At 72.2% G+C, this 56,228-nt stretch carries 51 protein-coding genes and 1 riboswitch (2 of these 52 cut by a window edge); of the genes, 14 read left to right on the plus strand and 37 right to left on the minus strand.

Translation table 11 applies throughout. The features are described 5' to 3' along the window. The 7 genes from dxr to AB0G79_RS19235 all read right to left on the minus strand — a co-directional run. Positions 1 to 848, minus strand: the 5' portion of a protein-coding gene (gene dxr / locus AB0G79_RS19205; RefSeq protein ID WP_360807883.1) for a 1-deoxy-D-xylulose-5-phosphate reductoisomerase. It extends 403 nt beyond the left edge of the window; 848 of the gene's 1,251 nt are visible here — the first part of the coding sequence; the start codon lies at positions 846 to 848; its stop codon lies off the left edge, out of view. Positions 849 to 882: 34 nt separating this feature from the next. Then, a complete protein-coding gene (gene aroA, locus AB0G79_RS19210; RefSeq protein WP_360807885.1) occupies positions 883 to 2,118 on the minus strand; it encodes a 3-phosphoshikimate 1-carboxyvinyltransferase in 1,236 nt (411 codons plus the stop codon). A gap of 148 nt (positions 2,119 to 2,266) precedes the next feature. Then, positions 2,267 to 4,192: an acyl-CoA dehydrogenase family protein gene (locus AB0G79_RS19215; protein ID WP_360807887.1), complete on the minus strand. Its 1,926-nt coding sequence runs from the start codon at positions 4,190 to 4,192 to the stop codon at positions 2,267 to 2,269. Between the two features lie 193 nt (positions 4,193 to 4,385). Further along, positions 4,386 to 5,831, minus strand: a complete 1,446-nt coding sequence (locus tag AB0G79_RS19220) for an aldehyde dehydrogenase family protein (RefSeq protein ID WP_360807889.1) — start codon at positions 5,829 to 5,831, stop codon at positions 4,386 to 4,388. A 267-nt stretch (positions 5,832 to 6,098) separates the two neighbouring features. Next, positions 6,099 to 7,055, minus strand: coding sequence for an EamA family transporter (locus AB0G79_RS19225; RefSeq protein WP_360807891.1), 957 nt, complete (start codon positions 7,053 to 7,055; stop codon positions 6,099 to 6,101). A 137-nt stretch (positions 7,056 to 7,192) separates the two neighbouring features. Continuing rightward, positions 7,193 to 8,749: a PucR family transcriptional regulator gene (locus tag AB0G79_RS19230; RefSeq protein WP_360807893.1), complete on the minus strand. Its 1,557-nt coding sequence runs from the start codon at positions 8,747 to 8,749 to the stop codon at positions 7,193 to 7,195. Between the two features lie 140 nt (positions 8,750 to 8,889). Continuing rightward, a complete protein-coding gene (locus tag AB0G79_RS19235; protein WP_360807895.1) occupies positions 8,890 to 11,286 on the minus strand; it encodes an ATP/GTP-binding protein in 2,397 nt (798 codons plus the stop codon). A gap of 233 nt (positions 11,287 to 11,519) precedes the next feature. Between AB0G79_RS19235 and gabT the strand changes: the two genes are divergently transcribed. Both gabT and AB0G79_RS19245 read left to right on the plus strand, forming a co-directional pair. After that, positions 11,520 to 12,854, plus strand: coding sequence for a 4-aminobutyrate--2-oxoglutarate transaminase (gene gabT / locus AB0G79_RS19240; protein WP_360807897.1), 1,335 nt, complete (start codon positions 11,520 to 11,522; stop codon positions 12,852 to 12,854). A 91-nt stretch (positions 12,855 to 12,945) separates the two neighbouring features. Beyond that, complete coding sequence (locus tag AB0G79_RS19245; RefSeq protein WP_360807899.1) at positions 12,946 to 13,680, plus strand: phosphatase PAP2 family protein; 735 nt, start codon at positions 12,946 to 12,948, stop codon at positions 13,678 to 13,680. Here the strand turns inward: AB0G79_RS19245 and AB0G79_RS19250 are convergent. The 8 genes from AB0G79_RS19250 to AB0G79_RS19285 all read right to left on the minus strand — a co-directional run bounded on the left by AB0G79_RS19250 (position 13,646) and on the right by AB0G79_RS19285 (position 23,417). Then, the gene (locus AB0G79_RS19250; RefSeq protein ID WP_360807901.1) at positions 13,646 to 15,460 is read right to left on the minus strand and encodes a glycoside hydrolase family 18 protein; all 1,815 of its coding nucleotides are present in this window, start codon (positions 15,458 to 15,460) and stop codon (positions 13,646 to 13,648) included. The two genes, AB0G79_RS19245 and AB0G79_RS19250, sit on opposite strands and share 35 nt — an antisense overlap. Before the next feature lie 102 nt (positions 15,461 to 15,562). After that, a complete protein-coding gene (locus AB0G79_RS19255; RefSeq protein WP_360807903.1) occupies positions 15,563 to 16,057 on the minus strand; it encodes a hypothetical protein in 495 nt (164 codons plus the stop codon). 127 nt (positions 16,058 to 16,184) lie between these two features. Next, positions 16,185 to 17,603, minus strand: coding sequence for an FAD-dependent oxidoreductase (locus AB0G79_RS19260; protein ID WP_360807905.1), 1,419 nt, complete (start codon positions 17,601 to 17,603; stop codon positions 16,185 to 16,187). A 52-nt stretch (positions 17,604 to 17,655) separates the two neighbouring features. Further along, entirely contained in the window at positions 17,656 to 18,450 is a 795-nt protein-coding gene (locus AB0G79_RS19265; protein WP_360807907.1) for an ABC transporter permease, read from the minus strand. Then, positions 18,450 to 19,382: an ABC transporter permease gene (locus AB0G79_RS19270; RefSeq protein WP_360807909.1), complete on the minus strand. Its 933-nt coding sequence runs from the start codon at positions 19,380 to 19,382 to the stop codon at positions 18,450 to 18,452. The genes AB0G79_RS19265 and AB0G79_RS19270 overlap by 1 nt, the downstream gene beginning before the upstream one ends. Continuing rightward, a complete protein-coding gene (locus tag AB0G79_RS19275; protein WP_360807911.1) occupies positions 19,379 to 20,527 on the minus strand; it encodes an ABC transporter ATP-binding protein in 1,149 nt (382 codons plus the stop codon). The genes AB0G79_RS19270 and AB0G79_RS19275 overlap by 4 nt, the downstream gene beginning before the upstream one ends. Positions 20,528 to 20,577: 50 nt before the next feature. Next, positions 20,578 to 21,825 (minus strand): spermidine/putrescine ABC transporter substrate-binding protein, encoded by a 1,248-nt coding sequence (locus tag AB0G79_RS19280; RefSeq protein WP_360807913.1) that lies wholly within the window; start codon positions 21,823 to 21,825, stop codon positions 20,578 to 20,580. Positions 21,826 to 21,902: 77 nt separating this feature from the next. After that, entirely contained in the window at positions 21,903 to 23,417 is a 1,515-nt protein-coding gene (locus tag AB0G79_RS19285; protein ID WP_360807915.1) for a gamma-aminobutyraldehyde dehydrogenase, read from the minus strand. A gap of 175 nt (positions 23,418 to 23,592) precedes the next feature. Between AB0G79_RS19285 and AB0G79_RS19290 the strand changes: the two genes are divergently transcribed. Next, entirely contained in the window at positions 23,593 to 24,147 is a 555-nt protein-coding gene (locus AB0G79_RS19290) for an NADAR family protein (RefSeq protein WP_360807917.1), read from the plus strand. A gap of 137 nt (positions 24,148 to 24,284) precedes the next feature. Here the strand turns inward: AB0G79_RS19290 and AB0G79_RS19295 are convergent, their stop codons facing one another. Continuing rightward, positions 24,285 to 24,995 carry a DUF4190 domain-containing protein gene (locus AB0G79_RS19295; RefSeq protein WP_360807919.1) on the minus strand — a complete coding sequence of 237 codons (711 nt, stop codon included), beginning with the start codon at positions 24,993 to 24,995 and terminating at the stop codon, positions 24,285 to 24,287. Positions 24,996 to 25,070: 75 nt separating this feature from the next. Here AB0G79_RS19295 and AB0G79_RS19300 point away from each other — a divergent pair, with 75 nt between their 5' ends. The 5 genes from AB0G79_RS19300 (at position 25,071) to AB0G79_RS19320 (ending at position 29,955) form a co-directional block, all read left to right on the plus strand. Then, positions 25,071 to 26,102 carry an adenosine deaminase gene (locus tag AB0G79_RS19300; protein ID WP_360807921.1) on the plus strand — a complete coding sequence of 344 codons (1,032 nt, stop codon included), beginning with the start codon at positions 25,071 to 25,073 and terminating at the stop codon, positions 26,100 to 26,102. Positions 26,103 to 26,123: 21 nt separating this feature from the next. Further along, positions 26,124 to 26,813, plus strand: a complete 690-nt coding sequence (locus tag AB0G79_RS19305) for a glycerophosphodiester phosphodiesterase (RefSeq protein WP_360807923.1) — start codon at positions 26,124 to 26,126, stop codon at positions 26,811 to 26,813. Then, positions 26,813 to 27,985 carry a histidine kinase gene (locus AB0G79_RS19310; protein ID WP_360807925.1) on the plus strand — a complete coding sequence of 391 codons (1,173 nt, stop codon included), beginning with the start codon at positions 26,813 to 26,815 and terminating at the stop codon, positions 27,983 to 27,985. The genes AB0G79_RS19305 and AB0G79_RS19310 overlap by 1 nt, the downstream gene beginning before the upstream one ends. Further along, on the plus strand, positions 27,982 to 28,692 hold the full coding sequence (locus AB0G79_RS19315; RefSeq protein WP_360807927.1) for a response regulator transcription factor: 711 nt from the start codon (positions 27,982 to 27,984) through the stop codon (positions 28,690 to 28,692). Before AB0G79_RS19310 ends, AB0G79_RS19315 begins: the two co-directional genes overlap by 4 nt. Positions 28,693 to 28,788: 96 nt before the next feature. Beyond that, on the plus strand, positions 28,789 to 29,955 hold the full coding sequence (locus tag AB0G79_RS19320; RefSeq protein WP_360807929.1) for a serine hydrolase domain-containing protein: 1,167 nt from the start codon (positions 28,789 to 28,791) through the stop codon (positions 29,953 to 29,955). A gap of 126 nt (positions 29,956 to 30,081) precedes the next feature. Here AB0G79_RS19320 and AB0G79_RS19325 read toward each other — a convergent pair whose 3' ends face one another. Beyond that, positions 30,082 to 31,245 carry an extracellular solute-binding protein gene (locus tag AB0G79_RS19325; RefSeq protein WP_360807931.1) on the minus strand — a complete coding sequence of 388 codons (1,164 nt, stop codon included), beginning with the start codon at positions 31,243 to 31,245 and terminating at the stop codon, positions 30,082 to 30,084. A gap of 143 nt (positions 31,246 to 31,388) precedes the next feature. After that, entirely contained in the window at positions 31,389 to 32,825 is a 1,437-nt protein-coding gene (locus tag AB0G79_RS19330; RefSeq protein WP_360807933.1) for a gamma-aminobutyraldehyde dehydrogenase, read from the minus strand. A 206-nt stretch (positions 32,826 to 33,031) separates the two neighbouring features. Here AB0G79_RS19330 and AB0G79_RS19335 point away from each other — a divergent pair, with 206 nt between their 5' ends. From AB0G79_RS19335 to AB0G79_RS19355, 5 genes are all read left to right on the plus strand, one after another. After that, positions 33,032 to 33,523 carry an Lrp/AsnC family transcriptional regulator gene (locus tag AB0G79_RS19335; protein ID WP_267046106.1) on the plus strand — a complete coding sequence of 164 codons (492 nt, stop codon included), beginning with the start codon at positions 33,032 to 33,034 and terminating at the stop codon, positions 33,521 to 33,523. Further along, positions 33,508 to 34,887: an aspartate aminotransferase family protein gene (locus AB0G79_RS19340; RefSeq protein WP_360807935.1), complete on the plus strand. Its 1,380-nt coding sequence runs from the start codon at positions 33,508 to 33,510 to the stop codon at positions 34,885 to 34,887. Before AB0G79_RS19335 ends, AB0G79_RS19340 begins: the two co-directional genes overlap by 16 nt. A gap of 239 nt (positions 34,888 to 35,126) precedes the next feature. Next, the gene (locus AB0G79_RS19345; protein WP_360807937.1) at positions 35,127 to 35,855 is read left to right on the plus strand and encodes an ATP-binding cassette domain-containing protein; all 729 of its coding nucleotides are present in this window, start codon (positions 35,127 to 35,129) and stop codon (positions 35,853 to 35,855) included. Continuing rightward, positions 35,837 to 36,988 carry a hypothetical protein gene (locus AB0G79_RS19350; RefSeq protein ID WP_360807939.1) on the plus strand — a complete coding sequence of 384 codons (1,152 nt, stop codon included), beginning with the start codon at positions 35,837 to 35,839 and terminating at the stop codon, positions 36,986 to 36,988. Before AB0G79_RS19345 ends, AB0G79_RS19350 begins: the two co-directional genes overlap by 19 nt. A gap of 47 nt (positions 36,989 to 37,035) precedes the next feature. After that, positions 37,036 to 38,178, plus strand: coding sequence for a Rossmann fold nucleotide-binding protein (locus AB0G79_RS19355; protein WP_360807941.1), 1,143 nt, complete (start codon positions 37,036 to 37,038; stop codon positions 38,176 to 38,178). A 2-nt stretch (positions 38,179 to 38,180) separates the two neighbouring features. Here AB0G79_RS19355 and AB0G79_RS19360 read toward each other — a convergent pair whose 3' ends face one another. The 10 genes from AB0G79_RS19360 to rpsB form a co-directional block, all read right to left on the minus strand. Further along, entirely contained in the window at positions 38,181 to 38,834 is a 654-nt protein-coding gene (locus AB0G79_RS19360; protein WP_360807943.1) for a dihydrofolate reductase family protein, read from the minus strand. Positions 38,835 to 38,914: 80 nt separating this feature from the next. Further along, a complete protein-coding gene (locus AB0G79_RS19365; protein WP_360807945.1) occupies positions 38,915 to 39,946 on the minus strand; it encodes an ABC transporter ATP-binding protein in 1,032 nt (343 codons plus the stop codon). Continuing rightward, positions 39,946 to 41,559, minus strand: coding sequence for an iron ABC transporter permease (locus AB0G79_RS19370; protein ID WP_360808058.1), 1,614 nt, complete (start codon positions 41,557 to 41,559; stop codon positions 39,946 to 39,948). The genes AB0G79_RS19365 and AB0G79_RS19370 overlap by 1 nt, the downstream gene beginning before the upstream one ends. A 49-nt stretch (positions 41,560 to 41,608) precedes the next feature. After that, positions 41,609 to 42,703, minus strand: coding sequence for a thiamine ABC transporter substrate-binding protein (locus AB0G79_RS19375; RefSeq protein ID WP_360808060.1), 1,095 nt, complete (start codon positions 42,701 to 42,703; stop codon positions 41,609 to 41,611). A 99-nt stretch (positions 42,704 to 42,802) separates the two neighbouring features. Then, a riboswitch (TPP riboswitch) is annotated at positions 42,803 to 42,912 on the minus strand. Positions 42,913 to 42,941: 29 nt separating this feature from the next. Next, positions 42,942 to 44,048, minus strand: a complete 1,107-nt coding sequence (rlmN, locus tag AB0G79_RS19380) for a 23S rRNA (adenine(2503)-C(2))-methyltransferase RlmN (protein ID WP_033204794.1) — start codon at positions 44,046 to 44,048, stop codon at positions 42,942 to 42,944. A gap of 106 nt (positions 44,049 to 44,154) precedes the next feature. Beyond that, positions 44,155 to 45,258, minus strand: a complete 1,104-nt coding sequence (locus AB0G79_RS19385) for a phosphatidate cytidylyltransferase (RefSeq protein WP_360807948.1) — start codon at positions 45,256 to 45,258, stop codon at positions 44,155 to 44,157. Continuing rightward, positions 45,258 to 45,815, minus strand: coding sequence for a ribosome recycling factor (frr, locus tag AB0G79_RS19390; protein WP_360807950.1), 558 nt, complete (start codon positions 45,813 to 45,815; stop codon positions 45,258 to 45,260). Before frr ends, AB0G79_RS19385 begins: the two co-directional genes overlap by 1 nt. Positions 45,816 to 45,912: 97 nt before the next feature. Beyond that, on the minus strand, positions 45,913 to 46,677 hold the full coding sequence (pyrH, locus tag AB0G79_RS19395; protein WP_015036487.1) for a UMP kinase: 765 nt from the start codon (positions 46,675 to 46,677) through the stop codon (positions 45,913 to 45,915). Positions 46,678 to 46,840: 163 nt separating this feature from the next. After that, the gene (tsf, locus tag AB0G79_RS19400) at positions 46,841 to 47,677 is read right to left on the minus strand and encodes a translation elongation factor Ts (protein WP_360807952.1); all 837 of its coding nucleotides are present in this window, start codon (positions 47,675 to 47,677) and stop codon (positions 46,841 to 46,843) included. A gap of 103 nt (positions 47,678 to 47,780) precedes the next feature. After that, positions 47,781 to 48,659, minus strand: a complete 879-nt coding sequence (gene rpsB, locus AB0G79_RS19405; RefSeq protein WP_360807954.1) for a 30S ribosomal protein S2 — start codon at positions 48,657 to 48,659, stop codon at positions 47,781 to 47,783. 257 nt (positions 48,660 to 48,916) lie between these two features. Between rpsB and AB0G79_RS19410 the strand changes: the two genes are divergently transcribed. Next, positions 48,917 to 49,366, plus strand: a complete 450-nt coding sequence (locus AB0G79_RS19410) for a M23 family metallopeptidase (protein WP_360807956.1) — start codon at positions 48,917 to 48,919, stop codon at positions 49,364 to 49,366. Here AB0G79_RS19410 and AB0G79_RS19415 read toward each other — a convergent pair. The 9 genes from AB0G79_RS19415 to lepB (AB0G79_RS19455) form a co-directional block, all read right to left on the minus strand. Beyond that, positions 49,349 to 49,903, minus strand: a complete 555-nt coding sequence (locus AB0G79_RS19415; RefSeq protein WP_360808062.1) for a helix-turn-helix domain-containing protein — start codon at positions 49,901 to 49,903, stop codon at positions 49,349 to 49,351. The genes AB0G79_RS19410 and AB0G79_RS19415 overlap by 18 nt on opposite strands. Positions 49,904 to 49,975: 72 nt before the next feature. Beyond that, positions 49,976 to 50,812 carry an RNA polymerase sigma factor WhiG gene (gene whiG / locus AB0G79_RS19420; protein ID WP_360807958.1) on the minus strand — a complete coding sequence of 279 codons (837 nt, stop codon included), beginning with the start codon at positions 50,810 to 50,812 and terminating at the stop codon, positions 49,976 to 49,978. Positions 50,813 to 51,051: 239 nt separating this feature from the next. Continuing rightward, entirely contained in the window at positions 51,052 to 52,230 is a 1,179-nt protein-coding gene (dprA, locus tag AB0G79_RS19425; protein WP_360807960.1) for a DNA-processing protein DprA, read from the minus strand. Beyond that, on the minus strand, positions 52,227 to 53,840 hold the full coding sequence (locus AB0G79_RS19430; protein ID WP_360807962.1) for a YifB family Mg chelatase-like AAA ATPase: 1,614 nt from the start codon (positions 53,838 to 53,840) through the stop codon (positions 52,227 to 52,229). The genes dprA and AB0G79_RS19430 overlap by 4 nt, the downstream gene beginning before the upstream one ends. Next, positions 53,840 to 54,205, minus strand: a complete 366-nt coding sequence (locus tag AB0G79_RS19435) for a YraN family protein (protein ID WP_360807964.1) — start codon at positions 54,203 to 54,205, stop codon at positions 53,840 to 53,842. The genes AB0G79_RS19430 and AB0G79_RS19435 overlap by 1 nt, the downstream gene beginning before the upstream one ends. Positions 54,206 to 54,316: 111 nt before the next feature. Then, entirely contained in the window at positions 54,317 to 54,625 is a 309-nt protein-coding gene (locus AB0G79_RS19440; protein WP_005311352.1) for a DUF2469 domain-containing protein, read from the minus strand. Positions 54,626 to 54,679: 54 nt separating this feature from the next. After that, the gene (locus AB0G79_RS19445; RefSeq protein ID WP_360807966.1) at positions 54,680 to 55,165 is read right to left on the minus strand and encodes an NUDIX hydrolase; all 486 of its coding nucleotides are present in this window, start codon (positions 55,163 to 55,165) and stop codon (positions 54,680 to 54,682) included. Next, on the minus strand, positions 55,162 to 55,926 hold the full coding sequence (gene lepB, locus AB0G79_RS19450) for a signal peptidase I (protein WP_360807968.1): 765 nt from the start codon (positions 55,924 to 55,926) through the stop codon (positions 55,162 to 55,164). The genes AB0G79_RS19445 and lepB (AB0G79_RS19450) overlap by 4 nt, the downstream gene beginning before the upstream one ends. Before the next feature lie 71 nt (positions 55,927 to 55,997). Next, positions 55,998 to 56,228, minus strand: partial view of a signal peptidase I gene (lepB, locus tag AB0G79_RS19455; protein ID WP_360808064.1) — the final stretch only. Its footprint extends 729 nt past the window's final position; 231 of the gene's 960 nt are visible here — the last part of the coding sequence; the start codon falls outside the window, past its right edge; its stop codon occupies positions 55,998 to 56,000.

Below are 56,228 nucleotides of genomic sequence, written 5' to 3' on the forward strand. Positions count from 1 at the left end.
GTGGCCTGGGCGAGCGTGGAGCCGTCCGTGAACTCGACCATCGAGTGCACGTACGACTGGGGGTGGACGACGACCTCGATGCGGTCGAAGGGGATGTCGTAGAGCAGGTGGGCCTCGATGACCTCCAGGCCCTTGTTCACGAGCGTCGCGCTGTTGACCGTGATGACCGGGCCCATGGCCCAGGTCGGGTGGGCGAGCGCGTCCTCCCGCGTCACATGGGCCAGCTCCGCGCGCGTACGGCCGCGGAACGGGCCGCCCGAGGCGGTGACGACCAGCTTGCGGACGTCGGCGCGGGTGCCGGCGGCGAGCGCCTGGAAGAGCGCCGCGTGCTCGGAGTCGACCGGGATGATCTGGCCGGGCTTGGCGAGCGCCTTCACCAGCGGGCCGCCGACGATCAGCGACTCCTTGTTGGCCAGCGCGAGCGTGCGGCCCGCTTCGAGGGCGGCGAGGGTCGGCGCGAGGCCGATGGAGCCGGTGATGCCGTTGAGTACCGTGTGGCACGGGGACGCGGCCAGCTGGGTGGCCGCGTCCGGGCCCGCGAGGAGCTCGGGCAGGGGCTCGGAGCCGTACAGCGCCTTCAGGGCCGTGCGCAGCTCCTCGACCGCCTCCTCGCGGGCGACCGCGACCTGCCGGACCCTCAGCCGGTGCGCCTGCTCGGCGAGCAGCCCGATCCGGCCGCCGGAGGCGGCCAGGGCGGTGACCCGGAAGCGGTCGGGGTTGCGCAGGACCAGGTCGATGGCCTGGGTGCCGATGGATCCGGTCGAACCGAGGACGACGATGTCCCGGCGTCCTTCGGACACGTCGAAGGCGATGTGCGGATCGGCGAGAGGAGAGGGGCGGTCGCTCATGCCCCCCATTCTTGCCCCAAAGACTGTGCGTCTTTCACGCGGTCCGGGTGTACCTGTGGAAAACCTCGTGGAAGTCCGGGAACGTCTTCTTCACGCACCCCGGGTCGTCGAAGGTGATCCCGGGCGTCCGCAGCGCCGTGACCGCGAAGGACATGACGATCCGGTGGTCCCCGTGCGTGGCGATCTCGACGGGGCCGGCGGGCGTGCCCGGGTGGATCTCGATCCAGTCCGGGCCGGTGCGCACGGTGATGCCGAGGCGTCGCAGGTTCTCGGCGCAGGCGTCGAGCCGGTCGCACTCCTTGACCCGGGTGTTGCCGACGTCCTCGATGCGGACCGGGCCGTCGGCGAAGGGCGCGATCGCGGCGAGGGTCGGCATGGTGTCCGAGATGTCCCGCATGTTGACGGTCAGTCCGCGCAGGGTGCCGGTGGAACGGACCGTCGTCGCCGCGTCGCCGACCTCGACGTCCGCGCCCATCCGGCGCAGCACGTCCACGAACGCCAGGTCGCCCTGGAGCGCGCCGCGGCCGAGGCCGGGGACGGTGACCGAGCGGCCCGGTTCGAGAGCCGCGGCGGCGAAGAAGTAGCTGGCGGTGGAGGCGTCGGGCTCGATGCCGTAGGTACGGGCGCGGTAGCCGGTGGGGGCCACCTTGTACGTACGGCCCTCCTGGACGACCTCCGCGCCGAACGCCCTCATCATCGCGAGGGTGATCTCGACGTACGGCTCCGAGACCAGGTCCGTGACCGTGATGTCCAGGCCCTCGGCGGTCAGCGGGCCGAGCATGAGGAGCGCGGTCAGGTACTGGGACGACTGGCCCGCGTCGAGCGTCAGCGCGCCGCCCTTCACGCCGGCGGCGTGCACGGCCAACGGGTGGTGGCCCTCGTTCGCCAGGTGCCGCAGATCCACACCGAGCGCGCGCAGACCCGTCGTCAGGGGGCCGAGCGGACGGGCCCGCATCTGGGCGGAGGCGTCGAAGCGGTACGTGCCGTGGCCGGCGGCGACGAGCGTCGGCAGGAACCGGGCCGTGGTGGCGCCGTCCCGGCAGTACACCTCGGCGGTCTCCGCGCCGGGCCCGGCCGGGCGCCCGTCGATGTGCCAGGCGTCGGCCTCCCGCCGCACCACGTACCCGAGCGCGCCGAGCCCCTCGGCGAACCCCTCCGTGTCGTCGGAGGCGAGCGGCCGCAGGAGGGTGGTGGTGCCCTCGGCGGCGGCGGCGAGGAACAGCGCGCGGGCGGTGACGGACTTGGATCCGGGGATGTCGATGACGGTCACGGACCCATCCTGCCGTGCGGGGGCGCACCGGCGCGGGGAGGTCCGTCACGTGGACGGCACGATCCCGCGGCGCCGCACCCGGGGTCCGGGGTCCGGGGTCCGGGCCCGGATGCCTGGGCCCGGCAAGGCGGGGCGGGGCGGGGCGGGGTCAGCGGAGGGGGCGGCGCCGGTTCTCGTGGGGTGACGGGCCCGGGGGCGTGGGGGCGATCCAGGGAGCGTCGGCCGGTGGGACCACCACGCCGGCCTCCAGCCAGGTGTAGCGGTCGGTCAGGACGCCGTCCGCGACCCGGCGGTCCACGTCGTCCGTGTTCGACCAGAGGCGGCCGAACAGCTCCTCCACCCGCAGCCGCGCCTGGCGGCAGAAGGCGTCCGCCAGCCGGCTCGCCTCCGGACCGTGCTCCGTCGTCGTCCGGAGCATCTCCGCCCGTACGCAGGCCGCGCTCATCGCGAACAGCTCCGCCCCGATGTCGACGATCCGTCCGAGGAACGCCTGCTTGAGCTCCATCCGCCCCTGCCACCGGGACATCGCGTAGAAGGTCGAGCGGGCGAGCTTCCGGGAGGTGCGCTCGACGTACCGGAGGTGGGTCGCGAGGGCGCCGAACTCCCCGTACGCCCCCGGGAGCTGTCCGGGACCGGCGACGAGCCCCGGCAGCCAGCGGGCGTAGAAGCCGCCGGCCCGGGCCCCGGCCCTCGCCTTGTCGGCGAGGCTGGTGTCGGGGTCGATGAGGTCGCCCGCGACGGAGAGGTGGGCGTCGACGGCCTCGCGGGCGACGAGGAGGTGCATGATCTCCGTCGAGCCCTCGAAGATCCGGTTGATCCGCAGGTCGCGCAGCATCTGCTCGGCGGGGATCGCCCGCTCGCCGCGCGCCGCGAGCGAGTCGGCGGTCTCGTACCCGCGCCCGCCGCGGATCTGGACGAGTTCGTCGGCGATCAGCCACGCCTTCTCGGAGCCGTACAGCTTGGCGAGCGCGGCCTCGATGCGGATGTCGTGCCGGTCCTCGTCGGCCATCTGGGAGGTGAGTTCGACGACGGCCTCCAGGGCGAAGGTGGTCGCCGCGATGAACGAGATCTTCGTGCCGACGGCCTCGTGGCGGCCGACCGGCCTGCCCCACTGCTCACGGGCCCCCGACCACTCCCTGGCGACGTTCAGGCACCACTTCCCGGCGCCCGCGCACGCCGCCGGGAGGGAGAGGCGGCCGGTGTTGAGGGTGGTGAGGGCGATCCTGAGCCCGCTGCCCTCGGGGCCGATGCGGTGCGCGGCGGGGACCCGGACCCGGTGGAGGCGGGTGACGCCGTTCTCCAGGCCGCGCAGGCCCATGAAGGAGTTGCGGTGCTCGACGGTGACGCCGGGGGCGTCGGCCTCGACGACGAAGGCGGTGATGCCGCCGCGGTGGCCCTCGGACGCGGGGACCCGGGCCATGACGACGAGGAGGTCGGCGACGACGCCGTTGGTCGTCCAGAGCTTCACGCCGTCGAGGACGTAGTCGTCGCCCTCGGGCACGGCGGTGGTGGCGAGCCGCGCCGGGTCGGAGCCGACGTCGGGCTCGGTGAGGAGGAAGGCGGAGAGGTCCGTACGGGCCAGGCGGGGCAGGAACGTCTCCTTCTGCTCCCGCGTGCCGAACAGTTTCAGCGGCTGCGGTACGCCGATCGACTGATGCGCGGAGAGCAGCGCGCCGACGGCCGGGCTGACGGAGCCGACCAGGGCGAGGGCCCGGTTGTAGTACAGCTGGGTGAGGCCGAGGCCGCCGTACGCCGGGTCGATCTTCATCCCGAGCGCGCCGATCTCCTTGAGACCGGCGACGGTCTCGTCGGGGATGCGGTCCTCGCGTTCGATGCGCGGGCCGTCGATCCGGGTCTCGCAGAAGGTGCGGAGCGTCGCGAGGAAGGCCTCGCCGCGCCGCACGTCCTCGGGGGCGGGCAGCGGGTGCGGGTGGATGAGGTCGAGCCGGAACCGGCCGAGGAAGAGCTCCTTGGCGAAGCTCGGCTTGTGCCAGTCCTGCTCGCGCGCGGCCTCGGCGGTCTGCCGGGCCTCGCGTTCGGTGACCTTGGGCGGGCGCTGGGCGGGTGCGGACATGGACGCCTCCTGGGGCTCCTGCTCCGGTCCTGGGCTTCCTGTCCGTCGTACCCGATGCCGGGAGGTTCGGAAAGACGGCGGGAGCGGCGTACACGCGTCACCACCGCCGTGTGCCGCGCCCGCGGCATGACGAAAAGGCGGTCCGAGCCCCCGCACAGTGGGCTCGGACCGCCTGGTCTCGCGGTGGCGCCTCTTACAGGGCCAGACCCGTGAGGACGAGGACACGCTCGTACGTGTAGTCGTCCATCGCGTACTTGACGCCCTCGCGGCCGACGCCGGAGCGCTTGGCGCCGCCGTACGGCATCTGGTCGGCGCGGTACGACGGGACGTCACCGATGATCACGCCGCCGACCTCGAGCGCGCGGTGGGCGCGGAACGCGGTCTGGAGGTCGTGGGTGAAGACGCCGGCCTGGAGGCCGAAGTCCGAGTCGTTGACGGCGGCGAAGGCCTCGGCCTCGCCGTCGACCTTGGCGACCGTGAGGACCGGGCCGAAGACCTCGGAGCGGGCCAGGGTGACGCCCTCGGGAAGCTCGGTGAGGACGGTGGGGGCGTAGGTGGCGCCCTCGCGCTTGCCGCCGGTGAGGAGCTTGGCGCCGGCCGCGACTGCCTCGTCGACCCAGGACTCGACGCGCTGGGCGGCGGCCTCGTCGACGAGCGGGCCGACGTCGGTGGCGTCGTCCGCCGGGTCACCGGTGACCTGGGCCTCGACGGCCGCCACGATCTTCGGGAGCAGGCGGTCGTAGACGGAGGCGTCGGCGATCACGCGCTGCACGGAGATGCAGGACTGGCCGCCCTGGTAGTTGGAGAAGGTGGCGATGCGGGTCGCCGCCCAGTCCAGGTCGGCCTCGGAGGACCAGTCGGGCAGCACGACGGCGGCGGCGTTGCCGCCGAGCTCCAGGGTGCAGTGCTTGTGCGGCACGGACTCCTGGATGGCGTAGCCGACCTTGTCGGAGCCGGTGAAGGAGATGACCGGGAGGCGCTCGTCCTTGACGAGGGCCGGCATGCGGTCGTTCGGCACGGTCAGGATCGACCAGGAGCCGGCCGGCAGGTCGGTCTCGGCCAGGATCTCGCCCAGGATGAGGGAGGAGATCGGCGTCGACGGGGCCGGCTTGAGGATGATCGGGGCGCCGACGGCGATGGCCGGGGCGACCTTGTGCGCGCTGAGGTTCAGCGGGAAGTTGAACGGCGCGATGCCCAGGACGACGCCCGTGGGGATGCGGCGGGTCACGGCGAGGCGGCCGACGCCGCCGGCCTCGGTGTCCAGGCGCTGGGCCTCGCCGGCGTTCCAGCGGCGGGCCTCCTCGGCGGCGAAACGGAAGACGGAGACGGCGCGGCCGACCTCGCCGCGGGCCCACTTGATGGGCTTGCCGTTCTCGGCGGAGATGACGAGGGCGATCTCCTCGGTGCGCTCGGCGAGCCGCTTCGACACGTGGTCGAGGGCGGCGGCGCGGACGTGCGCCGGGGTCGCGGCGAACTCGTCGACGACGGCGTGCGCGGCGGCGACGGCCTCCTCGACCTGAGCCTCGGTGGGCACGCTGACCTTGCCGACCAGACGTCCGTCGTACGAGTTCGTGACGTCGAAGGTGGCGTCGCCGGTGGCCTCGCGGCCGGCGAGCCAGAAGGCGTGGGTGGTCGTCATTGCGGCCCGGCCCTTTCCGTTTCGGGGAGCGAGCGGTTGCTCTGGGGACACGTTAGGGCCGGGGTGGGGGGTATGGGTTTGTCCGGTGTGGAGTGGTGGGGGTGAGGTGGCTGTCCGGTTTGGCGGGGCGGAGCGCCGCCTCGGCCGCCGTCGAGCGGTGTGGCGGCGCTCCTGTCCATCACCTCGCCGGTCGGCCCCGCCGGATGCCGGGCCGGCCGGCCCGGCCGGTTAGCCCGGCCGGCCGGCCCGGCCGGTCAGCCCCGTCGGTCAGCCCCGTCGCTCGGTCGAGACGATCAGGCAGACGCCGCCGACGACGATCGCGCCGCCGAGGACGATCGGCCAGGTCAGGGCCTCGTTGAGGACGAGGGCGCCGAGGGCGACGGCGACCACCGGGTTGACGTACGCGTAGGTGGCGACGAGGGAGATGGGGGCGGCCTGGAGCAGCCAGGCGTACGCCGTGAACGCGATCAGCGAGCCGAAGACGATCAGGTAGGCGAGGGCGACCCAGGAGCGGGTGGAGATCCCCGCGAGGTCGAGGCCGTGCTGCTCGCCGCGGACCAGGCCGACGCAGAGGCCCGCGAGGCCGCCCGCGACCATCTCGTACGCGCTGGCGGTGAAGGGGTTGCCCGGCATGGGGACGCGCGAGGAGGAGAAGGAGCCCACGGCCCAGCAGAGGGTGCCGGCGAGGACGAGGAGCACACCGCCGATCTTCACGTCGCCGCTGAGGCCGGGGAGGGTGAGGACGGCGAGGCCCGCCAGGCCGAGGAGGACGCCGCCGACGCCGCCGAGGGTGGGCCGGGCGCCGTACGCCGCCTTGAGGATGACGACCCAGGCGGGCACGACGGCGATGAGGAGCGCGGCGAGGCCGGAGGGGATGGAGGTCTCGGCGAGGACGACGAGGCCGTTGCCGCCGAGGATGAGGAGCAGGCCGACGACGACGGTCGAGGCGAGTTCGCGCGGGGTGACCCTGAGGGCGGCGGGACCCTGCCGCCAGGCGATGATCCCGGCGAGGATCAGGCCCGCGGTGACGAAACGGGTGCCGGCGGAGAGGAACGGCGGCATGGTCTCGACGGCGATCCGGATGCCGAGGTAGGTGGATCCCCAGACGACGTAGACGATGCCGAGCGCGACCCAGACGGCTCCGGTGATGCGGCGGGGCCCGGGAGCGGGCGGGGGTATGGGGACGGTGGCGGGGGCGGTCGGGTCAGCGGCAGGGCTTGTCATGCCCAGGAGACTAGGCAGTGCGGAAGCCCGTAGCCAAGAAAACTGCCCGGTTCCGGGCAGAGGAGTGCGAGAACGCGCGAGGCGCGAGGGCCGGAGCGAGCCCGAGCCCGTAGGAACCCGCGAGGACGAGCGCGCCCCTACGACTCGGCGTCCTCGCCCGTCGCCTTGAGGGCCAGCCACAGCTCCATCCGCACGTCCGCGTCGTCGAGGGAGCGGCCGAGGATCTCCTCCACCCGCCGCATCCGGTAGCGCAGGGTGTGCCGGTGGACGCCCAGGTCGGCGGCGGCGGCGTCCCACTGGCCGTGGCGGGCGAGCCAGGCGCGGAGCGAGGCCACCAGGTCGCCGCGGCCCGTGGCGTCGTGCTCGCGCAGCGCGCGGAGCATGCCGTCGGCGAAGGCGCGGACGGCGTCGTCGGCGAGGAGCGGCAGGACCGAGCCCGCGGCGAGCTCCTCGTGCTCGACGAGCGCGCGGCCCCGGCGACGGGCAACCGCGAGGGCCTGTTCTGCCTGCTTGTACGCGGCTGCCGCCGTGACCGGGCCGGCCGGCGCGGAGAGCCCGACGACGACGCCCGCCTCCTCGGCCTCCCGCTCGGCGTACCCGTGGCAGGCGGCGGCGACCGCACCGCCGTCACCGGCGAGGACGACGAGGCGTGCGTCGCTCTCGGGGACGGTGAGCACCGCCTCGCCCGCGCGGGCGGCGGCGGTCTCCAGGGTCTCGGCGAAGGCCGACAGCGGGGCCTCGGCGGCGGGGTCGCCGCCGGCGGGCTCGGCGACGAGGAGGCGGAAGGGGGCGTCGAGCAGCTCCCCGTACACGTCGCCGGCGACCGCGCGGGCGTGGTCCGGCTGACCGGCGAGCATCATGCGCAGGACGGCGGCGCCCAGGCGGTGCTCGGCGGCCTGGAGGGAGCGGGAACGTTCCGTCGTGAGGGTGAGGAGGGCGATCGCCGAGTGGACGGCGTACCGCTCGGCCGTCCCGAGCGGAGCGCCGGTGCCGACGGCGAGGGCGCCCCGGACGCGGCGGCCCGTGCCGAGGGACTGGAGCTCGACGCGGTCGTCCGTACCGCCGACGACGGCGCTCGCGGGGGCGGGGCGGTCCCGGAGGCGCTCGACGTCGGGGGTGAGCCGGGCGGCGCGGCGGGCGGCCCACTCGGGAGAGACGGCGACGACGGTGCCGGAGGTGTCGTAGAGCGCGGCCCAGCCGTCGACGTGGGCGGCGAGGCGGGCGACGACGGCCTCGGGTCCCTCGGCGAGGGCGGCGCGGGTCAGTTCGCGCTGGGCCTCGAAGCCGGCGGTGACGGCGCGGTACTGGTCGGCGGAGATCGCGGCGGAGACGGCCTTGCTGATGGCGAGGAAGGGGGTGCGGCGCGGGACCTCCAGGAGCGGGAGGTGTTCCTCGCGGGCGGCGTCGAGGAGGGCGCGCGGGATCTCCTCGTAGTTGACGCCGACGGCGAAACCGAGACCGACGACGCCGGCGCCGAGGAGGCGCCGGACGTAGCGGCGCATCGCCTCCAGGTCCTCCGCGTCCAGCGTGAGGGCGGTGGTGAGCAGGAGCTCGCCGCCCTCCATGTACGGGACGGGGTCGGCCAGCTCGCTGACGTGCGCCCAGCGGACGGGGGTGTCGAGGCGGTCCTCACCCGCGCGGACGATCAGCTTGAGGGCGGAGTGCTGCACGAGCGAGGCGAGGGTGGGCGGCATTGGGGACCGTCGGACCTTTGAGCGGGTACCGCCACGGGGCCCGCACGCGGTACTGGGGAGGGCGCCGCTCAGCCGAGCGGCGCCCCTGATTGTGCCAGGGCCCGGACGTGCCCGCTCCGGCTCGACACCTCCCCGCCGCCTCAGCCGCGCAGATCCACGAGGAACGGTGGCGCGTACTCGCCGCGTACGTGCGTGACGGACAGGACGGCGTGCCCCGGGGGGACGGCGTGCGCGAGGTCGGAAGCCGACCAGCGCTCTCGCTCCACCTCCCGCACGGTGACGGCCTCGGTGGTGACCGCCTTGCCGGTCACCAGGCGTCGCATGGCGTGCAGAGCCTTGGTCAGCGGCTCGTCGGAGAGAACCTGCCGGTTGGTGACGTCCCGGGTCTGCACCCATTCGGTTCCCCAGGTCTCGGCGAACCGGCCGCCGTCCCAGGGCGCGATCCCCGCGAAGGCCATGCGGCAGCCGACGGCACCGAGCAGCGGCCCGCGCAGGGCCTCGGGAACGTCCTCCAGGCTGCGGAGCGCCAGGACCACACCGGCGTTGACGGAGCGCAGCCGCTGGACGGTCCGCAGGGATTCGGCGGTGACCGTGTGCGCGGCGTCGTCGAGGACGAGGCAGGCGAACAGGGAGCGGTCGCGGCGGCCGAGGACCGCCTCGCCGAACTGGGCGAGGAGGAGTCGGGACACGATCCGCGAGGCCTCGGCGTGGCCGCGCTCGGGGAGGTCGACGCGGACGCGGAGCGGGTGTTCGAGGGCCCGCAGGGAGAACTGCGGCCGTTGTGCTCCTGTCCCTCCGTCCGCTTCCCTCTCCGCGGGGCCGTGGGGGCCGGGGCCTTCGGCGACGCGGAAGAAGCCGGCGAAGGCCGGCCGGTCGAGGAAGGCGATGCGTTCGGCGAGCAGGATGCCGACCTCGTCGCCGCGGTCGGCCTGCCGCTGCCGGGCGTCCAGCTCGCGCAGCTGGGCGCCGTCGCCCGCGACGGCGGCGCGCAGGGCGTCGAGCACCTCGGGTGTTCCGGCGAGCAGCTCGCGCAGCTCCGGCACGCCGGGGAAACGGCCGTACGCCGCGCGGAACGGCCCGATGAGCTGGGCCAGGGCGGTGGCGGCCCGGCGGCCGTCGGTGACGAGGTCTCCGACGAGGGCCTCGGCGAGGATCCCCGCGGCCTCGTCGGGGTCCTCCGCGCCTCCGTAGAGGTCGAGGTCGTGCGTCGAGCGCGACTGCCCGACCGCGATGACGAGATCGAAGGCCTCGTCCGGGCCGAGGCTCTGGCCTTCCGAGGTGACGGCGACGACCGCCGCCCGGTTGGCGAGCGCCTGGAGGCAGAGCGCCTCGACGACGGGCCGCACGAGGCGCGTGGTCTTGCCGGAGCCCGCGGGCCCGACGGCGAGCAGCGAGGTCCCGAGGAGGTTCGGCTCCAGGGCGACACCGGTCGTGCGCCGGGCGTAGGGGTTGCGGGGGTGATCGGCGGCGGTGCCGATGCGGACCTGGCTGGTGGCGAGGTCGTGGCGGGCTGTGCGGACGGGAAGGTCGCGTGCTCCCGAGGGGTGGCCGCATGCGGCGGCGCCTCGGGTGCGGACGGCCTCGGTGAAGGCGGTGAGCCGTTCCGGGCGGGACCGCACTCCCTCCCAGGCTCGGCGGATCCGGGCGTGGTCGACGTCGCCGAGATCCCCCTGGTGGGTCGCCCGGGCGAGCAGGGCCGCGGTCTCGTCCAGTCCGGCGTCGCGCAGTTCGGGCCACTCGGCGGGATCCTGGGCGGGCGAGGGCTCGCGCCCCGGGGCCGTGGAGGGGGCTTCGTCCCTCCCGAGGCGCCGCCGCACGGCCGGCCAGGTGCCGACCCGTCCGACGACCGCGATGACGGCGGCGGCGAGAACCACGTAGTAGACGGCGTATGCCCAGCTGATCCAGGTGGCCGTTCGGGGCATCTCGCGCCAGACGCCCGGCAGGAACACGAAGAGCGGCCACAGCGGGACGCCGTACCGCTGCCAGACCTCGCGCCAGTTGCCGACGCGGCCGAACCCGATGGCGAAGAGGGTGAGGAGGAGGCCGTACCAGAGGTAGGAGGAGGCCACGTAGAGGGGGAACTGGGGGTGGGTGTGGTTCCACCACTCGGGCGGCACGAGCCAGACCAGGGGCAGCACCCACCAGTTGTTGACGAAGATCCACCACCCCTCCAGATACCCGTTCCACAACAGGGACCACACCAGCCACCCGCAGAGATAAGCGATGAACGCCCCGGTGATCAGCTGCCGCCCCGGCACGAGGTCGGGCTCCCGTTCCGGGCGCGGGTGGTGGCCAAGGCGCCAGATGCCCGGGGCCGCGGCGGGGCGGGGGGCGCGGAGCCACTCGGTCGTACCCCCGCGCGCGGGCGCGTGCGCGGGGGGCGGCGGGGTGGCGGGGCCCCGTGTGGGAGGGGTCGGGGGGGCGGGTGGGGGGCCGGCCGGCACAGGCGGTGCCCCCGGCGGTACGGGTGGGTCCGCCGGTCGGGGGATCGACCCGCCCCGCGTGTCCCGTGACTCGTACGTGCCGTCGGTCTCCATGAACCCCTGCCCCCTGACCAGCCAGGTCGCCGCGTCTGTGCCACCGTCAATCTAGTGGGCCGGGCGCCGCCCGGAGGGGATTCGCCGAGCCCTGTGAAGAGGGGTCGGCCTGTCCATCCCGGACAACGACACGGCCCTACCACTCCCGATCGGCGCATGCCTGACCCCCTCCCCCGCGCCTAGCCTGCGGAGGAAACCCGCAAGTGCGTCCAGAACACCCCCAGGAGCCCCGCATGAACGCTGTCCCGCAGGAGCGGCGCGTCGTCACCGCCATTCCCGGTCCGAAGTCGCAGGAGCTTCAGGCTCGCCGGCTGGACACCGTCGCCGGGGGCGTGGGCTCCACGCTGCCCGTCTTCACGAAGCGGGCCGGCGGCGGCATCATCGAGGACGTCGACGGCAACCGCCTGATCGACTTCGGCTCCGGCATCGCCGTGACGTCCGTCGGCGCCTCCGCCGAGGCCGTCGTGCGCCGCGCCGCCGCGCAGCTCCAGGACTTCACGCACACCTGCTTCATGGTGACCCCGTACGAGGGTTACGTGGAGGTCTGCGAGGCCCTCGCCGAGCTGACCCCGGGCGACCACGCCAAGAAGTCCGCGCTGTTCAACTCGGGCGCCGAGGCCGTCGAGAACGCGGTGAAGATCGCCCGCTCGTACACCAAGCGCCAGGCCGTCGTCGTCTTCGACCACGGCTACCACGGCCGTACGAACCTCACCATGGGCATGACGGCGAAGAACATGCCGTACAAGCAGGGCTTCGGTCCGTTCGCCCCCGAGGTCTACCGCGTGCCGGTCGCCTACGGCTACCGCTGGCCCACCGGTGCCGAGAACTGCGGCCCCGAGGCCGCCGCCCAGGCGATCGACAACATCACCAAGCAGATCGGCGCCGAGAACGTCGCCGCGATCGTCATCGAGCCGGTCCTCGGCGAGGGTGGCTTCATCGAGCCGGCCAAGGGCTTCCTGCCGGCGATCGTGAAGTTCGCCAACGACAACGGCATCGTCTTCGTGGCCGACGAGATCCAGGCCGGCTTCTGCCGCACGGGCCAGTGGTTCGCGTGCGAGGACGAGGGCATCGTCCCGGACCTCATCACCACCGCCAAGGGCATCGCGGGCGGTCTGCCGCTCGCCGCCGTCACCGGCCGCGCCGAGATCATGGACTCCGTCCACGGCGGCGGTCTGGGCGGCACCTACGGTGGCAACCCGGTCGCCTGCGCCGGTGCCCTCGGCGCCATCGAGACGATGAAGGAGCTCGACCTCAACGGCAAGGCGAAGCGCATCGAGGAGGTCATGAAGGCCCGCCTCACCGCCATGCAGGAGAAGTTCCCGGTCATCGGTGACATCCGCGGCCGCGGCGCCATGATCGCCATCGAGCTCGTGAAGGACCCGGAGACCAAGGCGCCGCACGCCGAGGCCGCCGCCGCGCTCGCGAAGTTCTGCCACAACGAGGGTGTGCTGGTCCTGACCTGCGGCACCTACGGCAACGTGCTGCGCTTCCTGCCGCCGCTGGTCATCGGCGAGGACCTCCTCAACGAGGGCCTGGACGTCATCGAGAGCGCGCTCGCCACCGTCTGAGCACGCGCGGTGTGAAGACCTTGTGGGGGGCCGATGGCGGGATCACGATCCCGCTGTCGGCCCCCTTCCTCGTGGCGTACGGTTTCTGCAGATGAGAGAGACACCCCGGGCGGAGCCTCCCCAGCCCCGCCCACACCGTGCCACCGCGCACACGCCCGGCGCTTCATGCTCCGGAACTCCTCACCGATCGGATGGCCGCCCGCCCCACACCCCCCGGGGCGCGCGGCAGCCCGATCCCCTCGGCCGCCCTGGAACCACCCCCCCTGTTCCAGGGCGGCCGGCTCTCCTCTCGGCGCTCGTCGCCCTCGCCGTCGTGACCTGGCAGGTGCTCGTCCACGGCCCCTTGGCCAGGCTCGACGAGCGGGTGTCCCGCGCGGTGGTCGACACGGTCCCCCGGCGCCTGAGCGAGCTCGCCTCCGACCTCGGCAACATGACGGTCGCCCTCCCGGTCCTCGCCTGCGCGACGGCGTACGCGCTGTGGCGGGGCAGACGGTCCGCGGCCCTCCACGCCGGCCTCGCCATGGCCGCGGTGCCGCTCCTCGTCGTCCCCCTGAAGGAGTGGACGGCCCGACCCGGCCCCCTCGAACCCTGGGCCCACGGCTACTACCCCTCCGGCCACACCGCCACCGCGATGGTCGCCTACTTCGGCGCCGCCTTCCTCGTCTCGAACCGCCTGATCCCCGTCGCCGCCGTGCTGACGGCGGTGACGGGGACCGGGCTCGTCCTGCGGGGGTATCACTGGCCGCTGGACGTGGTGGCGAGTCTCTGCCTGGGGTTCCTGGTCCTGGGCGTCAGTTCCACTTGTACGCGTCGAAGTTCCGGCTGAACTCCCACGCGTTGTAGCGGTCCCAGTTGATCGACCACGTCATCAGGCCGCGCAGGGCCGGCCAGGTGCCGTGGGTCTGGTAGCTGCCGCAGTCGGTCTTCTTCGTCAGGCAGTTCAGGGCCTTGTTCACCTCCGTCGGGCTCGTGTGCCCGTTGCCCGCCTGGGTGGAGGCCGGGAGGCCGATGGCGACCTGGTCCGGGCGGAGCGCCGGGAAGACCCGGGAGGTGTTGCCCGCCACCGGGAAGCCGGTGAGGAGCATGTCGGTCATGGCGATGTGGAAGTCCGCGCCGCCCATCGAGTGGTACTGGTTGTCCAGGCCCATGATCGAGCCCGAGTTGTAGTCCTGGACGTGGAGCAGCGTGAGGTCGTCGCGCAGGGCGTGGATGACCGGGAGGTACGCGCCCGCGCGCGGGTCCTGGCCGCCCCAGGGGCCGGAGCCGTAGTACTGGTAGCCGAGCTGGACGAAGAAGGTCTCGGGGGCCATCGTCAGGACGAAGCCGGCGCCGTACTTGGCCTTCAGGGTCTTGACCGCCTGGATGAGGTTGACGATGACGGGGGTCGTCGGGCTGCGGAAGTCGGTGTCGCCGGTCTGGAGCGAGAGCGAGTGGCCCTCGAAGTCGATGTCGAGGCCGTCGAGGCCGTACTCGTCGATGATCTTCGAGACGGAGCTGACGAAGGCGTCGCGCGCCGCGGTGGTGGCCAGCTGGACCTGGCCGTTCTGGCCGCCGATGGAGATGAGGACCTTCTTGCCGGCGGCCTGCTTGGCCTTGATCGCCGCCTTGAAGTCGGCCGCGGACTCGACGTTCGGGCACTCGGTGGCCGGGCAGAGGCTGAAGCGGATGTCGCCGGAGGTCACCGAGGTCGGCTCGCCGAAGGCCAGGTTGATGACGTCCCAGGAGTCGGGGACGTCGGCCATGCGGGTGTAGCCGGAGCCGTTGGCGAAGCTCGCGTGGAGGTAGCCGACGAGGGCGTGCGCGGGAAGGGTGCCGGGGTTTCCGCCGCCGCCCGAGGTCGTGCTCGCGGTGAGCGGCGCGGACTTCGGCGACTCGCCGGCGCTGTTCACCGCCGTCACCTGGAAGGTGTACGGGGTGTTCGGCGCGAGCCCGGAGACGGTGGCCGAGGGGGTGGTGGTCGTGAGGACCTTGGCGTTTCCGACGTAGACGTTGTACGAGGTGGCCCCCGCGACGGCCGTCCAGGTGAGCGGGACCGAGGAGGAGGTCGCGGTGCCGGTGGAGAGGCCCGCCGGTGCGGCCGGGAGCTGCACCGGGTCGCCCCCGGGGCCGTACAGCGAGAGGTCGTCGGCCTGGTAGGCGGGGGTGCCGTACCAGCCGTGGGTGTACAGGGTGACGGAGGTCGTCGAGGCGCCCGTCGTGAAGCGGGTCGTCAGGCGCTGCCAGTCGGGTGCCGAGGCCGTCCAGGTGGAGACGTCGGTGGTGCCGGTGCCGGAGGCGCCGAGGTACACGTAGCTCCCGCGCACCCAGCCGCTCACCTCGTACGAGGAGTTGGGCTTCACGGTGACGGTCTGGGAGCACTTGGCGTTGTCGGCGCCGGACGGGGTGGCCTGGAGCGCCTTCGTCCCGCCGTGGACGGGGGACGAGACGACGGTGCCGCTGCCGGCCGTGCAGGTCCAGCCGTCGAGGCCGGCCTCGAAGCCGCCGTTGCGGGCGAGCTCGGCGTCGGCGGCCAGGGCCGTCACGGGGGTGAGGGCCAGGAGGCCGCCGGCGGCGAGTGCGCCCGCCAGCAGCAGGGTGAGGGGTCTGGGGGGTCTGGTGCGGTCCACAACTGCCTCCGGAGGTGGGGGAATCGAGGTGGAGCGGGCGCGCCACAGCATGGTCCAGACCAATTGAGTGGTCAAGACCTCTGACTCGACCGACCCTCCGGGTCAGTCCCGCTCGCCCTCCCTCGCGTCCCCCCTCACACCCTCTCCCGCCAGCTGCCCCGCCGCCTCGTGCATCGCCAGTTCGAGGAGCGAGGTGTCGTTGAGCGTGCCCTTCCCGTCCGGCTGCACCAGCCACCGCACCCCGCCCGTCGCGCGGCCCGGATAGGGCACGACGATCCAGGTGCCCGTGCCCGCCGTCCGCACGCCGGTGCCGAGCCAGCGGGCGGCCGTGCCCGGCGGGACGAAGAACCCGATCCGGGCGTCGCCGAAGTCGGCGAGCACCGGCCCCGGCCGGTCGACCAGGCGGTTCAGCACGTCAAGGGTGGGATAGCCGAGCTCTCCGGGCAGGATCAGAACGTCCCAACGCCTGCCGGCGGGCAGCAGCGCGACCCCGTGGGGGTTGCGCTCCCACTCCCACCGGCAGGCGTCGGGATCGGGTGCGACCGAAGTCAGCCACTCCACCGCACTCCTGGCGCCCGTGGCCCCCGTACCGGTCATATCGGCGTTCTCCTTCCGTGGGGACGGGGACTCGGTGTCCACGTCCACACGGAGAGAGCGGGGAGGGCGTCTTCTCTTACGCGGTTTCGGCTACCCGGCAGTTGTGATGTACGTCACAGGGCGGGGCTCAGCTGTCGAAGCCGAGGCCCATGCGGTCCATGGTCTTCAGCCACAGGTTCCGCCGGCCGCCGTTCTCGTCGGCGCGCGCCAGCGACCACTTGGTGATGCCGATGCCGGCCCACGCGATCGGCTCGGGCGGGAACGGCAGCGGCTTCGAGCGGACCATGTCCAGGCGCGTGCGCTCGGTGCTCTCCCCCGCCAGCAGGTCGAGCATGACGTCCCCGCCGAAGCGGGTCGCGCCGACGCCGAGGCCGGTGAACCCGGCCGCGTACGCCACCTTGCCCTGGTACGCCGTGCCGAAGAAGGCCGAGAAGCGCGAGCAGGTGTCGATCGCGCCTCCCCAGGCGTGGCTGAAGCGCAGGCCCTCCAGCTGCGGGAAGCAGCGGAAGAAGTGCTCGGCCAGCTTGAGGTAGGTCTCCGGGCGGTTGTCCATCGCCGCGTCGACCTTCCCGCCGAAGGGGTAGATCGCGTCGTAACCGCCCCAGAGGATGCGGTTGTCGGCGGTGATCCGGAAGTAGTGGAACTGGTTGGCGGAGTCGCCGAGGCCCTGCCGGTTCTTCCAGCCGATCGAGGCGAGCTGCTCGGGGCTGAGCGGCTCGGTCATGAGGGCGTAGTCGTAGACCGGGACGGTGTACGAGCGGACCCGCTTGACGAGCGACGGGAAGACGTTGGTGCCGAGCGCGACCCGGCGGGCGAGGATCCGCCCGTACGGGGTGCGCACGCCCATGCCGGCGCCGACCGAGGCGATGTCGAGGCCGGGGGTGTTCTCGTAGATCCGCACGCCCAGGTCCTGGCAGGCCCGCTTGAGGCCCCAGGCCAGCTTCGCCGGGTTGAGCATGGCGACGCCGCGCTTGTCCCACATGCCGCCGAGGAAGGTCGGGGAGTTCACCTCGGCCCGTACGGCGTCCTGGTCGAGCAGCTCGATGCCGTCGGCGAGGCCGAGACGGTCGATCTCCTCGTACACCTCGTGGAGCTCGTCGACCTGGTACGGCTCGGTGGCGACGTCGATCTCGCCGGTGCGCTCGAAGTCGCAGTCCAGCCCGTAGCGGGCGACCGCCTCCTCGATTCCGTCGAGGTTGCGCTCCCCCATCTCCTCCAGCTTCGGGAGCTCGCCCGGCCAGCGGGCGAGTCCGTTGCCGAAGCCGTGGGTGAGGGAGGCGGCGCAGAAGCCGCCGTTGCGGCCCGAGGCGGCCCAGCCCACCTCGCGGCCTTCGATCAGCACGACGTCCCTGGAGGGATCGCGCTCCTTGGCGAGGAGCGCGGTCCACAGTCCGCTGTATCCGCCGCCGACCACGAGGAGATCGCACTTCTCGGTGCCGGTGAGGGCGGGCAGGGCTCCGGGCTTGCCGGGGTCTTCCAGCCAGAAGGGGACGGGCTGGGCGTCGGAGAGAGATTGTGCAGCGAGACGCATGGCAACTGGGGCCATGGTTTCCAACTCCTTCAGTGCCTGCGCGGTGGTTCCCTGATCAGGAGTCCGCTCAGGCTGTTGCTGTTTTCTTGCGCCGGTTCGTGATGATCTGTCCGGCCATGACCATCAGTACCGCGAGGACGAACATCGCGGTGCCGATGACGTTGATCTGAACGGGGGTGCCTCGCTGCGCCGAGCCCCAGACGAACATGGGGAAGGTGACGGTGGAACCCGCGTTGAAGTTGGTGATGATGAAGTCGTCGAACGAGAGCGCGAAGGCCAGCAGGGCGCCGGCGGCGATGCCGGGCGCGACGATCGGCAGGGTCACGCGCAGGAAGGTCTGCGTGGGACTCGCGTAGAGGTCGCGCGCGGCCTCCTCGAGGCGCGGGTCCATGGAGACGACCCGGGCCTTGACCGCCGTCACGACGAACGACAGGCAGAAGGTGATGTGGGCGATCAGGACCGTCCAGAAGCCCAGCTCGATCCCCATGTTGAGGAAGAGGGTGAGCATCGAGGCGGCCATGACGACCTCGGGCATCGCCATCGGCAGGAAGATCAGCGAGTTGACCGCGCCGCGCGCCCGGAAGCGGTAGCGGACGAGCGCGAAGGCGATCAGCGTGCCGAAGACGACGGCGCCGACGGTGGCCCAGGCGGCGAGCTGGAGGGAGAGCGAGAGCGACGCGCACATGTCGGCGACGCCGCAGGGGTCCTTCCAGGCGTCGAGCGAGAACTCCTGCCAGGAGTAGTTGAAGCGCCCCTTCGGCTTGTTGAAGGAGAACGCCATCACCACGAGGTTCGGCAGGATCATGTACGCGAGCGTCAGCAGGCCCGCGATGACGACGAGGTTCTTCCGGAGCCAGCGCATCAGACGAGGTCCTCCGTTCCGGCCTTGCGGATGTAGATCGTGACCATGCCGAGCACGATCGCCATCAGGATGAAGGAGAGCGCGGCGGCGGTCGGGTAGTCGAGGACGCGGAGGAACTGCGACTGGATGACGTTGCCGACCATCTTGGTGTCGGTGGAGCCGAGCAGCTCGGCGTTGACGTAGTCACCGCTCGCCGGGATGAAGGTGAGCAGGGTGCCGGAGACGACGCCGGGCATCGACAGCGGGAAGGTCACCTTGCGGAAGGTGGTCGCCGGGGAGGCGTACAGGTCCTGCGCGGCCTCGTGCAGCCGGCCGTCGATCCGCTCCAGGGAGGTGTAGAGGGGCAGGATCATGAACGGCAGGAAGTTGTACGTGAGACCGCAGACGACCGCCATCGGCGTGGCGAGGACGCGGTCGCCCTCGGTCCAGCCGAGCCAGCTGGTGACGTCGAGGAAGTGGAGGGCGTTGAGCACCTCCACGACGACGCTGTCGTCGGCCAGGATCGTCTTCCACGCGAGCGTGCGGATGAGGAAGCTGGTGAAGAACGGCGCGATGACGAGGACCAGGAGCAGCATCCGCCAGCGGCCGGCCCGGAAGGCGATCAGGTACGCCAGCGGGTAGCCGAGCAGCAGGCACAGGAAGGTCGCGGTCCCGGCGTACAGCAGGGAGCGGACGAACTGCGGCCAGTACTCGGTGAAGGCGTCCCAGTACGTCTGGAAGTGCCAGGTGACCTCGAAGCCCTGCTCCAGGGAGCCGGTCTGGACCGAGGTGGAGGCCTGGTAGACCAGCGGCAGCGCGAAGAAGACGAGCAGCCAGACGATGCCGGGGATCAGCAGCAGGTAGGGGATGGCCCGCTTGCGGGTGGAGGGCTTGCGCAGAACCGGTTCCTCAGCCGATTCCGGAGCCTTTTCCTCCAGGGTGGGGGCGCTCATCCGGCGTCCTCCACCGTCTCCACACCCGCGTCGATGTCCTGGGCCGCGTCGAGGCCGAAGGTGTGCGCCGGGTTCCAGTGCAGGACGACCTGGGCGCCGGGGACCAGGCGCGTGTCGCGTTCGATGTTCTGCTCGTAGACCTGGAGCTCCGCGCCGGCCGGCGAGTTCACCACGTACTGCGTGGAGACGCCGATGAAGGAGGAGTCGACGATCCGGCCGGTCACGCGGTTGCGGCCGTCCGCGATCGAGCCCGCGTCGTCGGCGTGCGCGAGCGAGATCTTCTCCGGGCGGACGCCCACGAGGAGCTTGCCGCCCTGGCGGACGGCGGAGGTACAGCGGTCACCGGGGACGCGGAGCTTGCCGCCGCCCGCGGTGACGAGCACGTCCGAACCGGTCTCCAGGACCTCGGCCTCGATGAGGTTCGAGGTGCCGAGGAAGTTCGCGACGAAGGTGGTCTGCGGGTTCTCGTACAGGTCGGCGGGGGCGCCGAGCTGCTCGACGCGTCCGCCGTTCATCACCGCGACCTGGTCGGCCATGGTCATGGCCTCCTCCTGGTCGTGGGTGACGTGGACGAAGGTGATGCCGACCTCGGTCTGGATCCGCTTCAGCTCCAGCTGCATCTGGCGGCGCAGCTTGAGGTCGAGCGCGCCGAGCGGCTCGTCGAGCAGGAGGACCTGGGGGTGGTTGATGAGCGCGCGGGCGACGGCGACGCGCTGCTGCTGGCCACCGGAGAGCTGGTGCGGCTTGTGGCGGGCCTTGTCGCCGAGCTGGACGAGTTCCAGCATGTCGTCGACCTGCTTCTTCACCGACTTGATGCCGCGGCGGCGGAGGCCGAAGGCGATGTTCTCGGAGATGTCCATGTGCGGGAAGAGCGCGTAGGACTGGAAGACGGTGTTGACCGGCCGCTTGTACGGCGGGAGGTCGGTGACGTCCTTGTCGCCGAGGAAGACGGTGCCCGTGGTCGGGTCCTCCAGGCCGGCGATCATGCGCAGCGTGGTGGTCTTTCCGCAGCCGGAGGCGCCGAGGAGGGCGAAGAAGGAGCCCTCGGGGACGGTGAGGTCGAGCGGCTTGACGGCGTGGAAGGAGCCGTACGACTTGCTGATCCCGCTGAGGCGGACATCGCCGCCGGTGGTCTTGTCAGTCATGGGGTGTGGTCCCAAGGAGTGAGAAGTGAGAGAGGTGGACGACGACGGGCTCAGGCGCCGATGAGCTTGGCGAACTTCTCCTCGTACGCCGTCTCCTCCGCGCTGGAGAGCGAGCGGAAGGAGCGCGACTTCCTGGCCATCGCCTTGTCCGGGAGGATCAGCGTGTTGCTCGCGAGCTCCGGGTCGATCTTGGCGAGCTCGTCCTTCACCCCGTCGACGGGGCAGACGTAGTTGATGTACGCGGCGAGCTGGGCGGCCACGGGAAGCTCGTAGTAGTAGTCGATGAGCTTCTCGGCGTTGGCCTTGTGGCGGGCACCGGCCGGGACGAGGAGGTTGTCGCTGGAGGTGATGTATCCGGCGGCGGGGATGGCGAACTTGATGTCCGGGTTGTCCGCCTGGAGCTGGATGACGTCACCGGCCCACGCGAGGCAGGCGGCCAGGTCGCCCTTGTCGAGGTCCGAGGTGTAGTCGTTGCCGGTGAAGCGGCGGATCTGCTTCTTGTCGACGCCCTTCTGGAGGCGTCCGATCGCCGCGTCGAAGTCGGCGTCGGTGAACTTGCCGGGGTCCTTGCCCATGTCGAGCAGGGTCATGCCGACGGAGTCGCGCATCTCCGTGAGGAAGCCGACGCGGCCCTTGAGCGAGGGGTCGTCGAGCATCTGGGAGACGGATTCGACCTTCTTGCCGCCGGTCGCCTTCTCGTTGTAGGCGATGACGGTGGAGATGCCCGTCCACGGGTACGAGTAGGAGCGGCCCGGGTCCCAGTCGGGACGGCGGAACTGCAGGGAGAGGTTGGCGTACGCGTTGGGCAGGTGGGCCGGGTCCAGCTTCTGGACCCATCCGAGCCTGATCATGCGGGCCGCGAGCCAGTCCGTGACGCAGATCAGGTCACGGCCGGTCTCCTGGCCGGCCGCGAGCTGCGGCTTGATCTTGCCGAAGAACTCGACGTTGTCGTTGATGTCCTCGGTGTACTTGACCTTGATCCCGGTGCGTTTCGTGAACGCCTCCAGCGTGGGACGGGACTTCTCGTCCTCGCTGATGTCCATGTACTCGGTCCAGTTGGAGAAGGCGAGCGTCTTCTCCTTGGCCGAGTCGTCCGTGGAGGCGGGGCCCTGGCCCTCTCGCTTGGCCGGCGGGATGCCGCAGGCGGTCAGACCGGCGAGACCGCCGATCGTGAGCGCCCCGACGCCACCGGCGCGGAGCATCGAGCGGCGGGTGAGGGCGCCCCGGCCGCTGGTCAGGCTGCGCTGCATCGCCGCAAGCTGCGCGGCGGACAGGCTCTCGGGCTCGTACTGCTCCATGCGCTGTGCCCTTTCGGGAAGATGTGGCCGCCGCTGGTCAGACGGCGGCCACGCGGCGGTGGCCGCATGTCGAATGCTTATCGGTCCCCGAAGATCGTGCGGTGCCAGTCCTTCGCGGCGACCGCAGTGTTGTCGAACATCACGTGCTTGACCTGCGTGTACTCCTCGAAGGAGTACGCCGACATGTCCTTTCCGTATCCCGATGCCTTGGTTCCGCCGTGCGGCATCTCGCTGATGATCGGGATGTGGTCGTTGACCCAGACGCAGCCCGCCTTGAGCTCCCGCGTGGCGCGGTTGGCCCGGAAGACGTCCTTGGTCCAGGCGGAGGCGGCGAGGCCGTAGGGGGTGTCGTTGGCGAGCTGGATGCCCTCGTCATCGCTGTCGAAGGGCAGGGCCACCAGGACGGGCCCGAAGATCTCCGACTGGACGACCTCGCTGTCCTGGGACGCGCCGGTGATCAGGGTCGGACGATAGTACGCGCCGTCCTTCAGGTCACCCCCCGGGGCCTCTCCGCCGCAGACGACGGTGGCGTAGTCGCGGGCGCGCTCGACGAAGCCGGCGACGCTGTCGCGCTGGGCGAAGCTGACCAGCGGGCCGAGGTCGGTGGTGGCCGCGAAGGGGTCGCCGACGCGGACGGAGTCCATCAGCTCGGCGACGCGGGCGACGAAGGCGTCGAACAGCGGGCGCTGGACGTAGGCGCGGGTGGCGGCGGTGCAGTCCTGGCCCGTGTTGATGAGCGAGGCGGCGACGGCGCCGTGGGCGGCGGCCTCCAGGTCGGCGTCGTCGAAGACGACGAAGGGCGCCTTGCCGCCGAGCTCCAGGTGGAGGCGCTTGACGGTCTGGGTGGCGACCTCGGCGACGCGCTTGCCGACGCCGGTGGAGCCGGTGAAGGAGGTCATGACGACGTCGGGGTGGCCGACGAGGTGCTCGCCGACGACCCGGCCGGAGCCGCTGACGATGTTGATCACGCCGTCGGGGATGCCGGCCTCGGTGGCCGCCATCGCGAAGAGCAGCGAGGTCAGCGGGGTGATCTCGGCCGGCTTCAGGACGATCGTGTTGCCGGCGGCGATGGCCGGGAGGATCTTCCAGGCCGCCATCTGGAGCGGGTAGTTCCAGGGGGCGATGGAGCCGATGACGCCGAGCGCCTCGCGCCGGACGTACGAGGTGTGGTCACCGCTGTACTCGGCGGCCGCCTGGCCCTGGAGGTGGCGCGCGGCCCCCGCGAAGAAGGCCGTGTTGTCGATCGTGCCGGGTACGTCGAACTCGGTGGTGAGCCGGAGCGGCTTGCCCGCCTGGAGCGACTCGACGGTCGCGATGTCCTCGGCCCAGTCGGCGAGGACGCCGGCGAAGCGGTGGATGGCGTCGGAGCGCTCTCCGGGGGTCGCGCCGGACCAGCCCGGGAAGGCGGCCTTGGCGGCGGCGACGGCCTCGTCGACATCGGCGGTGGAGGCGAGCCGGTAGGTGTAGATGCCCTCCCCGGTCGCCGGGTTGATCACGGTGTGTTCCCGATCGGAGGTTCCGGGCCGCAGCCGCCCGCCGATGTACTGTGCGCCGTCCGCGAAGCGGTCGATCACCTGGAAGCGGTTGCCCATCACGCTCTCCGTTGTCCCAGCTCGATTTGAGTGCCGATCCTGACATGTGAGGTCGCCCTCAACAAGTGATTCCGTTGTTGCCTTTTGGTTACGCGACGGAATCGGTCGACCATATGTCGAGGCCGCCGGAAAATCTCCGTACGGAGTGTCCGTGGCGGATGCCACACTCGCATGCATGAACAAGATCGACGAGCTGACGCAGCAGGTCACCGGGGGTGAGCGGGTCAAGTGGCTGCTCTTCTGGGGCCACCGTCCGCACCCCTCGGGCCGTCTCTCGGCGAGCTGCCTGAGCCAGTGGTGGCCGGCACCCTTCGTCGTCGACGGAGTGCGCTACGAGACGGCCGAGCACTGGATGATGGCGGCGAAGGCGCGCCTCTTCGGCGACGCCGAGGCCGAGCGCGCCGCGCTCTCCGCCCGTACGCCCGCGGAGGCGAAGAAGGCGGGCCGGCTGGTCCGGGGCTTCGACGAGGCGGTGTGGGAGCGGGAGCGGTTCGGGATCGTCGTCGAGGGCAGCGCGCACAAGTTCGCCTCGGACGAGGCCCTGCGCTCGTACCTGCTCTCGACGGGCTCGCGGGTGCTCGTGGAGGCCAGCCCGGTGGACCGGATCTGGGGCATCGGGCTCGACGCCGACGACCCGCGGGCGCAGGACCCGGCGCGGTGGCGCGGGCTGAACCTGCTGGGCTTCGCGCTGATGGAGGCGCGGGACCGGCTGCGCGCCACGGCCTGCTAGCACCGCGGCCCGCTAGCGCCGCGGCCGGCCGGCGGGTACGTACCCGCCGGCGGTAGGGCCGGCCGGCCGTACGGCGAAGGGCCCGCCCCCTCGGGTGCGGGCCCTTCGCGGCTGCCGGTGGCCGGGGTGCCGGCCGCTCAGCGGGGAACGCTGAGGGACGTCCCGGTCGACGACCAGGGGTCGTCGCCGCTCTCGCTCCACTCGTCCGCGTTCATCGCAATGACCGTGATGAGCACGATGCCGATGATGCCGAAGGCGATGCCGATCGAGCCGAGCACGATGCCGGCGACGGCCTGGCCCTTGTTGCCGGCCTCGCCCCGCACGGCACGCTTCCGGGCCACGATGCCGAGGGGCAGCGCGACGCCGCCCAGGACCAGGCCGAGGATGCCGTACGAGCAGAAGGCGAGCACGACGCCGCAGATGCCGACGACCATCGCGGCGATGGCCATCCCGTTGTTCTGCGGCTGCTGGGGCCAGCCCGGCTGGCCGTATCCCGCGCCGTAGGACGGGGACGGGGACGGATAGCCGTATCCGGAAGCGCCCGCGGGCGGGGTCGCGGCCGGGTAGCCGTATCCCGGGGTGGGCGTCGGCGTGGCCGCCGGGTAGCCGTACCCCGGCGTCGTCGCCGCCGGGCCGCCGGGGGCGACCGGGGGCGGCGGCACCTGGCCGGCGTCGGGCACGCCGGGCATGGACACGACCGTCTGCTGGTCGTGCACGGACGGCTGCGGCGGCGCGGCGGGCTGCGGGGACTGCTCCTTGCTCAGCTCCACCCCGTCCCGGTTCGGCGGCGCCCACGGGTCCGCCGGGTCGTAGCCGCCGCCCTGCGGCTGGTCTCGGTTCTCAGACATGGGCCTCCCCCATCGTGGTCACGCCATGTTACGACCTCACCCGTGCGGGGGACCCGCCCGGCCTACGATGACCTGATGACCGATCTCCACCGTTTCATCGAGGGCCTGCCCAAGGCCGAGCTGCACGTCCACCACGTCGGCTCCGCCTCGCCCCGGATCGTCGCCGAGCTCGCCGCCCGGCACCCGGACTCGAAGGTCCCCACGGACCCGGAGGCCCTGAGCGACTACTTCACGTTCACCGACTTCGCGCACTTCATCGACGTCTACCTCTCGGTCGTCGACCTGGTCCGCACCCCCGAGGACGTCCGCCTCCTCACCTTCGAGGTGGCCCGGGACATGGCCCGGCAGAACATCCGGTACGCCGAGCTGACCATCACGCCGTACTCCTCCACCCGCCGCGGCATCGACGAGCGGGCCTTCATGGAGGCCATCGAGGACGCCCGCAAGGCGGCCGAGTCGGAGTTCGGCACGGTCCTGCGCTGGTGCTTCGACATCCCCGGCGAGGCCGGCCTCGTCTCCGCCGAGGAGACCGCGCGCCTCGCCACCACCGACGGGCTCCGTCCCGAGGGCCTGGTCTCCTTCGGGCTCGGCGGCCCGGAGATCGGCGTCCCGCGCCCGCAGTTCAAGCCGTACTTCGACCTGGCCCGCGCCGCCGGCCTGCACTCCGTCCCGCACGCGGGCGAGACGACCGGCCCCGAGACGGTCTGGGACGCGATCCGGGAGCTCGGCGCCGAGCGCATCGGCCACGGCACCAGCTCGGTCAAGGACCCCGAGCTCCTCGCACACCTCGCCGAGCACCGCATCGCCCTGGAGGTCTGCCCGACCTCCAACATCGCCACGCGGGCCGTCGCCACCCTCGACGAGCACCCGATCCGGCAGATGGTCGACGCCGGGGTCCTCGTCACCGTCAACAGCGACGACCCGCCGATGTTCGGCACGGACCTCAACACCGAGTACGCGGTCGCCGCCCGGCTCCTCGGCCTCGACGAGCGCGGGATCGCCGCCCTCGCGAAGAACGCGGTGGAGGCCTCCTTCCTCGACGCGGCCGGCAAGACCCGCATCGCCGCCGAGATCGACACGTACACCGACGGCTGGCTGGCGCGCTGACGGCGGAGCCAGAATGAGGCCATGCGCACCGTCACTGCCGTAGCCCACCGCGGGGACCCGTACCGCGTCCGCGAGAACACGCTCCGCTCGATCGCCTCGGCGATCGAGCGGGGGGCGGACGCGGTCGAGGTCGACGTCCGGCTCACGAAGGACGGGGTGCCCGTCCTCCTCCACGACGACACCCTCAAGCGGCTCTGGGGCCACGACCGGCCGCTCGCCGCGCTGACGCACGCGCAGGTCCGCGAGCTCACGTACGGCGGGGTGCCGACGCTGCGCGAGGCGATCCTGGCCGCCGGGGACCACCGGCTGATGCTGGACCTGCCCGGCGGGAACGAGGAGTCCGTCCGGAAGATCGTCGGCACGGTCCGCGAGGCCGGGGCGGGCGAGCGGACGTACTACTGCGCGGGGGCGGTCGCGATGCTCCACGTGCGGGCCGCCGACCCGGCCGCCGAGATCGCGATGACGTGGACGACCCTCGCCCCGCCCCGGCGCGTGCTCCTCGACGCGGTCCGCCCGAAGTGGCTCAACTACCGCTTCGGGCTCGTCGGCCGCGACCTCGCGGACCGCGTCCACCGGGACGGCCTCCTCGTCTCCGCCTGGACGGCCGACACCGCCCGCACCATGCGCCGACTCGTCGCGCACGGCGTCGACTCGATCACCACGAACCGCGTCGACGCCCTCAGGTCCGTCCTGCGGGAGACACTCGACTGATGGGCGTTCGGGGGGAGGCGCGCGCCCGGTGGGAGCGGGTGCGCCGATGGGGCGGGGCGAACCCGTGGGCAGTGGACATCGGGATCGCCCTGCTGGTGCAGGCCGCGGTGACGATGCCGTTCGTGGTGCCGCGCGGGCCCGAGCTCGAACCGGCGACCTGGCCTGCGTACGGCCTGACGACGCTCACCGTGCTGCCGCTCGTCTGGCGGCGCCGGGCGCCCCTGACCGTGCTGCTCGCCATCCTCGCGGCGAGCGCGCTGTACAAGCTGGCCGTCGAAGGGCCGGGGCAACCGCTGCCGTACACGGGGCTCGTCAGCGTCTACACGGTCGCCGTGCTCTCGCCGCCGTGGAAGCGGTCGGTGACGGCGGCACTGCTGCTCGTCGCCGTGCCTCTCTCGGTCTGGCTCAACACCCGGTCCGCGCGCGAACTGACCTTCTCGCTCTTCGTGTTCGGCGCCGCCTACGTCTTCGGGCGGCTCCAGGACGCCCGGCAGCGGGCACACCGGATCGAGGCCGAGCGGGCCGCCGCCCGCGAACGGGCCAGGATCGCGCGGGAGATGCACGACATCCTGTCGCACGCGGTGAGCCTGATGGTCGTGCAGGCGGAGGCGGGGCCGGTGGCGGTCAGGACGGCGCCGGAGCGCGCCGAGGCCGCGTTCGACGCGATCTCGGAGACGGGCCGCGAGGCGATGGTCCAGCTCCGCCAGATGCTGGGGCTCCTGCGCGAGGGCGAGGAGCGGACGGCTGCGGCACCGCGGGAGCCGCAGCCCGGCCTCGCGGGGATCCCCGAGCTCGTGGAGCGCGTACGGGCGAGCGGTCTCGCCGTCGGGTACGAGACCGAGGGCGGGGTGCGGGCGCTGCCGGCGGCCACGGGCGCGAGCGCGTACCGGATCGTGCAGGAGGCCCTGACGAACGTGGTCCGGCACGCCGGAGCGGGCCGGGCCGACGTGCGGCTGGCGTACGGGGACGGGGTGCTGCGGGTGACGGTCACGGACGACGGGAGGGGGCCGGGCCCCGGCCCGCACGGGCACGGCCTGGTCGGCGTCCGGGAGCGGGCAGCCGCGCACGGCGGCACGGCGGAGGCGGGCCCCGGCCCCGGCGGCCGCGGCTTCGAGGTGCGGGTGCTGCTTCCCGTACCGTCTGCGGCGAAGACGACGGGGGTGGGGGAATGACGATCCGTGTGGTGGTCGCCGACGACCAGGAACTGGTCCGCAGCGGCTTCGCGATGATCCTGGACGCGCAGCCGGACATCGAGGTGGTGGCCGAGGCGGGCGACGGGGCGGAGGCCGTCGAGGCCGTGCGGCGCCACGCGCCCGACGTGGCGCTCCTCGACATCCGGATGCCCCGGACCGACGGCATCGAGGCCTGCCGGACGATCAGTGCCGAGTCCGCCTGCCGGACGGTGATCCTGACGACCTTCGACACCGACGCGTACGTGTACGAGGCGCTGCACGCGGGCGCGAGCGGCTTCCTCCTCAAGGACGTGCGCAGGGACGACCTGGTCCACGCGGTACGGGTGGTGGCGGCGGGCGACTCACTGCTCGCGCCGTCCGTCGCGCGGCGGCTCGTGGAGCAGTACGCGCGGTACGGGCGGCGGGAGCGGCCCGCGGCGGGCGGCCCCGATCCCCGCCTGGACGTCCTCACCGGGCGCGAGCGGGAGACGCTGCTGCTGCTCGCCCGCGGGCTGTCGAACGCGGAGATCGCGGCGGAGCTGGTGGTGAGCGACCACACGGTGAAGACCCACGTGGGGAACGTGCTCGCGAAGCTCGGGCTGCGCGACCGCATCCAGGCGGTGATCTGCGCGTACGAGACGGGGCTCGTCGCGGCGGGCTCTCCCCCGCCCGGGGGAGGCGCCTCCCCCGTACCGGGGAGGCCCTGACCCCGGCATGACCGCCGGTGCGGGCGATCCACCCGCCGCCGCAGGTCAGCAGGATGGAGCCATCGAGAACAACGGCTCACACCCACGGAGTTGACCATGAGGAAGTCCGTCCGCGCACTGCTCGCCGCCACCCTGGTCCTGGGCGTGGCGACGGGCCCGGCCCTGACGCCGGCCTTCGCCGGGACGCCCGCGACCGCGACCGCCGTGCAGGCGTCGGGTCCCGACCTGGGCCCCGTGATCGCCGGACTCCCCCGCGCCGACGCGACGGCCGCGCTCGTCCGGGTCGGCGGCACGGAGGGCACCTGGCAGGGCGGCGCGGGCGTCCACGACCTGGAGAGCGGCGCCCCGGCCGACCCGGCGGCCCGCTTCCGGGCCGGTTCGGTGACGAAGGTCTTCACGGCGGCGACCGTCCTCCAGCTCGCCGCCGAGGGCCGGATCGATCTGGACCGGCCGGCGCGCGCGTACCTGCCGGAGCTGATCCCCGGCCGGTACGCCACCGTGACGGTCCGGCAGCTCCTGAACCACACCCACGGCATCCCGGCGCCCGACTTCCCGGGCACGACCGTGGAGGAGTGGTACGCGAACCGTTTCACCGTCCACTCCCCCGGGGCGATGGTCCGCTCGGCGACGGCGAAGCCGCGCGAGTTCCGGCCGGGCACCCGGCAGCACTACCTGAACATCGGGTACACGATCGCCGGGCTTCTGGTGGAGCGGGTCACCGGCGACTCCTTCGAGCGGCAGGTGGAGCGCCGGATCCTGCGCCCGCTCGGCCTGCGGGACACGTACCTGCCGGGTACGGCGGCGGAGATCAGCGGCCCGTACAACCACGGCTACCAGACCATGCGGCTCGACGACGGGACCATCGGCCTGCGGGACGTCTCCGTGTGGCCGGCGACGGACGGCTGGGCGGCGGGCGACCTCGTGTCGACCACCGCCGACCTGGAACGGTTCGTCCGGGAGCTGTTCGCCGGCCGGGTCGTGCGCGGGCCGCTCCTGGAGGAGATGTTCACGCTGCCGCACGTCCCGGACGCCACGACCGGGAAGCCGGCCGCCTACTCCGCCGGCCTCTCGATGAAGCGGCTGGGCGGGCGCGAGGTGTGGGGCAAGACGGGTGGCCGCTGGGGCTACAACACGGCCGTCGCCTCGACGCGGGACGGTTCCCGCACCCTCGTCTACAGCGTCAACGCGACGGACGCGAAGGGCCAGGACATGAACCGGACGGCCCTCGGCCTGATGGTGGCGGCGTACGGCCTGCCGGACTGACCGGCGGGGCCGCCCCGGGCGCCACGGCCCGTCCTGGCCCCACCGGGCGCCGCAGCCCGTCCTGGCCTCAGGCGCCGCAGCCCGTCCTGGCCTCCGGGCGTCACAGCCCGTCCTGGCCTCCGGGCGTCACAGCCCGACGATCGCGTTCCACCGCTTCGAGAACGCCACCCGCTCGTCCGCCCCGATGTCCCGCGGGATGGCGAGACGGCTCCGCATGGCGGTGTCGGGGAAGATCAGCGGGTCCTCCGCGAGGGCCACGAGGTCCTCGTCTCCGGAGTCGGCGAGGACGTTCTGGGCTGCGGGGACCGGGCAGACGTAGTTGACCCAGGCGGCGAGTTCCGCGGCGACCTCGGGCTCGTAGTAGTAGTCGATCAGCTTCTCGGCGTTGGCCTTGTGCTGGGCCCGGTTGGGGATCATGAGCGACTCGGCCCACAGCTCGGCGCCCTCCTCGGGGACGACGAACTCGATGTCGGGGTTGTCGGCCTGGAGCTGGATGACGTCGCCGGAGTACGCCTGGCAGGCGAGCACGTCGCCGCTGGAGAGGTCCTTGATGTAGTCGTTGCCGGTGAAGCGGCGGACGTGCTTGGCGCGGACGAGCTTCTCGACCTGGTCGCACATGGTGTGGAAGTCGTCCTCGGTCCACTTCGTCACGTCGACGCCGTTGCCCTGCATGAGCAGCGAGAAGGACTCGTCGAGGCCGGAGAGCAGGGTGACCTTGCCGCGCAGGTCGTCGGCCCACAGCTCCTTGGTGGAGCGCAGTTCCCGGCCGAGCTTCCTGCGGTTGTACGCGATGCCGGTGATCCCGGACTGCCAGGGCACGGTGTGCAGCCGGCCGGGGTCGAAGGCGGGCGAGTGGAGCTGGGGGTCGATGTGCCGGTCGACGTTGGGCTGGCCCTCGCGGTCCATCTCCTGGACCCAGCCGAGGCGGACGAAGCGCGCGGCCATCCAGTCGCTGACGACGACGAGGTCCCGGCCGGGCTCCTGCCCGTTCATCAGGGACGGGCCGATCTTGCCGAAGAACTCGTCGTTGTCGTTGATCTCCTCCGTGTAGCGGACGGAGATCCCGGTGCGCTCGCGGAAGGCGTTCAGGGTGGGGCGCTTGGCCGTGTCCTCGTCGTCGGTGTCGATGTAGAGGGGCCAGTTGGCGAACTCCAGCGTGCGGTCGCGGGCGGAGAGGTCACGGGCGGCCCGCCGGCTCTCGTCGACGTACGCGGGGGGCACTCCGCAGCCGGCCAGCAGGGTCGCGGCGCCGAGGCCGGCCGTCCCGCGCAGCAGGGACCGGCGGGACATGGTGTTCCTGGCTATCGCTCTCACCGCAGCAGCATCCCGACCGGTCGGGACCTGCGGCAATGGACGGTCCGTCGAACAACGGGGCGCGGCCCCGACACCTTGTCGATCAAGGTCTCGGGGCCGCGCGGGGAGGGCGGGGCCGATCAGCCCAGGGAGGTCATGACGTGCTTGATGCGCGTGTAGTCCTCGAAGCCGTACGAGGAGAGGTCCTTGCCGTAGCCGGACTTCTTGTAGCCGCCGTGGGGCATCTCGGCGACGAGCGGGATGTGGGTGTTGATCCACACGCAGCCGAAGTCGAGGTTCTTGGACATGCGCATCGCGCGCGCGTGGTCCTTGGTCCAGACGGAGGAGGCCAGGGCGTACTCGACGCCGTTGGCGAACTCCAGGGCCTGGGCCTCGTCCGTGAAGGACTGGACGGTGATGACGGGGCCGAAGACCTCGTTCTGGATGATCTCGTCGTCCTGCTTGAGGCCGGAGACGACGGTCGGGGCCCAGAAGTAGCCCTTGTCGCCGACACGGTGGCCGCCGGCCTCGACCTTGGCGTGCGCGGGGAGGCGCTCGATGAAGCCGGAGACCTGCTTCAGCTGGTTGGCGTTGTTGAGCGGGCCGTAGAGCACGTCCTCGTCGTCCGGCTGGCCGGTCTTCGTCTCGGAGGCGGCCTTGGCGAGCGCGGCGACGAACTCGTCGTGGATCGACTCGTGGACGAGGACGCGGGTGGCGGCGGTGCAGTCCTGGCCCGCGTTGAAGAAGCCCGCGACGGAGATGTCGCCGACGGCGGCCTCGATGTCGGTGTCCTCGAAGACGACGACGGGGGCCTTGCCGCCCAGCTCCAGGTGGACGCGCTTGACGTCCTTGGACGCCGACTCGGCGACCTGCATGCCGGCGCGGACGGAGCCGGTGATGGAGGCCATGGCCGGGGTCGGGTGCTCGACCATCGCGCGGCCGGTCTCGCGGTCGCCGCAGATGACGTTGAAGACGCCCTTGGGGACGATCTCGCCGATGATCTCGGCCATCAGGGCGGTCGACGCGGGGGTCGTGTCCGAGGGCTTGAGGACGACGGTGTTGCCCGCGGCGAGGGCCGGGGCGAACTTCCACACGGCCATCATCATCGGGTAGTTCCACGGCGCGACCTGGGCGCAGACGCCGATGGGCTCGCGGCGGATGATGGAGGTCATGCCCTCCATGTACTCGCCGGCGGACTTGCCCTCCAGCATGCGGGCGGCACCGGCGAAGAAGCGGATCTGGTCCACCATCGGCGGAACCTCTTCGCTGGCGGTCATCGCGATCGGCTTGCCGGTGTTCTCGACCTCGGCGGCGACGAGCTCGTCGGCGCGGGCCTCGAAGGCGTCGGCGATCTTGAGGAGCGCCTTCTGCCGCTCGGACGGGGTCGTGTCGCGCCAGGCGGGGAAGGCGGCCGCGGCGGCCTCCATGGCGGCGTCGACGTCGGCCTGGCCGGAGAGCGGGGAGGTCGCGTAGACCTCGCCGGTGGCCGGGTTGACCACCTCGATGGTGCGGCCGTCGGCCGCGTCACGGAACTCCCCGTTGATGTAGTTACGCAGCCGGCGCAGCTCGGTGGTCACGTGGCCACCCCTCCTGTCACGTTCTGTCGTCGCACATCGTTGTGCGGCGTCCCGATTCCTGGGACACCTCAGCCTAATCGCTCGGCAGACGCTTTCAACAGGCCCGCCCCCCGCCAACTTCGGATTCAGTGAGATCCAGGGCTGCTCGCAACGAATTACATCGGTCCAGGGTTGCCAGAACGACGAGTCTCGGTGCACAGTGAGGTGTGGCCAGTCGAAGCACAGACTCCAGAACCGGAACCGGTTCGTCCCCGACGATCGATGCCGTCTCCCTGGCAATCATCGAACAGCTCCAGCAGGACGGTCGCCGCCCCTACGCGGCGATCGGCAAAGCCGTCGGCCTCTCCGAGGCCGCCGTCCGCCAGCGCGTACAGAAGCTGCTCGACCAGGGCGTCATGCAGATCGTCGCCGTCACCGACCCGCTCACCGTGGGTTTCCGACGGCAGGCGATGGTCGGCATCCACGTCGAGGGTGACCTCGATCCGGTTGCGGAGGCGCTGACGGCCATGGCCGAATGCGAGTACGTGGTGATGACCGCGGGCTCCTTCGACCTCATGGTGGAAGTCGTCTGCGAGGACGACGACCACCTCCTGGATGTGATCAACAAGCGCATCCGCACCCTCCCCGGGGTGCGCTCCACCGAGAGCTTCGTCTACCTGAAGCTCAAGAAGCAGACCTATATGTGGGGAACCCGATAGCCGTGAGCCAGGACCTGTCCAAGACCGCCTACGACCACCTGTGGATGCACTTCACCCGCATGTCGTCGTACGAGAACAACCCCGTCCCCACCATCGTCCGCGGTGAGGGCACCTACATCTTCGACGACAAGGGCAAGCGCTACCTCGACGGCCTCGCCGGCCTGTTCGTGGTCAACGCCGGTCACGGCCGCAAGGAGCTCGCCGAGGTCGCGTACAAGCAGGCCCAGGAGCTCGCGTTCTTCCCCGTGTGGTCGTACGCGCACCCCAAGGCCGTGGAGCTCGCGGAGCGCCTCGCCGACTACGCCCCGGGCGACCTGAACAAGGTCTTCTTCACCACCGGTGGCGGCGAGGCCGTCGAGACCGCGTGGAAGCTCGCCAAGCAGTACTTCAAGCTGCAGGGCAAGCACACCAAGTACAAGGTCATCTCGCGTGCGGTCGCCTACCACGGCACCCCGCAGGGCGCCCTGTCCATCACCGGTCTGCCGGCCCTGAAGGCCCCCTTCGAGCCGCTGGTCCCCGGCGCGCACAAGGTGCCGAACACCAACATCTACCGCGCCCCGATCCACGGCGACGACCCCGAGGCCTTCGGCCGCTGGGCCGCCGACCAGATCGAGCAGCAGATCCTCTTCGAGGGCCCCGAGACCGTCGCGGCCGTCTTCCTGGAGCCGGTGCAGAACGCCGGTGGCTGCTTCCCGCCGCCGCCCGGCTACTTCCAGCGCGTCCGCGAGATCTGCGACCAGTACGACGTGCTGCTCGTCTCCGACGAGACGATCTGCGCCTTCGGCCGCCTCGGCACGATGTTCGCCTGTGACAAGTTCGGCTACGTGCCGGACATGATCACCTGCGCCAAGGGCATGACCTCGGGCTACTCCCCGATCGGTGCCTGCATCGTCTCGGACCGCATCGCCGAGCCGTTCTACAAGGGCGACAACACCTTCCTGCACGGCTACACCTTCGGCGGCCACCCGGTCTCCTCGGCCGTCGCCATCGCCAACCTCGACATCTTCGACAAGGAGGGCCTCAACCAGCACGTGCTGGACAACGAGGGCGCCTTCTACTCGACGCTGTCGAAGCTGCACGACCTCCCGATCGTCGGCGACGTCCGCGGCAACGGCTTCTTCTACGGCATCGAGCTCGTCAAGGACAAGGCCACCAAGGAGTCCTTCAACGACGAGGAGGTGGAGCGCGTCCTGTACGGCTTCCTCTCCAAGGCGCTGTACGACGCCGGCCTGTACTGCCGCGCCGACGACCGTGGCGACCCGGTCATCCAGCTGGCCCCGCCGCTGATCGCCGACCAGGGCACCTTCGACGAGATCGAGGGCATCCTGCGCAACGTGCTCACCGAGGCGTGGACCAAGCTCTAAAGGTCCTGCGGACCCGACCCTCAGCGGTCCGACGGCATCACGCCGCCCTCACGGCGTGACCCCCGCGGCCCGGGTATGCCGCCATCCGAGTGGATGGCGGCGACCCGGGCCGTGTGCTGTTTCTACAAGCGGATCTGAATCCTTACCGTGCCGAGTGACCCACAGGCCGGTCCCCTCGTTCCCCCGTACGGGGGACGACGGGGGGAATACACATCAGATCCGACTTCGAGGTGTACGCGATGGCCCCACCGGACAACGACGTGCTCTGGGCGCGTTCCCTGCACTGCGCCCTCGGCGGTTCGGACGCCCTCAGCGGCGTCTCCCTCGGCGTCCGCGAGGGCGAGATCCTCGCCCTCGTCGGCCCGCGCGGCAGCGGCAAGACCACCCTCATGCGCTGCCTGTCCGGCCAGCTCGTCGCCCAGCAGGGCGAGATCTGGTTCAACAGCAGCCCCGTGCACACCCTCGGCGGCGCCCAGCGCGAACGGCTCCGACGCGAGCGCTTCGGCTGGATCGACCCCGAGCCCGGCCTCGTGCCCGAACTGAACGGCTGGGAGAACACCGCCCTCCCCCTGCTCCTCCGGGGCGTCTCCCACCGCGCCGCCAGGACCGCCGCGACCGAGTGGCTCGAACGGCTCGACATCGGCGCCTGCGCCCGCAAGCGCCCGCACGCCCTCACCCACTCGCAGCGCCAGCGGATCGCCATCGCCCGCGCCCTCGTCACCACCCCCTCGGTGCTCTTCGCCGACGAACCCACCGCCGCGCTGCACCGTGCCGACGGCGCCCAGGTCCTGCGCACCCTCACCGCCGCCGCCCGCTCGCACGGCATCACCGTGCTCCTCGCCACCCACGACCCCGAGGTCGCGGCGCTCGCCGACCGGGCGGTCGCCCTCCTCGACGGACGCCGGGTCGGCACCGTACCCCCGGCGTCAGGGGCGGAGGGCGTCGCCGCGTGCTCGCTCTCCGTCTAGCCCGCGGGTCCCACCCGCTCGTCCAGACCCGGCGGCTCCTCGTCGCCGCCGCGGCCGCCGGCGTGGGATTCCTGCTGCTCTGCACCCTCGGATACGCCGTCGGGCACCCGGCCCAGTCCTCGTCGTCGGTCCTGCGCCTGCTGTGGTGCGTCCTGCCGCTCGCCGCCACCGTCCAGTTCGCCGTCGCCGTCGCCCGGACCGACCCCAGCACCCGGCCGCGCCCCGGCCTCTCCGCCGTCGGTCTCGGACCAGTCCGGCTCACCGCCGTCGCGGCCGCCTCGACGGCCGTGGCCTGCACGCTCGGCTCGACGGTCGCGCTCCTCGTCTACCTGCACCTGCGCGGCGACATCACCGGCCTGCCCTTCGACGGGGCGGCGGCCGACCTGCTCGCCGCCGACCAGCCGATGCCGCTCGCCGCCGCCCTCACCCTCCTCGCGATCCTGCCGGTCGTCGCCGCCACCGCCGCCGGGCTCGCCCTGCGCCCGCGCTCCGCGCCCGCCGCGCCCGAGGGCGCCGAGAAGCCCGTGCCGACCGGCCTCCCCTGGGGCGTCGCACTCATCGCGACCGGCCTCGCCGTCGAGACGTACGCGGGACGCGGCGGCGCCGAGGACGGCCTGCCGCTCCCCGGCCACTTCGACGGCAGCCCGGCCGGGGTCCTCGCCGGCTGGGTCCTCACCGCCCTCGGCCTCGCGCTCGCGGGCCCCGGCATCACGTACGGCTGCGGACGGCTGCTCCAGTCGGTCCGCCCCGGCGCCGTCCGGCTCCTCGCGGGCCGCGTCCTCATGGACGACTCCCGGCGCATCGGCCGCCCGCTCGGCGTGGTCAGCGCGGTCCTCTCCGGGACGCTCGCCGCGGCGGCGCTCTACTCGACGGGCACCGAACCCGGCGCGTTCGGACCGCTCACCGCCCTCGGCGCGGGCCTCGTCGTCGCCTGCACCACCGCCACGCTCCTCACCGCCGCCCTCGAATCCCGGCAGTACCGCGCCCGCACCACCGAGGCCCTCCTCCGCCTCGGCGCCCCGCCCGCCGCCCTGCGCACCACCGCGCTGCTCCGCGCGGGCGCCCTCCTCGCCGTCTTCCTGCCGCTGACCTGGCTCGTCGCCGAACTCGCGGCCCTGCCGCTGACGGGCTGACCGCTCCACCGGGGGCCGCTGCCGGAGGCGGCCCCTATCGTGGGGCCATGGCGACGCTCCCCCCGGCCCATCTCCCGCCCGGCCCCCGCGGGCACGGCCGCGAGATCCACACGCTCGACGAGTTCGACGCGGCCGTCGCCGGACCCGGCGCGCTCGCCGGGCTCCGCGTCCAGTCGATCGACCTGCGGGACCGGACCTTCGCCCTGCTCTCGGCCTCCACCGCCGAGGCGGTCTTCCTCGGCTGCCCCATGGAGCCGGAGGCCGCCGCCAAGGTCGGCGCCGACGGCGCCCTCGTCTTCCCGCCCGTCCCCGACCTGCCGTTCGACCCGTACCGCTCCGGGCTGTACGCACCCGAGGAGCTCTACGCCGGCATATCCGGCCCGGCGGGGTACGAGGCGACGCCCGACGCCCTCGCGTACGCCTGGTTCGGCCGGACCAGGGCCGACGGCGACATCCTCGCCTCGATGCTCCGCGCGGTCCACGACGACGCCGTCTCCGACGCCCTCGACGAGCTCCTCGCGGGCGCGCGGGTCGTCGGCGTGATGGGAGGACACGCGATGGGCCGCGGCACGGAGGCGTACGCGGGAGCGGCGCGGCTCGGCAGGACGCTCGCCCGCTCCGGCCTCACCGTGGCGACCGGCGGCGGCCCCGGCGCTATGGAGGCCGCCAACCTCGGGGCGTACCTCGCCCCGTTCGAGGACGAGACCCTGCCGAAGGCCCTCGCGCTCCTCTCCGGCGTCCCGTCCTTCGCCCCCTCGGTGACGGAGTGGGCCCGCGCCGCCTTCGACGTACGGGCCGGGTGGCCGCACGGCGGGGACTCGGTCGGCATCCCCACCTGGTTCTACGGCCACGAACCGCCGAACGCCTTCGCCGGCCACGTGGCGAAGTACTTCGCCAACGCGACCCGCGAGGACGGCCTCCTCGCCCGCTCCACCGCGGGCGCCGTCTTCCTGCCGGGCGCGGCCGGCACGGTCCAGGAGATCTTCGACAACGCGACGCCGAACTACTACGGGTCACGGGGCGCCCCGACCCCGATGGTCCTGGTCGACCGCGCCCACTGGACGAGCCGCCTCCCCGCCTGGCCCCTCCTGGAGACCCTCGCCGCCGGCCGTCCGATGGCGGCGAGGATCGCCCTGGTCGACTCGGTCGACGAGGCCCCGGCCGCCCTGGAGCGGCTCGCCGCCGCGTAGGACTACGGCTCCTTCCGCCAGAACAGGTGGTGCGTCACCCTGCCGCCCGGACTGGGCACGACGTCGCGGTGGTACCGGTCGAGGAGCTCCTCGGGCGACTCCCAGAGCCGTGACCCCGCGCCGAGCTCCAGCGGCGAGACGGCGACGTGCAGGGTGTCGACGAGCCCGGCGTCGAGGAACTCCCGGACCGTCGCCGCACCGCCGCCGAGCCGGACGTCCTTGCCGTCGGCCGCCTCACGGGCCGTCTCCAGGACCGTCGCCGGATCGGCGTCGACGAAGTGGAACGTGGTGTCGGAGAGGGTGAACGAGGGGCGCGGGTGATGGGTGAGGACGAAGACGGGCGTGTGGAACGGCGGCTCGTCCCCCCACCAGCCCCGCCACTCCTCGTCCCGCCAGGGGCCGCGCTGGGGCCCGAACTTGTTGCGGCCCATGATCTCGGCACCGATGTTCCGCGCGAAGTCCCGCGTCAGGTAGTCGTCGAGCCCCCGGCTGCCGCCGGGGTCGGTCCGCATCGGCCAGCTCGCCGTGGCCCCGGCCCAGGAGAACATCTCCCCCGGGTCCGCGTGGCCGAACGGCCGCTCCAGGCTCTGCCCCTCACCGGCGCCGAACCCGTCGGACGAGACGTTGAAGTTCTGGACTCTCAGCAGCTGACCCACGGCTCTCCTCCGGCACGGTCGACGGCGCCCTCGTCGAAAGAACGACGCACACAGGAGAAGACTCTTCCGCCGGAGGAAACTCACCGCATCCGCTGCGGGGTGCCCTCCCCCAGGACCACCACGTCCGCCGCCCGGAACTCCACGCCCACCCCGGCGCCCACCTCCGGCGCCTCCCGCAGCGGCAGCTCCGCCTCCAGCGGCGGCCCGTCGCCCCGGCGGAGCCGTACGACGACATGGCTGCCCCGGAAGGTCCGCGACACGACGGTCCAGCCGTCGTCCGCCGTGAGCCGCACTCCCCCGGGCCGTACGAGCAGCCGTCGCTCGCCCCGCGGCGAGCCCTCCGGTACCGGCACCGGACCCCAGGCGGTCTCGGCGACCGTGCCGTCGACCCGTGCCGCCACCACGTTCTCGAAGCCGAGGAACCGCGCCACGAACTCCGAGGCGGGCCGCGACCACACCTCCACGGGCGCGCCCGACTGGGCGATCCGCCCGTCCCGCATGACGACGACCCGGTCGGCGAGCGCGAAGGCCTCGCCCTGGTCGTGGGTGACGGCCAGGACCGTCGTCCCGAGCCGCCCGAAGAGCTGCCGCAGCTCGACGACGAGCCGCTCCCGCAGCCCCCGGTCGAGCTGCCCGAGCGGCTCGTCCAGCATCAGCAGCCGGGGCCGCGGCGCGAGCGCCCTGGCCAGCGCCACCCGCTGCTGCTCGCCGCCGGAGAGCGCGCCGACGGAGCGCCGCTCGGCCCCCGGCAGCCCGACGAGGTCGAGGAGCTCCCGTACGCGCTCCGCCTGCGCGGCCCGGTCGGCGCCCCGCATCCGGGCCCCGAAGGCGATGTTGCCGCCGACGTCCTTCTGCGGGAACAGCTGGTGGTCCTGGAACATCAGCCCGACGCCCCGCTTGTGGGTCGGCACCCCGGCCTGGTCGGCACCGCCGAGCAGCACCCGGCCGCCGTCGAGGCCCTGGAGACCGGCGACGACCCGCAGGAGCGTGGACTTGCCGCTGCCGCTGGGGCCGAGGACGCAGACGGTCTCGTGCTCGGCGACCTCCAGGTCGACGGCGTCGAGCGCGGCCCGCTCCCCGAACCGTACGGTCGCGTTCTCGATCGACAGCATCAGAACTCCCCGGAGGTCCGGTCGGTGCGCAGCCGTTCGAGCAGCAGCAGGGACACCGCGCACACCACCATCAGAATCGTCGACAGGGCCATGGCCTGTCCGTAGTTGAGCTCACCGGGCCGCCCGAGCAGCCGGGCCACCGCCACCGGCAGCGTCGGGGCGTCCGGCCGGGCGATGAAGACGGTCGCGCCGAACTCGCCGAGCGAGACGGCGAAGGCGAACCCGGCGGCGATGAGCAGCGCCCGCCGGACCATCGGCAGGTCCACCTCCCGCCAGGCCCGCCACGGCGAGGCGCCGAGCACGGCCGCCGCCTCCCGCAGCCGCTCGTCCACCGCCCTGAGCACCGGCAGCATCGTCCGTACGACGAAGGGCACGCCGACGAGGGCCTGCGCGAGCGGTACGAGGATCCAGCTGGCCCGCAGGTCGAAGGGCGGCTCGTCGAGGGTGATGAGGAAGCCGAAGCCGACCGTGACCGCCGACACCCCGAGCGGCAGCATGAGCAGCGCGTCGAAGCCGCGCACGAGCCGCCCGGCCCGCCGGGTGAGCGCCGCCGCCGCGAGCCCGCCGATCAGGACCGCGATGGCGGTCGCGGCCACCGCGTACCGGAGCGAGTTCCCGACGGCTTCGAGCGGCGGGACGAGGAAGGTGCCGGAGTCGTCGATCTCGCCGAGCGCCCGGTAGTACCGCAGGCCGTACCCGTCGGGTGCGGCGAAGGACCGCTCGACGAGCACACCGAGCGGCAGCAGGATCAGCAGCGCCACCGAGACGAGGACGCCGCCGAGCAGGGCCCACTGGCCGGCCCCGCGCGGCCGGCGCGCGGTCCGCTCGGGCGGCACGAGCCGCAGCGCGGTCTCCCGTCGCCGTACCGTCCGGGCGTGCACGGCGAGGATCGCGCCGACGGCCGCGAACTGCACGAGGGTGAGGACGGCGGCCGTGCGCAGGTCGAGCAGCCGGGCGGTCTGCCGGTAGATCTCGGCCTCCAGGGTGGAGTACGCGTCCCCGCCGAGGATCTGGACGATGCCGAAGGAGGTGAAGGTGAAGAGGAAGACCATCAGGGCGGCCGCGGACACGGCCGGCCACAGCGCGGGCAGGGTCACGGTCCGCCAGGCCGTCCAGCGGGAGGCGCCGAGGACCCGGGCGGCCTCCTCCTGGCGCGGGTCGAGCTGCGACCAGAGGCCGCCGACGGTCCGGACGACGACCGCGTAGTTGAAGAAGACGTGGGCGAGGAGGATCGCCCACACGCTCGTGTCGAGGCGCAGCCCCCACAGCTCGTCGGTCAGCCCGTTCCGGCCGACGAGCGCGAGGAACGCCGTGCCGACGAGGACCGTCGGCAGCACGAAGGGGACGGTGACGACGGCCCGCAGCACGCCCTTGCCGGGGAAGTCGAAGCGCGCGAAGACGTACGCCCCCGGCAGCGCGACGAGCAGCGTCAGGGCCGTGGAGGCGAGCGCCTGCCAGACCGTGAAGCCGAGCACGTCCAGGATGTCGGGCCGGGTCAGGGTCTCCCCGATCCTGCCGAGGTCCCAGGAGCCGTCGGGCCTGAGGCCCCGGTCGACGATCGACACGACCGGCCAGGCGAAGAAGACGGCGAAGAACGCGACGGGCAGGGCCATCAGGCCCAGCCGCGCCGCGCTCCCCTTCACATCACGGATCACGTACGGGTCACTTCACGACGAGCGACGACCACTGCTGGATCCACGCGTCACGGTTGGCGGCGATCTTGTCCGGCGCCATGGTCTCCGGCTTGTCGACGACCACGCCGTGCTTCGTGAAGAGCTCCGGCAGCGCCGCGTCCTTCGCGACGGGGTTGACGAACATCTGGAGCGGCATGTCCTCCTGGAACTTCTTCGAGATCAGGAAGTCGATCAGCGCCTTGCCGCCCTCGGGGTTCTTCGCCCCGTTCAGCAGGCCCGCGAACTCGGTCTGCCGGAAGCAGGTGCCGGTGGAGACGCCGGTCGGCGCCACCTTCGGCTGCGGCTCGCCGTACAGCACCTCGACCGGCGGGCTGGAGGCGTAGGAGACGACGAGCGGCCGGTCGCCCTTGGCCTGCTTGCCGCCGGCCGAGCCGGAGAACTCCTGGTTGTAGGCGAGCTCCCAGCTGTCCACGGTCTTCACGCCGTTGGCCTTGAGCTTCTTCCAGTAGTCCTGCCAGCCCTCGTCGCCGTACTTCGCGGCCGTGCCGAGGAGGAAGCCGAGGCCCGGGGAGGACCGCTCGGGGTTCTCGACGACGAGCAGGTCCTTGTACGCCGGCTTCGCCAGGTCGTCGAAGGTCACCGGCGGCGCGAGCTTCTTGTCGGCGAAGTACTTCTTGTCGTAGTTGACGCAGATGTCACCGGAGTCGACCGGCGTGACCCGGTGCTCCTTGTCGAGCCGGTACGCCTCCGGGACCCGGTCCAGGCCCTTCGCCTCGTACGGGACGAAGATCCCGTTGTCGAGGGCGCGGGAGAGCAGGGTGTTGTCGACGCCGAAGAAGACGTCGCCCTGCGGGGAGCCCTTGGTCAGGATCTCCTTGTTGACGGCCTCGCCCGCGTCACCGGCCTTGAGGACCTTGACGGTGAAGCCGGTCTGCTTCGTGAAGTCCGCCAGGACCTCCTTGGAGGCGGCGAAGGAGTCGTGGGTCACGAGGGTGACGTTCTTCGGCGCCGGGGCGTCGCTCTTGCCGGCCGCCTCACGGGCGTCCTCGCTGCCGCACGCGGCGAGGGTGGTGACGCCGAGCGCCGCGACGAGCGCGACGACGGCGGCCTTCTTGATGCTCACCGGGATGGTGCTCACTGGAATGTCCTCCTGGGCATGACCAGGAAGAGACGCGGCCCTGCCCGCGACCGGCGGGACCGGACGCGGGCAGGGCGCAACAGCTTGAGTAAACGACCGAACTTCCTACCCCGAATGACCGGGGCAAGGTTCAGAGGGTCTGCGGTCTACGGTTACCGCACTCTCAGCGCTGTGGCGCTCCCCTGTCGGAATATGAAGATGTGTGCGAGCACAGAGTACAAGCTCAGCGCTCGGCGGCCGCCAGCTGTCCACAGGCACCGTCGATCTCCTGACCTCGGGTGTCCCGCACCGTCACCGGCACGCCGTGGCGCGCGATGGCCTCGACGAAGGCCTTCTCGTCCTCGGGCCGGGAGGCCGTCCACTTCGAGCCGGGCGTCGGGTTCAGCGGGATCAGGTTGACGTGCACCCGCTTGCCCTTGAGGAGGCGGCCGAGGAGGTCGCCGCGCCAGGCCTGGTCGTTGATGTCGCGGATGAGCGCGTACTCGATGGAGATCCGGCGTCCGGACTTCTCCGCGTACTCCCAGGCGGCGTCGAGGACCTCGCGGACCTTCCAGCGCGTGTTGACGGGCACGAGGGTGTCGCGCAGCTCGTCGTCCGGGGCGTGCAGCGAGACGGCGAGGCGGCACTTGAAGCCCTCGTCGGCGAAACGCAGCATCGCCGGCACGAGACCGACGGTGGAGACCGTGATGCCGCGCTGGGAGAGGCCGAGGCCGTCGGGCTCGGGGTCGGTGAGGCGGCGGATGGCGCCGACGACCCGCTTGTAGTTGGCGAGCGGCTCGCCCATGCCCATGAAGACGATGTTCGACAGGCGGGCGGGACCGCCGGGGACCTCGCCGTCGCGCAGGGAGCGCATGCCGTCGACGATCTGGTGCACGATCTCGGCGGTCGACAGGTTCCGGTCGAGACCGGCCTGTCCGGTCGCGCAGAACGGGCAGTTCATGCCGCAGCCGGCCTGCGAGGAGATGCACATGGTCACCCGGTCCGGGTAGCGCATGAGCACCGACTCGACGAGCGTGCCGTCGTGCAGCCGCCACAGCGTCTTGCGGGTGGTGTCGTCGTCGCACGAGATGTGCCGCACGACGGACATGAGGTCGGGCAGCAGCTCCCCGGCAAGCTTCTCGCGCGAGGCGGCCGGGATGTCCGTCCACTCGGCGGGGTCGTGGGCGTACCGCGCGAAGTAGTGCGTGGACAGCTGCTTGGCGCGGAACGGCTTCTCGCCGATCGCGGCGACGGCTTCCTTGCGCTCGGCGGGCGAGAGGTCGGCGAGGTGCCGCGGCGGCTTCTTGGCTCCGCGGGGGGCGACGAAAGTGAGTTCTCCGGGCTTGGGCATGGTGCTACCAGTGTCGCAGAGATACGGGGAAGGGCTCGCCGTCCTGTGGACGACGAGCCCTTCCCGTAAGGAACCGCAGGTCAGAACCGTTGATGCGCGGTGGTGCTCAGGTGGTTCCGACGAACAGCGCGAGCAGCAGCCACACCACCGGCGCCGTCGGCAGCAGCGAGTCCAGGCGGTCCATGATGCCGCCGTGGCCCGGCAGCAGCGTGCCCATGTCCTTGATGCCGAGGTCGCGCTTGATCATCGACTCGCCGAGGTCGCCGAGCGTCGCGCTCGCCGCCACCGCGAGGCCGAGGACCAGACCCTGCCACCAGGACCCGCCGTCGATCAGGAACTCCATGCACAGCGCGCCCGCCGCCATCGCGAAGGCGACCGCGCCGAGGAGGCCCTCGCGGGTCTTCCCGGGGCTGATCCTCGGGGCCAGCTTGTGCTTGCCGAAGCGCCAGCCGACCGCGTACGCGCCCGTGTCGCTGACGACGGTGAGGATCAGGAAGGTCAGCACCCGCCACGCGCCGTCGTCCGCCGTCAGGAGCATCGCCACGAAGGTCGCGAGGAACGGCACGTAGAACGCGGCGAACACGCCCGCGGTGACGTCCTTCAGATAGCCCTCGGGAGGCTCCGTCATGCGCCAGACGAGCACGGCGAGCGCGGTGAGCGCCATCGCCACCCAGGCGCCCTCGGGGCCCCGGACGTATCCGGCGACGACCATCGCCGCGCCGCCGACCGCGAGCGGTACCAGCGGGGCCTTGATGGCCTTGCGCTCCTGGAGGCGGGAGGTGAGCTCCCACAGACCGACGACGACCGCGACCGCTATCACGCCGACGAACGCCGGCTTCCAGATGAACAGCGACGCGACGATGACGGCACCGAGTCCGACACCGACCCCTATGGCCGCGCCCAGGTCACGCCCCGCGCTCTTCTTCTGCCGGGGCGCCGGCGGCGCGGGCGGGGAAGGCGGGGTGGGGCTGGGCATGGGCTCCTGCGGGTGCTCGTGCGGCGTGTCGTCACGGAACAGGGGACCGCTCGGGTGAGCGGCCCCCCGGCCGTGACCGTCCTGGAATCCGCCGGGGGGAACGTCGGGCACGATGGGCATGGGCCGAGTCTGCGCCGCCTGATGCCGATCGTGTGCGGGACCCGCCGGGGCGGGCCCCTGGTCGGGTCCCCCGCGGCCGGTACCGGCCGCGGGCCCCCAGGAAGAGTCGTTCATCAGACCTCGAGGAGCTCGGCTTCCTTGTGCTTGAGCAGCTCGTCGACCTGGGCGACGTGCTTCGCCGTGAGGTCGTCCAGCTCCTTCTCGGCGCGGCGCACCTCGTCCTCGCCGGCCTCCTTGTCCTTGACGAGCTTGTCGAGGGCGTCCTTGGCCTTGCGGCGCACGGCGCGGATGGAGACCTTGGAGTCCTCGGCCTTGGTCCGGGCGACCTTGATGTAGTCGCGGCGGCGCTCCTCGGTCAGCTCGGGGAAGTTCACCCGGATGATGCTGCCGTCGTTGCTGGGGTTCACGCCCAGGTCCGAGTCGCGGATGGCCTGCTCGATGTTGCGCAGCGCGCTCTTGTCGAACGGCGTCACCACGGCCATGCGCGGCTCCGGCACGGAGAACGACGCGAGCTGGTTGATGGGGGTGATGGCGCCGTAGTACTCGGCCACGATCTTGTTGAACATCGCCGGGTGCGCACGGCCGGTGCGGATCGCGGCGAAGTCCTCCTTGGCGACCACGACAGCCTTCTCCATCTTCTCCTCGGCCTCGAGGAGGGTCTCTTCGATCACCACATGCTCCTGCGTGTCGTCGCGTTGTGTCCTGCACGGTAGGTACGACCGGCAGGGCTCTGTCCATCCCCTCGCGGGGCGGTTCCCGGTTCGGGGGTCAGGCCCGGGTGCCCTGGTCGCTCACGAGCGTGCCGATCTTCTCACCCTTCACCGCGCGAGCGATATTGCCCTCGGTGAGCAGTTCGAAGACGAGGATCGGGAGGTTGTTGTCCCGGCACAGGGTGATGGCGGTGGCGTCGGCGACCTTCAGGTCGCGGGAGATCACCTCGCCGTACTCGAGGGCGTCGAACTTGACCGCGTCGGGGTTGGCCTTCGGGTCGGAGTCGTAGACGCCGTCCACGCCGTTCTTGCCCATGAGGAGCGCCTCGGCGTCGATCTCCAGGGCGCGCTGGGCGGCGGTGGTGTCGGTGGAGAAGTACGGCATGCCCATGCCCGCACCGAAGATGACCACGCGGCCCTTCTCCAGGTGGCGCACGGCGCGCAGCGGGATGTACGGCTCGGCGACCTGGCCCATGGTGATGGCGGTCTGGACGCGCGAGTCGATGCCTTCCTTCTCCAGGAAGTCCTGGAGGGCGAGGCAGTTCATCACGGTGCCGAGCATGCCCATGTAGTCGGAGCGGGCCCGGTCCATGCCGCGCTGCTGGAGCTCGGCGCCACGGAAGAAGTTGCCGCCGCCGATCACGATCGCGATCTCCGCGCCGTCGCGGACGACGGCCGCGATCTCACGCGCGATGGCATGCACGACGTCGGGGTCGACGCCGAGGCCGGTACCGCCGGAGAAGGCTTCTCCGGACAGCTTCAGCATGTAGCGGCCGGCCTTTTTGCCGTTGTTGTCGTCGCCCTGTACGGCGCCCTGGTTCATGGAGATCTCCTCGTGCACATACGAAGGAGGCCATTGCCTTGGGTCCTCGCGGTATCCCGTACGGCAATGGCCTCCTCGTCAGATCTGCGGTCGTCCTGCGCGGGCGCGGACGACTGCTTCAGACCCTACCGGGGTCCGGTGTCCGTCGCGTTCGCGAACGGACTCAGATGCCGACCTTGATGCGGGTGAAGCGCTTCAGGGTGACACCGGCCTCGTCCAGGATCTGCTGGACCGACTTCTTGTTGTCCAGGGCGTAGGCCTGGCCGAGCAGCGTGGCGTCCTTGAAGAAGCCGTTGACGCGACCCTCGACGATCTTGGCGATCGCGGCCTCGGGCTTGCCCTCGGCGCGGGTGGTCTCCTCGGCGATGCGACGCTCGGACTCGACGACCTCGGCCGGGACGTCCTCACGGGTGAGGTACTTCGGCGCGAAGGCGGCGATGTGCTGGGCGATGCCCTTGGCGACGTCGGCGTCGGCCTTGTCGAACTCGACGAGGACACCGATCTGCGGCGGCAGGTCGGGCATCGTGCGGTGCATGTACGCGAAGACGAAGCCGTCGGCGTACTGCGCGAAGCGGTCGAGGACGATCTTCTCGCCGAGGTTGGCGTTGGCCTCGTCGACGAACGCCTGAACGCTCTTGCCGGCCTCGATCTCGGAGGCGAGCAGCGCCTCGAGGTCGGCCGGGGAGGTCGCGGCGACGTGCGCGGCGAGCTGGTTGGCGACGGCCTGGAACTTGTCACCCTTGGCGACGAAGTCCGTCTCGCACTTCAGCTCGACGAGGACACCGGAGGTGTTGTCGTCGGCGATGAGGGAGACCACGGCGCCGTTCTCGGCGGAGCGGCCCTCGCGCTTGGCGACGCCCTTCTGGCCCTTGATGCGCAGGGCCTCCACGGCCTTGTCGACATCGCCGTCGGCCTCGTCCAGGGCCTTCTTGCAGTCCATCATGCCGGCGCCGGTGAGCTCGCGGAGCTTCTTGACGTCAGCGGCGGTGTAGTTCGCCATGAGTCTGTGTTCTCTCTCGAAGTCTGAAAGATTCGGGCGGGATCACGGGTCGACGGCGGGGGACAACGTGTTCCCCCGCCGTCTGCCCGAAGGTCCTGAAGGGTCAGGCCTGCTCGGCGTCCGCGGCCGGAGCCTCGGTCTCGGCAGCGGCCTCGGCCGGGGCGGCCTCGGCGGCGGGGGCCTCGACGGTCTCGTCGGCCTTCTTCTCACCCTCGAGCAGGTCGCGCTCCCACTCGGCGAGGGGCTCGCCGGCGGCCTTCTCGCCCGGCTTCGAGTCGCCGGTCGCGGCGCCGGAGCGGGCGATGAGGCCCTCGGCGACGGCGTCGGCGATCACGCGGGTGAGCAGGGTGACGGAGCGGATCGCGTCGTCGTTGCCCGGGATCTTGTAGTCGACCTCGTCGGGGTCGCAGTTGGTGTCGAGGATCGCGACGACCGGGATGTTGAGCTTGCGCGCCTCACCGACGGCGATGTGCTCCTTCTTGGTGTCCACGATCCAGACGGCGCTCGGCACCTTCTGCATCTCGCGGATACCGCCGAGGGTCTTCTCCAGCTTGCCCTTCTCGCGGGAGAGGACCAGGAGCTCCTTCTTGGTGAGGCCGGAGGCGGCCACGTCCTCGAAGTCGATCTGCTCGAGCTCCTTGAGGCGCTGCAGACGCTTGTAGACGGTGGAGAAGTTGGTGAGCATGCCACCGAGCCAACGCTGGTTGACGTACGGCATGCCGACACGCGTCGCCTGCTCGGCGATGGCCTCCTGGGCCTGCTTCTTCGTACCGACGAACATGATGGAGCCGCCGTGCGCGACGGTCTCCTTGACGAACTCGTAGGCGCGGTCGATGTACGACAGCGACTGGAGCAGGTCGATGATGTAGATGCCGTTGCGCTCGGTGAAGATGAAGCGCTTCATCTTCGGGTTCCAGCGACGGGTCTGGTGACCGAAGTGGACGCCGCTCTCCAGCAGCTCCCGCATCGTGACGACGGCCATGGCCATCTCCTTGGTTTTCTCGGTTTTTGTATTCCTGACGCCCCGGCGCGCCATGCCCCAGAGGGACCGAAAGGCGCTGCCACGGCCGGTGAGGGCCGTTGGCGGGGCGTGCGAAGTCGACCCGGTGACCCGAGTCGCCATAGGAAGTGTACGGGACCCCGGGCGTGGCGGGTGACGGCCCTGTCCACAAGGGGCGGGTTGTCCACAGATCCGGGCGGGGGCCGTCACGCGGCGTCCGGGGCGGGCAGCCTGCCGTCATGTCTCTCGTGCATCTGCTTCTCGTCCTCGGCCTGCTGTGGCCGGTGGGTCCGCCGGCGCCCGCGGTCGTCCGCGGCTGGCAGCCGCCTGCGGGGCCGTACGGCCCCGGTCACCGCGGTGTCGACCTGGCGGCGGCCCCGGGTGCCCCCGTCCTGGCTCCGGCGGCGGGGACGGTCTCGTTCGCGGGCCCGGTCGGCGGGCGTGGGGTGGTCACGCTCACGCTGCCGGACACGGGCGATCCACCGCTGCGCACGACCTTCTCCCCGGTGACCCCGGTGGTACGGGCGGGGGTGCGGGTCGCGGCGGGGACGGTGATCGCCCGGGTGGCGCCGGGCTCCCACTGCCCGGAGAGCTGCCTCCACTGGGGGCTGCTCCGGGGGGAGGCCTATCGGAACCCGCTGCTCCTGGTGCGGAGACCGCCGTCGCGGCTGCTACCGGTCGGCGGGTGAGCCGCCGACGCCGTGCAGGGCCATCGCGACCGCGGCCTCGGCGATCTCGTCGGGGTTCTCGGCGGCGCCGAGCTCGATGCGGCGGACGGCGGCGTCGACGACGCCCTGGAGGAGCATGGCGCCCAGGCGGGGCTGGGGCTGGCCGAGCGCGGCGAGGGCCTCGACGATCATGGCGACGAGGCCGCCGTGGGCGGCGCGGATCTTCTCCCGCGCGCCGTCGTCGAGCTCGCTCGCCGAGATCGCGACGACGGCGCGGTGGCGCCGGTCGCCGACGAGGGCGAGCTGGGCGCGGACGTAGGCCTCGACCTTGCCCTCGGGGGTGTCGGCGGCGGCCATGGCCGTCTCGACCTCGGCGGCCCAGACGGGGAAGTCGACGGCGCAGAGCTCCTCGACGACGGCGGCGCGGGAGCGGAAGTACTCGTACACCGAGGACCGGGCGAGGCCGGTGCGCTCGGCGAGGGCGGGGAAGGTCAGCGCCTCCGTACCGCCCTCGGACAGGAGGGATCGCGCGGCGTCCAGAAGGGCGCCTCGCTGCATCGTCCGGTGCTCGGCCACCGAGGCCGCTCGAATCCTGGGCACCCGTCCACTGTACGACCGGCCCCGGCTGTCTCAGCGTCCGACGTCGGCCAGCTTGGCTCGGAGCTGGAGGACCGATTTGGTGTGAATCTGGCTGACGCGGCTCTCGGTGACGCCGAGGACGTGGCCGATCTCGGCCAGGGTGAGGCCCTCGTAGTAGTAGAGGGTGACGACCGTCTTCTCGCGCTCGGGGAGCGTGTTGATCGCGCGGGCGAGCAGGCGCCGCAGCTCCCGGTCCTCGGCGACCTCGACGGGGTTGTCGGCCGCCGTGTCCTCCAGGGTGTCCATCAGGGAGAGCCGGTCGCCGCCCTCGCCGCCGACGTGCAGGAGCTCTTCGAGGGCGACCACGTTGGCCAGGGACAACTGGCTGAAAACAGCGTGCAGTTCCTCGAGTGTCACGTCGAGCTCGGCGGCGACCTCGCTCTCGGTGGGGGTGCGCCTGAGCTGGGCTTCGAGGGTCGCGTAGGCGCGTTCGACGTTGCGGGCCTTCTGGCGGACGGAGCGCGGGATCCAGTCCAGGGCCCGGAGTTCGTCGATCATGGCGCCGCGGATGCGGGTGATCGCGTACGTCTCGAACTTGATGGCCCGCTCGACGTCGAACTTCTCGATGGCGTCGATGAGGCCGAAGACGCCGGAGGAGACGAAGTCGGCCTGCTCCACGTTGGACGGCAGCCCCACGCTGACCCGGCCGGCGACGTACTTGACCAGCGGCGAGTAGTGCAGGATCAGTTGCTCCCGCAGGCGCTCGTCGCCCGTGTCCTTGTACGACCGCCACAGCTCGTCGAGCGAGGTCGGTGCGGACGGTCGCACGGCGCCCCGGGCTGCTGGGGGCACCGCAGCGCGGTCAGACCCGGAGGTGTGCTGGGGCATGCGTTGCCTTGAGCCGTTCTGCCGTCGGGTGTGTCGGTGAAGGTGTCCTGTGGGGAGTCCTGGTGAGCGTAGCGTGAGTGAGCTGTCGCGGTGCGCGCACGGCGGCGGATCGCGCCGGTCCGGGTGGACGCCGTCGGCCACATCTTCGAACCCGGGCCGTGGCGCGTCGCGGCCCCTCGGATCCGGCCGAGAGAACTCGGGTGTTCATCGGCTTCACCCTGTCACCCGAATGCCCCAGGTCAAGTATCGCCTCGCCGCGCGTTCGAAGGGCGCGTGCCGTTGTTCGTCAACTGCCAGCCGATTCCGTACCGTTCGACGAAGCCGAGCGAGTGGAGTTCGTACAGGCGGGCGAGCGTCTCGTCGGGGCCGGTTCCGGCGCGCCGGGCGATCTCGGTGGTCGGGGTGGGCCCCCGGGCCGGGACGGCTTCGAGGACGTGCGCGGCGGCGGGGGCGAGCAGGTCGCGCGGGAGGACGGGGCCGCGTCGTGCGGGGGCGAGTTCGCCCATGTCGCCGACGAGTTCGACGATCTCGTCGGCGTCGGTGACGAGGGTGGCGTCGCCGCGCAGGAGTTCGTGGGCCCCGGCGGACAACGCGCTGGTGGCCGGGCCGGGGACGGCCATCGTGTGGCGGCCCAGGCGGGCGGCGGTCCGTGCGGTGGCGAGGGAGCCGCTGCGGTGGCGGGCCTCGACGACGACCGTGCCGCGGGTGAGGGCGGCGATGACGCGGTTGCGGAGGATGAACCTGGCGGGTGTGGGGTGGCTCTCGGGCGGGAGTTCGCCGAGGACGAGGCCCTGTTCCGCGATGCGGCCGATGAGTTGGGCGTGGCCCCGGGGATAGGGGGTGTCGATGCCGCAGGCGAGGACGGCGACGGTGGCCCCGCCGGCGGCGAGGGCGCCGCGGTGGGCGGCACCGTCGATGCCGTAGGCCGCGCCGGAGACGACGACCCAGCCCCGCCGGGCGAGGCCGGTGGCGAGGTCGGCGGCGATGTGGGCGCCGTACGGGGTACAGGCGCGGGCGCCGACGAGGGCGACCGAGCGCAGGGCCCAGGTCCTCAGGTCGGCGGGGCCGCGGACCCAGAGCCCGACGGGCCGGGCGTCGCCGAGGTCGTCGAGTTGACGCGGCCACTCGAGGTCGCCGGGGACGAGGAACCGTCCGCCGTCCCGCCGGACGGCGTCGAGGTCCCGGGCGGGCTCGGCCCCCGCGGCCCGTCGCCGCCACCCCTCGACGCGTTTCCCGCCGGTCCCGGGGCAGACGTCCTCGCCGCCCCCGAGGAGCCGTTCGAGGAATCCGACGGCCCCGTAGCTCCGCAGCCACCGCCCCGCGTGCTCGTCCCCGGGCTCCAGCACCCGCGTCAACGCGGCCCGGGCGAGCCGCTCGTCCGGGGCGACCGCGCCACCCGCGCGCTCGGCCCCGGTCATGCGTACTCCCCCGCGCCCACGGGGACGCCTCGTGTGACGCCCGTCCGCATTTCGAGGGCCAGGGCGATGTCCCGGCCGTCGGGCCGGTCGTGGCCCGCGAGGTCGGCGACGGTCCAGGCGACGCGGAGGACCCGGTCGAGGCCGCGTGCGGTGAGCAGGCCGCGCTCCATGTCCCGCTCGGCGGTGGCGAGGGCGCCGGGGGCGGCGAGGTAGCGGGTACGGAGCTCCTGGCCGGGGATCTCGCTGTTGACGCTCCAGGGGGTGCCGGCCAACCGGGCGGCGGCCCGCTCCCTGGCCTCCTGGACGCGGGCGGCGACGGCGGCGGTGCTCTCGCCGCGCCCTCCCTGCCCGAGGAGGTCGGCGCGGGTGACGGGTTCGGCCTCGACGCGCAGGTCGACGCGGTCGAGCAGGGGCCCCGACAGCCGTGCCTGGTAGCGGCGGACGAGCGAGGCGGGGCACTCGCAGTCGGAGCCGTGGAGGCTGTGCCGTCCGCAGGGGCAGGGGTTGGCGGCGAGGACCAAGAGGAACCGGGCGGGCAGCCGGACGACTCCGGCCGCCCGGGCGATGACGACGTGCCCGGATTCGAGGGGTTGGCGGAGCGCGTCGAGGACCTTGCCGGAGAACTCCGGCGCCTCGTCCAGGAAGAGGATTCCCCGGTGTGCCAGGGAGACGGCGCCGGGCCTCGGGAGGCCGTTGCCGCCGCCGACCAGGGACTGCATGGTCGCGGAGTGGTGCGGGGAGCAGTAGGGCGCGCGTCGGACGAGGGGTTCGCCGGGCGGGAGGATGCCCGCGACGGAGTGGACGGCGGTGACTTCGAGGGACTCCTGTCGGGTGAGGGGCGGGAGGATGCCGGGGAGCCGCTCGGCCAGCATGGTCTTCCCGGCACCCGGCGGGCCGGAGAGCAGCAGGTGGTGGCTGCCGGCGGCGGCGATCTCCAGGGCGCGGCGGGCCCGGTGCTGCCCGGCGACGTCGGCGAGGTCGGGGCCCTCGGCGGAGCCGGTGCTGAGTCCGGTGCCGATGCCGGCTCCGGGGACGAGGAGTCCGGCGAGCATGGCGTCGGGCCTGCCCTCCTCGGCCGCTTCCTCGTCGGGGACGGGTTCGTCGGTGAGGACGGCGATCAGTTGACGGAGTGTGCGGACGCCGAGGACGGAGACGCCCGGGACGAGGGAGGCCTCGCCCGCGGTCTGTTCGGGGACGACGACCTGGCGGTATCCGGCTTCGGCGGCGGCGAGGACCGCGGGCAGGACGCCGCGGACGGGCCGGACCCGCCCGTCGAGCCCGAGTTCTCCGATGAGGACGAGGTCGGCGATGGCGGCGGGGTCGAGGCGTTCGGCGGCGCCGAGCACGGCGGCCGCCACGGCCAGATCAAAACCGCTGCCGCTCTTCGGCACGGACGCCGGGCTGAGTCCGACGGTCAGCTTCTTCTGGGGCCATTCGGCACCGGAGTTGACGACTGCCGCGCGCACGCGGTCGCGGCTCTCGCTGAGGCTCTTGTCGGGGAGGCCGACGAGGGTGAAGGCGGCGACGCCGGGTTCGAGGTCGGCCTGGACCTCGACGACGACGCCCTCGACGCCGACGAGCGCGACGGAGCAGGTGCGGGCGAATCCCATCAGGCCACCCCCTGCGCGTGGGTGAGCACGGGGGCGCCCCTGCGGGGCAGGACGATGCCGACGAGGTCGATGCGGACGCCCCCGGCGGGGGCCGGGACGCCGCTGCGGTCGAGCCAGCAGGCGGCGAGCCGGCGGAGCCGCTCGGCCTTGGTCGGGGTGACGGCGGCCATGGGGTGCTCGTACGCCCCGTGGCGTCGGGTCTTGACCTCGCAGATGACGAGGGTGTCTCCGTCGCGGGCGACGATGTCGATCTCCCCGGCCCGGCCGCAGCGCCAGTTCCTGGCGAGGATGTGCATGCCGGTCGCGGCGAGCCGGCGGGTCGCCAGCTCCTCCCCGTACCGTCCGAGGGCTTGGGTCTTGTTCATGCGGTACCACCTCCGTCACCGAATGTGACGTGGCGGGGCGATCCGCGTGCGGCGCTGTGGACGACCGTGGTGCTGTGGAAAACCCGCTCACTCGGGAGAGTGAGCGGCGGGTCAGCTGCCGGGGAGTTCGAGGTCGCTCTTGTTGAGCTCCTCGATGTTCACGTCCTTGAACGTGAGGACGCGGACCTGCTTGACGAACCTGGCCGGCCTGTACATGTCCCAGACCCAGGCGTCGGCCATGCTGACCTCGAAGAAGACCTCGCCCTGGACGGAGTGCACCTGCATCTCGTAGTCGTTGGTGAGATAGAAGCGCCGCTCGGTCTCGATCACGTATTTGAACAGACCGACGACGTCGCGGTACTCCCGGTAGAGCTTCAGCTCCATCTCGGTCTCGTACTTCTCGAGGTCCTCGGCGCTCATGGCATGTTCCCCTTCAGCCGTGCGTCCACCTATTGTGCGTCAGCCGCCCGCGCCCTAGACGATCTCGGGGGCGAGGACCACCGGCGCACCGGGAGGTCCCTCGTCGAGCAGCGTGCGCAGCAGCTCGGCGAGTCTGGTCGGGTACACCGTCTCACGCGCCGCCGACAGTTCGGCGGAGGTCCACCATCTGAGGCCCGCGAGGCTGCGGGTCTCCAGCTCGGTGAGGGCCTGGTGCCGGGGCTCGGCGGCGGTCCTTCCGACGCGGGCGAGGTAGTACCACTCGTCCTGGTCCCAGCGCCGTCCGTCGAAGGGGAAGGAGCAGTACCGCTGCCAGAGGACCGGCCCGAGCTCCGCGTCGGTGATGCCGGTCTCCTCGGCGAGTTCCCGCAGCGCGGCCTCGGCACGCGTCTCGTCGCCCTCGAGTCCGCCGCCCGGCGTGAACCACCAGTTGTCGGCCGGGTCGTCCGGCTCGTGCCCGTGCAGGAGCAGGATGCGGTCGTCGGGGTCGAGGAGGACGACCCTGGCCACCTGCCGCCTCATGCGCCCACCTTCTCCCGTGCCGCGGCCGCCGCCCTCCCCCGGCGCCGGGCCGCGAATCCCGCCACGGGGCCGTACGCGGCCCCTGCCAGGATCAGTACACACCCGGCCGCGATCGCCGTGAAGAGGGCACGGAAGGGCCCCGGAGCCGAGATCCCGCCGGGGAGCCCCGCGAAGCCCGCCGGGCGCTCCAGGGCGCTGCCGTCCGGCCAGACGACGACGTCGACCCGTCCGACGACGGCGGAGCGCGGCACGGTGCCCTGCCCGGCGTCCTCCAGGTGGGCGCGGGAGTCGAGCGAGGTGAAGCGGTCGTCGCCGAGGAGGAAGAGGTTTCCCTCGGGGACGGCGACGGAGAACTGCTGCTCGGACGCGACGGACCGGCCCTCGAGCCCGCGCCCGAGGTAGGGCTCGTCCACGGGCGTGCCGTTGACGGTGAGCCGGCCGTCGGCGCCGCAGCAGGCGACGGTGTCGCCGCCGACCGCGACGACCCGCTTGACCATCGTCGAGCCGCCCCAGAGGGGGTCGGCGAAGACGACGACGTCGCCGCGCCGCACCTCGGCGCCGTCGATGCGCTCGGCGAGGACCTTGGAGTTGGTCGCGATGGTGGGGCTCATGGAGTCCGTGGGCACGGTGTACGGCTGGTAGGCCACGGCGCCCCAGACGAGGCCGCCGAGGAAGAGCAGAAAGCCGACGGCCACGGCCAGCCCCGACAGCACGCTGCCGAGGCGGCCGCGGCCGCCCTTCGCTCGTATGGTCCCGCTCATGCGCCACCCCAGGGGATCAGTCGACGTCAGAGGTCTGTCGACGTTCGGGACGGCAATCTACCCGCGGGAAGCTACTCGGCGGTATGCCCCGCCGTGCGCTTCTTGCGGCGCCACAGCACCAGCGGGAGCGCTCCGGCCACGCCCACCGCGCCGATCGGCGCCGCGGCCACGGCCTGGTTCAGGCCGGGCTGGTCGAAGACGTCGGGCACGGGGAGGGTGGCCCAGCGGGTCACCGGCCAGGCGATGACGACCGCGCGGCCCACGACACCGTCGTTGGCGATGGTGCCGCCGCCGGGGAGCTG

This window comes from Streptomyces sp. NPDC020807 (genome assembly GCF_040641575.1).
In the GTDB taxonomy this organism is placed as follows: Bacteria; Actinomycetota; Actinomycetes; order Streptomycetales; family Streptomycetaceae; genus Streptomyces.

Coding starts and splice junctions, on each gene's coding strand:
- AB0G79_RS19215 (WP_360807887.1), bottom strand. CDS start 4,192: ATGTCCGCACCCGCCCAGCGCCCGCCCAAGGTCACCGAACGCGAGGCC.
- AB0G79_RS19220 (WP_360807889.1), bottom strand. CDS start 5,831: ATGACGACCACCCACGCCTTCTGGCTCGCCGGCCGCGAGGCCACCGGC.
- AB0G79_RS19225 (WP_360807891.1), bottom strand. CDS start 7,055: ATGACAAGCCCTGCCGCTGACCCGACCGCCCCCGCCACCGTCCCCATA.
- AB0G79_RS19230 (WP_360807893.1), bottom strand. CDS start 8,749: ATGCCGCCCACCCTCGCCTCGCTCGTGCAGCACTCCGCCCTCAAGCTG.
- AB0G79_RS19235 (WP_360807895.1), bottom strand. CDS start 11,286: ATGGAGACCGACGGCACGTACGAGTCACGGGACACGCGGGGCGGGTCG.
- gabT (WP_360807897.1), top strand. CDS start 11,520: ATGAACGCTGTCCCGCAGGAGCGGCGCGTCGTCACCGCCATTCCCGGT.
- AB0G79_RS19245 (WP_360807899.1), top strand. CDS start 12,946: ATGAGAGAGACACCCCGGGCGGAGCCTCCCCAGCCCCGCCCACACCGT.
- AB0G79_RS19255 (WP_360807903.1), bottom strand. CDS start 16,057: ATGACCGGTACGGGGGCCACGGGCGCCAGGAGTGCGGTGGAGTGGCTG.
- AB0G79_RS19260 (WP_360807905.1), bottom strand. CDS start 17,603: ATGGCCCCAGTTGCCATGCGTCTCGCTGCACAATCTCTCTCCGACGCC.
- AB0G79_RS19265 (WP_360807907.1), bottom strand. CDS start 18,450: ATGCGCTGGCTCCGGAAGAACCTCGTCGTCATCGCGGGCCTGCTGACG.
- AB0G79_RS19270 (WP_360807909.1), bottom strand. CDS start 19,382: ATGAGCGCCCCCACCCTGGAGGAAAAGGCTCCGGAATCGGCTGAGGAA.
- AB0G79_RS19275 (WP_360807911.1), bottom strand. CDS start 20,527: ATGACTGACAAGACCACCGGCGGCGATGTCCGCCTCAGCGGGATCAGC.
- AB0G79_RS19280 (WP_360807913.1), bottom strand. CDS start 21,825: ATGGAGCAGTACGAGCCCGAGAGCCTGTCCGCCGCGCAGCTTGCGGCG.
- AB0G79_RS19285 (WP_360807915.1), bottom strand. CDS start 23,417: ATGGGCAACCGCTTCCAGGTGATCGACCGCTTCGCGGACGGCGCACAG.
- AB0G79_RS19290 (WP_360807917.1), top strand. CDS start 23,593: ATGAACAAGATCGACGAGCTGACGCAGCAGGTCACCGGGGGTGAGCGG.
- AB0G79_RS19295 (WP_360807919.1), bottom strand. CDS start 24,995: ATGTCTGAGAACCGAGACCAGCCGCAGGGCGGCGGCTACGACCCGGCG.
- AB0G79_RS19300 (WP_360807921.1), top strand. CDS start 25,071: ATGACCGATCTCCACCGTTTCATCGAGGGCCTGCCCAAGGCCGAGCTG.
- AB0G79_RS19305 (WP_360807923.1), top strand. CDS start 26,124: ATGCGCACCGTCACTGCCGTAGCCCACCGCGGGGACCCGTACCGCGTC.
- AB0G79_RS19310 (WP_360807925.1), top strand. CDS start 26,813: ATGGGCGTTCGGGGGGAGGCGCGCGCCCGGTGGGAGCGGGTGCGCCGA.
- AB0G79_RS19315 (WP_360807927.1), top strand. CDS start 27,982: ATGACGATCCGTGTGGTGGTCGCCGACGACCAGGAACTGGTCCGCAGC.
- AB0G79_RS19320 (WP_360807929.1), top strand. CDS start 28,789: ATGAGGAAGTCCGTCCGCGCACTGCTCGCCGCCACCCTGGTCCTGGGC.
- AB0G79_RS19325 (WP_360807931.1), bottom strand. CDS start 31,245: ATGTCCCGCCGGTCCCTGCTGCGCGGGACGGCCGGCCTCGGCGCCGCG.
- AB0G79_RS19345 (WP_360807937.1), top strand. CDS start 35,127: ATGGCCCCACCGGACAACGACGTGCTCTGGGCGCGTTCCCTGCACTGC.
- AB0G79_RS19355 (WP_360807941.1), top strand. CDS start 37,036: ATGGCGACGCTCCCCCCGGCCCATCTCCCGCCCGGCCCCCGCGGGCAC.
- AB0G79_RS19365 (WP_360807945.1), bottom strand. CDS start 39,946: ATGCTGTCGATCGAGAACGCGACCGTACGGTTCGGGGAGCGGGCCGCG.
- AB0G79_RS19370 (WP_360808058.1), bottom strand. CDS start 41,559: ATGGCCCTGCCCGTCGCGTTCTTCGCCGTCTTCTTCGCCTGGCCGGTC.
- rlmN (WP_033204794.1), bottom strand. CDS start 44,048: ATGCCCAAGCCCGGAGAACTCACTTTCGTCGCCCCCCGCGGAGCCAAG.
- AB0G79_RS19385 (WP_360807948.1), bottom strand. CDS start 45,258: ATGAACGACTCTTCCTGGGGGCCCGCGGCCGGTACCGGCCGCGGGGGA.
- pyrH (WP_015036487.1), bottom strand. CDS start 46,677: ATGAACCAGGGCGCCGTACAGGGCGACGACAACAACGGCAAAAAGGCC.
- tsf (WP_360807952.1), bottom strand. CDS start 47,677: ATGGCGAACTACACCGCCGCTGACGTCAAGAAGCTCCGCGAGCTCACC.
- rpsB (WP_360807954.1), bottom strand. CDS start 48,659: ATGGCCGTCGTCACGATGCGGGAGCTGCTGGAGAGCGGCGTCCACTTC.
- AB0G79_RS19410 (WP_360807956.1), top strand. CDS start 48,917: ATGTCTCTCGTGCATCTGCTTCTCGTCCTCGGCCTGCTGTGGCCGGTG.
- AB0G79_RS19415 (WP_360808062.1), bottom strand. CDS start 49,903: ATGCAGCGAGGCGCCCTTCTGGACGCCGCGCGATCCCTCCTGTCCGAG.
- whiG (WP_360807958.1), bottom strand. CDS start 50,812: ATGCCCCAGCACACCTCCGGGTCTGACCGCGCTGCGGTGCCCCCAGCA.
- dprA (WP_360807960.1), bottom strand. CDS start 52,230: ATGACCGGGGCCGAGCGCGCGGGTGGCGCGGTCGCCCCGGACGAGCGG.
- AB0G79_RS19430 (WP_360807962.1), bottom strand. CDS start 53,840: ATGGGATTCGCCCGCACCTGCTCCGTCGCGCTCGTCGGCGTCGAGGGC.
- AB0G79_RS19435 (WP_360807964.1), bottom strand. CDS start 54,205: ATGAACAAGACCCAAGCCCTCGGACGGTACGGGGAGGAGCTGGCGACC.
- AB0G79_RS19440 (WP_005311352.1), bottom strand. CDS start 54,625: ATGAGCGCCGAGGACCTCGAGAAGTACGAGACCGAGATGGAGCTGAAG.
- AB0G79_RS19445 (WP_360807966.1), bottom strand. CDS start 55,165: ATGAGGCGGCAGGTGGCCAGGGTCGTCCTCCTCGACCCCGACGACCGC.
- lepB (WP_360807968.1), bottom strand. CDS start 55,926: ATGAGCGGGACCATACGAGCGAAGGGCGGCCGCGGCCGCCTCGGCAGC.